Source organism: Polyangium sorediatum (assembly GCF_029946465.1).
Taxonomy (GTDB): domain Bacteria; phylum Myxococcota_A; class Polyangia; order Polyangiales; family Polyangiaceae; genus Polyangium; species Polyangium fumosum.
This window is the reverse complement of the sequence record NZ_JARZHI010000069.1, coordinates 1-57,168: the sequence shown is the minus strand read 5'-3', so window position 1 is coordinate 57,168 and position 57,168 is coordinate 1. Positions and strand designations below refer to the sequence as shown.

Annotated in this window: 47 protein-coding genes (1 of these 47 only partly in view); 23 read left to right on the top strand and 24 right to left on the bottom strand. The window is 69.5% G+C overall.

Annotated features, from left to right (window positions below; genetic code table 11):
- Nucleotides 1–1,132, bottom strand: part of the annotated coding region (locus QHF89_RS41015; RefSeq protein ID WP_284721593.1) for a DUF2169 family type VI secretion system accessory protein (this coding region is incomplete at its 3' end). The annotated region extends 126 nt beyond the left edge of the window; 1,132 of its 1,258 annotated nt are in view.
- A gap of 170 nt (nt 1,133–1,302) precedes the next feature.
- Between QHF89_RS41015 and QHF89_RS41010 the strand changes: the two genes are divergently transcribed.
- Nucleotides 1,303–2,205, top strand: a complete 903-nt coding sequence (locus QHF89_RS41010) for a hypothetical protein (RefSeq protein ID WP_136971966.1) — start codon at nt 1,303–1,305, stop codon at nt 2,203–2,205.
- Nucleotides 2,206–2,258: 53 nt separating this feature from the next.
- On the opposite strand, the gene QHF89_RS41005 is transcribed toward QHF89_RS41010, so the two are convergent.
- From QHF89_RS41005 to QHF89_RS40985, 5 genes are all read right to left on the bottom strand, one after another.
- Nucleotides 2,259–3,560 carry a matrixin family metalloprotease gene (locus QHF89_RS41005; RefSeq protein ID WP_284721592.1) on the bottom strand — a complete coding sequence of 434 codons (1,302 nt, stop codon included), beginning with the start codon at nt 3,558–3,560 and terminating at the stop codon, nt 2,259–2,261.
- A 216-nt stretch (nt 3,561–3,776) separates the two neighbouring features.
- Nucleotides 3,777–5,072: a matrixin family metalloprotease gene (locus tag QHF89_RS41000; RefSeq protein ID WP_136971964.1), complete on the bottom strand. Its 1,296-nt coding sequence runs from the start codon at nt 5,070–5,072 to the stop codon at nt 3,777–3,779.
- 489 nt (nt 5,073–5,561) lie between these two features.
- Nucleotides 5,562–5,813 (bottom strand): hypothetical protein, encoded by a 252-nt coding sequence (locus tag QHF89_RS40995; RefSeq protein ID WP_136971963.1) that lies wholly within the window; start codon nt 5,811–5,813, stop codon nt 5,562–5,564.
- Between the two features lie 211 nt (nt 5,814–6,024).
- Nucleotides 6,025–6,546, bottom strand: coding sequence for a hypothetical protein (locus QHF89_RS40990; protein WP_136971962.1), 522 nt, complete (start codon nt 6,544–6,546; stop codon nt 6,025–6,027).
- Between the two features lie 3 nt (nt 6,547–6,549).
- Nucleotides 6,550–7,113 (bottom strand): NADH-quinone oxidoreductase subunit NuoB, encoded by a 564-nt coding sequence (locus tag QHF89_RS40985; RefSeq protein WP_136971961.1) that lies wholly within the window; start codon nt 7,111–7,113, stop codon nt 6,550–6,552.
- An 80-nt stretch (nt 7,114–7,193) separates the two neighbouring features.
- Between QHF89_RS40985 and QHF89_RS40980 the strand changes: the two genes are divergently transcribed.
- Nucleotides 7,194–8,102 carry a LysR family transcriptional regulator gene (locus QHF89_RS40980; RefSeq protein WP_136971960.1) on the top strand — a complete coding sequence of 303 codons (909 nt, stop codon included), beginning with the start codon at nt 7,194–7,196 and terminating at the stop codon, nt 8,100–8,102.
- Between the two features lie 26 nt (nt 8,103–8,128).
- Here QHF89_RS40980 and QHF89_RS40975 read toward each other — a convergent pair whose 3' ends face one another.
- Nucleotides 8,129–9,499: a hypothetical protein gene (locus QHF89_RS40975; protein ID WP_136971959.1), complete on the bottom strand. Its 1,371-nt coding sequence runs from the start codon at nt 9,497–9,499 to the stop codon at nt 8,129–8,131.
- Nucleotides 9,500–9,976: 477 nt separating this feature from the next.
- On the opposite strand from QHF89_RS40975, the gene QHF89_RS40970 reads away from it, so the two are divergent.
- Both QHF89_RS40970 and QHF89_RS40965 read left to right on the top strand, forming a co-directional pair.
- Nucleotides 9,977–12,508, top strand: a complete 2,532-nt coding sequence (locus QHF89_RS40970; protein WP_284721590.1) for an MYXO-CTERM sorting domain-containing protein — start codon at nt 9,977–9,979, stop codon at nt 12,506–12,508.
- A gap of 219 nt (nt 12,509–12,727) precedes the next feature.
- A complete protein-coding gene (locus tag QHF89_RS40965) occupies nt 12,728–14,029 on the top strand; it encodes an AgmX/PglI C-terminal domain-containing protein (RefSeq protein ID WP_136971957.1) in 1,302 nt (433 codons plus the stop codon).
- Between the two features lie 52 nt (nt 14,030–14,081).
- Here the strand turns inward: QHF89_RS40965 and QHF89_RS40960 are convergent, their stop codons facing one another.
- From QHF89_RS40960 to QHF89_RS40930, 7 genes are all read right to left on the bottom strand, one after another.
- On the bottom strand, nt 14,082–14,822 hold the full coding sequence (locus QHF89_RS40960; protein ID WP_136971956.1) for a hypothetical protein: 741 nt from the start codon (nt 14,820–14,822) through the stop codon (nt 14,082–14,084).
- Complete coding sequence (locus QHF89_RS40955; protein ID WP_284721589.1) at nt 14,819–16,063, bottom strand: AAA family ATPase; 1,245 nt, start codon at nt 16,061–16,063, stop codon at nt 14,819–14,821. The genes QHF89_RS40960 and QHF89_RS40955 overlap by 4 nt, the downstream gene beginning before the upstream one ends.
- 332 nt (nt 16,064–16,395) lie before the next feature.
- The gene (locus tag QHF89_RS40950; protein WP_284721588.1) at nt 16,396–16,623 is read right to left on the bottom strand and encodes a hypothetical protein; all 228 of its coding nucleotides are present in this window, start codon (nt 16,621–16,623) and stop codon (nt 16,396–16,398) included.
- 30 nt (nt 16,624–16,653) lie between these two features.
- On the bottom strand, nt 16,654–17,106 hold the full coding sequence (locus QHF89_RS40945; protein WP_136971953.1) for a hypothetical protein: 453 nt from the start codon (nt 17,104–17,106) through the stop codon (nt 16,654–16,656).
- Nucleotide 17,107: 1 nt separating this feature from the next.
- Complete coding sequence (locus tag QHF89_RS40940; protein WP_136971952.1) at nt 17,108–20,560, bottom strand: hypothetical protein; 3,453 nt, start codon at nt 20,558–20,560, stop codon at nt 17,108–17,110.
- Nucleotides 20,561–20,821: 261 nt separating this feature from the next.
- A complete protein-coding gene (locus QHF89_RS40935; RefSeq protein ID WP_136927771.1) occupies nt 20,822–21,358 on the bottom strand; it encodes a hypothetical protein in 537 nt (178 codons plus the stop codon).
- Entirely contained in the window at nt 21,336–21,701 is a 366-nt protein-coding gene (locus QHF89_RS40930; protein ID WP_136927770.1) for a hypothetical protein, read from the bottom strand. The genes QHF89_RS40935 and QHF89_RS40930 overlap by 23 nt, the downstream gene beginning before the upstream one ends.
- A 79-nt stretch (nt 21,702–21,780) precedes the next feature.
- Here QHF89_RS40930 and QHF89_RS40925 point away from each other — a divergent pair, with 79 nt between their 5' ends.
- The 5 genes from QHF89_RS40925 to QHF89_RS40905 are packed head-to-tail and all read left to right on the top strand — an operon-like array spanning nt 21,781 to nt 29,760.
- Nucleotides 21,781–23,634 carry a hypothetical protein gene (locus tag QHF89_RS40925; RefSeq protein WP_136971951.1) on the top strand — a complete coding sequence of 618 codons (1,854 nt, stop codon included), beginning with the start codon at nt 21,781–21,783 and terminating at the stop codon, nt 23,632–23,634.
- A 30-nt stretch (nt 23,635–23,664) separates the two neighbouring features.
- Entirely contained in the window at nt 23,665–24,690 is a 1,026-nt protein-coding gene (locus tag QHF89_RS40920) for an AAA family ATPase (RefSeq protein ID WP_136971950.1), read from the top strand.
- A complete protein-coding gene (locus QHF89_RS40915; protein ID WP_284721587.1) occupies nt 24,687–26,798 on the top strand; it encodes a hypothetical protein in 2,112 nt (703 codons plus the stop codon). Before QHF89_RS40920 ends, QHF89_RS40915 begins: the two co-directional genes overlap by 4 nt.
- Entirely contained in the window at nt 26,795–28,033 is a 1,239-nt protein-coding gene (locus QHF89_RS40910) for an ABC transporter ATP-binding protein (RefSeq protein ID WP_284721586.1), read from the top strand. The genes QHF89_RS40915 and QHF89_RS40910 overlap by 4 nt, the downstream gene beginning before the upstream one ends.
- Nucleotides 28,030–29,760 (top strand): ABC transporter permease, encoded by a 1,731-nt coding sequence (locus QHF89_RS40905; protein WP_136971948.1) that lies wholly within the window; start codon nt 28,030–28,032, stop codon nt 29,758–29,760. Before QHF89_RS40910 ends, QHF89_RS40905 begins: the two co-directional genes overlap by 4 nt.
- 20 nt (nt 29,761–29,780) lie before the next feature.
- Here the strand turns inward: QHF89_RS40905 and QHF89_RS40900 are convergent, their stop codons facing one another.
- Together QHF89_RS40900 and QHF89_RS40895 are read right to left on the bottom strand one after the other, a co-directional pair.
- Nucleotides 29,781–31,802: a YfbK domain-containing protein gene (locus QHF89_RS40900; protein WP_136971947.1), complete on the bottom strand. Its 2,022-nt coding sequence runs from the start codon at nt 31,800–31,802 to the stop codon at nt 29,781–29,783.
- A complete protein-coding gene (locus QHF89_RS40895) occupies nt 31,799–32,326 on the bottom strand; it encodes an RNA polymerase sigma factor (protein ID WP_136971946.1) in 528 nt (175 codons plus the stop codon). The genes QHF89_RS40900 and QHF89_RS40895 overlap by 4 nt, the downstream gene beginning before the upstream one ends.
- 129 nt (nt 32,327–32,455) lie before the next feature.
- On the opposite strand from QHF89_RS40895, the gene lepB reads away from it, so the two are divergent.
- Complete coding sequence (gene lepB / locus QHF89_RS40890; RefSeq protein ID WP_136971945.1) at nt 32,456–33,235, top strand: signal peptidase I; 780 nt, start codon at nt 32,456–32,458, stop codon at nt 33,233–33,235.
- On the opposite strand, the gene QHF89_RS40885 is transcribed toward lepB, so the two are convergent.
- Nucleotides 33,232–33,780, bottom strand: a complete 549-nt coding sequence (locus QHF89_RS40885) for a hypothetical protein (RefSeq protein ID WP_136971944.1) — start codon at nt 33,778–33,780, stop codon at nt 33,232–33,234. The genes lepB and QHF89_RS40885 overlap by 4 nt on opposite strands.
- Before the next feature lie 126 nt (nt 33,781–33,906).
- Between QHF89_RS40885 and QHF89_RS40880 the strand changes: the two genes are divergently transcribed.
- From QHF89_RS40880 to QHF89_RS40860, 5 genes are read left to right on the top strand one after another with little or no spacing between them, the layout of a single operon-like run.
- Nucleotides 33,907–34,464, top strand: a complete 558-nt coding sequence (locus QHF89_RS40880) for a riboflavin biosynthesis intermediates N-glycosidase (protein WP_136927760.1) — start codon at nt 33,907–33,909, stop codon at nt 34,462–34,464.
- 30 nt (nt 34,465–34,494) lie between these two features.
- Nucleotides 34,495–35,988 carry a serine/threonine-protein kinase gene (locus QHF89_RS40875; RefSeq protein WP_136971943.1) on the top strand — a complete coding sequence of 498 codons (1,494 nt, stop codon included), beginning with the start codon at nt 34,495–34,497 and terminating at the stop codon, nt 35,986–35,988.
- Nucleotides 35,985–37,001 (top strand): outer membrane protein assembly factor BamD, encoded by a 1,017-nt coding sequence (locus QHF89_RS40870; protein ID WP_136971942.1) that lies wholly within the window; start codon nt 35,985–35,987, stop codon nt 36,999–37,001. The genes QHF89_RS40875 and QHF89_RS40870 overlap by 4 nt, the downstream gene beginning before the upstream one ends.
- Nucleotides 37,001–38,299 (top strand): hypothetical protein, encoded by a 1,299-nt coding sequence (locus QHF89_RS40865; protein WP_136971941.1) that lies wholly within the window; start codon nt 37,001–37,003, stop codon nt 38,297–38,299. Before QHF89_RS40870 ends, QHF89_RS40865 begins: the two co-directional genes overlap by 1 nt.
- Before the next feature lie 19 nt (nt 38,300–38,318).
- Entirely contained in the window at nt 38,319–38,912 is a 594-nt protein-coding gene (locus QHF89_RS40860) for a Uma2 family endonuclease (protein ID WP_136971940.1), read from the top strand.
- Between the two features lie 3 nt (nt 38,913–38,915).
- On the opposite strand, the gene QHF89_RS40855 is transcribed toward QHF89_RS40860, so the two are convergent.
- Complete coding sequence (locus tag QHF89_RS40855) at nt 38,916–39,494, bottom strand: prolyl hydroxylase family protein (RefSeq protein WP_136971939.1); 579 nt, start codon at nt 39,492–39,494, stop codon at nt 38,916–38,918.
- Between the two features lie 112 nt (nt 39,495–39,606).
- Here QHF89_RS40855 and QHF89_RS40850 point away from each other — a divergent pair, with 112 nt between their 5' ends.
- The 5 genes from QHF89_RS40850 (at nt 39,607) to QHF89_RS40830 (ending at nt 50,104) form a co-directional block, all read left to right on the top strand.
- Nucleotides 39,607–42,207: a helix-turn-helix domain-containing protein gene (locus tag QHF89_RS40850; protein WP_136971938.1), complete on the top strand. Its 2,601-nt coding sequence runs from the start codon at nt 39,607–39,609 to the stop codon at nt 42,205–42,207.
- Between the two features lie 267 nt (nt 42,208–42,474).
- Nucleotides 42,475–43,899, top strand: coding sequence for a serine hydrolase domain-containing protein (locus QHF89_RS40845; RefSeq protein ID WP_136971937.1), 1,425 nt, complete (start codon nt 42,475–42,477; stop codon nt 43,897–43,899).
- Nucleotides 43,900–44,072: 173 nt separating this feature from the next.
- Nucleotides 44,073–44,969, top strand: coding sequence for a DUF58 domain-containing protein (locus tag QHF89_RS40840; protein WP_136971936.1), 897 nt, complete (start codon nt 44,073–44,075; stop codon nt 44,967–44,969).
- Nucleotides 44,970–46,964 (top strand): vWA domain-containing protein, encoded by a 1,995-nt coding sequence (locus QHF89_RS40835; protein WP_136971935.1) that lies wholly within the window; start codon nt 44,970–44,972, stop codon nt 46,962–46,964.
- Entirely contained in the window at nt 46,961–50,104 is a 3,144-nt protein-coding gene (locus tag QHF89_RS40830) for a VWA domain-containing protein (protein WP_284721585.1), read from the top strand. Before QHF89_RS40835 ends, QHF89_RS40830 begins: the two co-directional genes overlap by 4 nt.
- Before the next feature lie 36 nt (nt 50,105–50,140).
- On the opposite strand, the gene QHF89_RS40825 is transcribed toward QHF89_RS40830, so the two are convergent.
- Nucleotides 50,141–51,241 (bottom strand): PHP domain-containing protein, encoded by a 1,101-nt coding sequence (locus QHF89_RS40825; RefSeq protein ID WP_136971934.1) that lies wholly within the window; start codon nt 51,239–51,241, stop codon nt 50,141–50,143.
- 70 nt (nt 51,242–51,311) lie between these two features.
- Entirely contained in the window at nt 51,312–51,848 is a 537-nt protein-coding gene (locus tag QHF89_RS40820; protein WP_136971933.1) for a hypothetical protein, read from the bottom strand.
- A 152-nt stretch (nt 51,849–52,000) separates the two neighbouring features.
- On the opposite strand from QHF89_RS40820, the gene QHF89_RS40815 reads away from it, so the two are divergent.
- The gene (locus tag QHF89_RS40815) at nt 52,001–52,588 is read left to right on the top strand and encodes a hypothetical protein (RefSeq protein WP_136971932.1); all 588 of its coding nucleotides are present in this window, start codon (nt 52,001–52,003) and stop codon (nt 52,586–52,588) included.
- On the opposite strand, the gene QHF89_RS40810 is transcribed toward QHF89_RS40815, so the two are convergent.
- Genes QHF89_RS40810 through cysT form a run of 3 tightly spaced genes read right to left on the bottom strand, consistent with a single transcriptional unit; the run spans nt 52,589 to nt 55,355 of the window.
- Nucleotides 52,589–53,665 carry a sulfate/molybdate ABC transporter ATP-binding protein gene (locus tag QHF89_RS40810; RefSeq protein ID WP_136971931.1) on the bottom strand — a complete coding sequence of 359 codons (1,077 nt, stop codon included), beginning with the start codon at nt 53,663–53,665 and terminating at the stop codon, nt 52,589–52,591.
- 6 nt (nt 53,666–53,671) lie between these two features.
- Nucleotides 53,672–54,508 (bottom strand): sulfate ABC transporter permease subunit, encoded by an 837-nt coding sequence (locus tag QHF89_RS40805; RefSeq protein WP_136971930.1) that lies wholly within the window; start codon nt 54,506–54,508, stop codon nt 53,672–53,674.
- Nucleotides 54,501–55,355, bottom strand: coding sequence for a sulfate ABC transporter permease subunit CysT (gene cysT / locus QHF89_RS40800; protein WP_211365288.1), 855 nt, complete (start codon nt 55,353–55,355; stop codon nt 54,501–54,503). The genes QHF89_RS40805 and cysT overlap by 8 nt, the downstream gene beginning before the upstream one ends.
- A 381-nt stretch (nt 55,356–55,736) precedes the next feature.
- Here cysT and QHF89_RS40795 point away from each other — a divergent pair, with 381 nt between their 5' ends.
- Entirely contained in the window at nt 55,737–55,973 is a 237-nt protein-coding gene (locus tag QHF89_RS40795) for a hypothetical protein (RefSeq protein WP_136927744.1), read from the top strand.
- Between the two features lie 5 nt (nt 55,974–55,978).
- On the opposite strand, the gene QHF89_RS40790 is transcribed toward QHF89_RS40795, so the two are convergent.
- Entirely contained in the window at nt 55,979–56,422 is a 444-nt protein-coding gene (locus QHF89_RS40790) for a universal stress protein (protein ID WP_136971929.1), read from the bottom strand.
- A gap of 341 nt (nt 56,423–56,763) precedes the next feature.
- Here QHF89_RS40790 and QHF89_RS40785 point away from each other — a divergent pair.
- Nucleotides 56,764–57,168 (top strand): RNA recognition motif domain-containing protein (locus tag QHF89_RS40785; protein WP_284721584.1); only part of this gene is annotated, 405 nt, incomplete at its 3' end.

Below are 57,168 nucleotides of genomic sequence, written 5' to 3'. Positions count from 1 at the left end.
TCGACTGGAAAGGCAAGACGCGCCCGGTCGCGCCCTGCGCGAGGCTCGGATCGGCGATCGTCTGGGCCGGCGGCGGCTTCAGCCGCGGGGCCTTCCCCTCGGCCTCTTCGCTCGGCGGGATTGATTTCTGCGGGCGCGGCGGCGCTTCGGGCGCGGCCGCGGCCTTCGAGGGCGGCGCGCTGTCGAGCCATACCTTCACCTCGCCCGGCTCGTCGCGCAGGCGGATGGGGATCTGCGCGCGGAACGTCAGCGTGCAGAGCAGCCGATCGGTGTCGATCCACAAGGTATCGGCGCGCATCGGCTGCGGGCCTTGCCCGCGGCCCTCGACCAGGAACACCGGCGCGAGGCCCGGCAGGCTCGTGACGAGCCGCGGCACGCTCGGGTGCAGGTTTTCGAGGAGGATACGCGCGTTCGGGGGGATGAAATCGGTCTGCTGATCCGGCGGCGCAGCATTGAAGTAGCGGAAATCGAAGCCGTCGGGGATGTGTGATTCGTACCAGCGCTCGGGCAGGCTGCCGCGGGCGAGCGCGCCGAGCCGCTCGCGCCGCGCGGGCCACGCGGGCGCGAGCGGGCCGAACCCGACGGGCTCGACGAAATCGGAAGGGGCGCGGAGCGTGACGCCGGGCCACGTGATGTTCGGGACGCGCACGCGCCCCATCGCGTCGGCCCATCCCGCGCGCACGCCGACCGGGTTCGCCGTGTCCGGCCCGCCGCCGGCCCGCTCGAAGACGAGCGGCATGCGCGTGAAGCGTTGCCCCTCGGCGAGGGAGCCGTCGGGCTGGAACCAGCGGTCCTGGGTGACCTCGATCGATTTGTCGACCTCGCCGACGAGGAGGCGCGCGACGACCGAGCGCGCGGGGACCTGCTGCGGCGCGTGCGCGGAGCCCACGAGGAGCACGTCTGCGCGTGGCTTGAAGGGGACGACGTCGCTCGGGACGCGCAGGCTGCGGTTCGTGTCGTCGTCCCAGTGCTCGTCGGCGGCGGCGATGTCCTCCGGGTCCTCCGCGAGTGGGGACGTGCCCGGCGCGAGGGAGAAGGTCGCCTTGCAGACGACCGTGAACACCCACCCTTGCGCTCGATTCGGCCAGATCAACGACGCACAGGGGAACGGGGCATTCGAGACGATGTGCATTGGATCCCGCCTGCTCGAAGAGGAAAAGTAGTAGGCGAACGAGGGGGTCCTTGTCAACGCGTCGCCGCAGCACGTCGGCGCGTCCCCGGGGGGAGCCCCCCTGTCCCCCGACCCATCGAGCACGACGCTCCCGTGGCATTTTCTCCACGTCTCCTGTAGGCTGGAGAACCATGAACGTTCGGAATCGATATTATCGAAGTGCTATCCTCGGTCTTTGCCCCATTCCCGGCACGCTCGGCGCGCACGTCGCGCATGGCGATGTGTTCGCGTACGATCCCCCCGGGCTCGCGGTGACGTACATCAAGGGCCGCTTCACGGACTATGATCTGGGCGTGGGGACGATCCGCTGGCGGGAGACCCCGGCGTCTGGCAGTTTCCTCGCCGAGACCAACGTCAAGGGGGACGTCGTCACGTCCTCGTATGGCACCGACGTGCTCTCCGTGGTCACCGTGAAGGAGGACAATGGCACGATTCGCTCGACCGAGGTCGAGGAGTCGTGGCAGGGCTGCTCCCTCACGCAGCGCGCGCGGCCGCTCGGCGGGTCGAATGCGCAATGGCTGACGCACGAGGGGACGTGGGACGGCCAGGTGTATCATTACGCGCAGGAGCGGTACACGCGCACCCGCGGCCAGAAGCAGGTCTTCTACGGCGCGCGGCAGCCCGATGGATCCTGGAACGAGTCGTATGTCTACAACGGGGTCGGCACGGACATCGACGAGACGTGGGGCGGCAACGCCGACGGGACGACCTGGGTCGACTGGCTGATCAACTGGGGCGACGCGTACATCTATGGCAGCGACACGATGTACCTCGACGGCTCCCGCCGCCGGACGATCGAGGAGGTCTTCGAGTCCTGCAGTGATTCGTACGACTTCACGATCGGTTATGACGGCGCGGGCGTGGGGACGAGCACGCGCTGCGAGGTGGTCTACCCCTATCCGGACGACCCCGAATGGTATGACACCATCTATTCGAGTTGCACGATGAAGATCACGAACGGCGCGTGCTCGCGGACGTGTACGGACGGCGGCACCTATTCGTGCGAGTACGCCATGTCCCCGATCATTTACTGAAAAAGCGCCCGTCGCGGCGCCTCGATCGCCGCGACGGGCACGCACCGAACTTGTCAGTGGCAGCAGGTGTTGCTGGCCCAGGCGACGCCGCCGCCGGACCGGTAGATCACGAGGTTGCCGTCGTTCTGCACGGCCAGGTTGGCGTATTGGTTCGCCGTCGAATTCGAGTCCGTCTCCCACACCTTCTGGCCCGTGGACTTGTACATGACGAGGTTCCCGTCCTCCTGCAGGAGGACGCGGTCGGCGCCGTCGCCGTTCGTGCCCGAGGCCCAGAGCGCGCTGCCGTTCTTGTAGAGCACGAGGTTGCCGTCGTTCTGGAAGATGAACTGGAAGCGGCCGTCGCACGACCAGACCGATTCGCCCTTCCCGAGCCCCTCGCCGGCATTCAGCCAGCCGCAGCCCGAGGGCGCGTTGTACGCGGCGTACCGCGACCAGATCCCCGCGTGATCGTCGGAGCTCAGGTAGACGTCCACGCCGCTGTAGGTCGGGTACATGACCGCGTAATCGTAGCTCGAATGGCCGAGGCCGAGGGCGTGCCCGAGTTCGTGCAGGGCCACCGTCTCGAAGTGGGTGCCCGACGACGAGGTCGACCACGACTCGGCGTCGTCGAAATGGATATCGCCGCCGATGCCGCTGCCCGGCGACCAGGCGTGCGCGAGCGTGCCGGACTTGCCGTCGAACGCATTGTCGCTGCCGTCCCCGTGGTCGCCCGTGTAGAAGCCGATCACGATGTTCCCGCCCGAGGTGACCTCCGTGAAGGTGAATTTCGTGACGGTGCTCCACCGGAGCATCGCGCTCTGGACCGCCGCGCGGATGGCCGATTGGCTCAGGTCCGAGGTGTAATTGTCGAAGCGGTACGAGAGCGCGGACGAGGACCAGGTCCCGCCGGCATGCGAATAGGGGGTTCCAACCTCGAAGGTCGGCACCACGCCGGGCGGATCGTAATAATCGGGGTGGCCGCAGCGGGGCATGTGCATGACCCGCTGCGTCTCGGCGTCGACGATCCCGGTCACGGGCAGGCCGTGTTGCGCCTGGTAGAGCCGCACGCCCTCTTCGAGCGCCTCGTCGAAGCGCGCTGGATCGGCCGGCTCGCGCGAGACGGCGGGCGTCCAGTCGGCGTAATGCTCGGCGAGCTCCTCGTTCTGGTAATACCCGAACCGGCGCAGGTGCTCGTAGACCGCCCGCACGTCCTTGCCCTGCGCGCCGAGCCCGAGGCCCTCGGCGGCCATGGCGTTCTCGTCGCCGAGCGCCGTGACGTCGTCGGCCGCGCATCCCACGAGGGCGAGCGACGCGGCCGCAGCGAGGGGCGCGAGGGAGAGAGCGAGGCGAGACGCGAAGCGGTTCGTCGAGGTCATGGGATCCATTCTCCGTGTGCGTGGGACGAAGGCCCTCATCGCAACGGTCATGCCAGCTCTGCGGGGGCTGTCCATGCCGCGGCTATCTTGCCGGAAGGAATGATATTTTGGTGGTTCGACCCGGGGACGGAGGTCCTGGGCGCGGCGGGGGTTGGCGGCTGCAACCTCCATACTGGAGGCGGCAGCCGCCACCAGGCGCGGGGGGTGGGATTCGCCTCAGTGGCAGCAGGTGTTGCTGGCCCAGGCCACGCCGCCGCCGGTCCGGTAGAGCACGACGTTGCCGTCGTTTTGCACGGCGAGATTGGCATAACGGTTCGACGTGCCGGGCGTGTTCGTGGCCCACACGGGGTGGCCCGAGGCGTTGTAGATGACGAGGTTTCCGTCCTCCTGCATGAGGACGCGGTCCCCGCCGGCGCCGTTCGTGCCCGTGGCCCAGAGCGGCGAGCTGCCCATGTAGAGCACGAGGTTGCCGTCGCTCTGGTACTTGAGCTGGAACCGGCCGTCGCACGACCAGACGGACTGCTCCGCCGAGAGCCCCTGGCCGGCATTCAGCGAGCCGCAGCCCGAGGGCGACGCATAGGAGGCGTAACGCGACCAGATGCCTGCGCGATCGTCGTCTTCGAGCTGGGTGTCGGTGCCGGTGTAATACGCGTACATGGTCGCGTTCGAGACGGTCGAATGGCCGAGGCCGAGGGCGTGCCCGACCTCGTGCAGGGCGACGGTCTCGAGGAACGCCGACGACCACGACTCGGCGTCGTCGAAGTGCACGTCGCCGCCGAGGCCGCTGCCCGGCGAATAGGCGTGGGCGAGGACGCCGGACGAGCCGTCGAAGGCGCCGCCGGTGCAACCATGGCTGCCCGTATAGAACCCGAACGAGATGTTCTCGCCCGAGCTCACCTCGGAGAAGCTGAAGGACGAGATGGAGGTCCACGAGAAGAGCGCGCTCTCGATCGCGGACCGGACCGAGGCCTGGGCGAAGTCCGAGGTATAATTCGCGAATTTATAGCTCAGGGCCGTGGACGACCAGGTCCCCCCGAAATGCGTGTAGGGGTTCTCGATGTCCAGGGTCGGCACGACGCTCGGCGGATCGTAATAATCGGGGTGGCTGCACCGGGGCATCTGCATGATCCGGTGCGTCTCGGCGTCGACGATCCCGGTCACGGGCAGGCCTTGCTGGGCCTGGTAGAGCCGCACGCCCTCTTCGAGCGCCTCGTCGAAGAGCTCCGGATCGGCCGGCTCGCGCGAGACGGCGGGGGTCCAATCCGGGTAATGCTCGGCGAGCTCCGCGTTCTGGAAGTACCCATAACGACGAAGATACTCGTACACCTTGCGCACGTCCGCGCCCCGCGCCCCGAGGCCGAGGCCCGCGGCGCCCTCGGCGGCCACGGCATCTTCGTCCCCGAGCGTGGTGACGTCATCGGCCGCGCATCCCACGAGGGCGAGCGAGGCGGCGGCGGCGAGGGGCGCGAGGAAAAGAGCGAGGCGAGAATCGAAGCGGTTCGTCGAGGCCATGGGATCCATTCTCCGTGTGCGAGGGACGTGGACCCCTATCGCAACGGGTATGCCAGGGCGGCGGAGGGGCGTGGCGTTGGGGCTATCTTGCGGGAAGGAAGGAGGTTTTCTGCTTCGGAGGGCGGCGGATGGGTTCGGGGCGTGTCGGGACCTGGTGGTGCCAGCCTCCAGGGTTGGAGGTGGGAACCGCCAATGCAGCCGTCGGCGGGACGAAAAAGGGGGCGGCGGGGCGTCACCTACGTCCGCGCGCGTGGTGAAGCGGGGAGGTGAGGCTGGTTTGGGGCAAGGACGGGCGTGGCGGCGGTGAGGTGAGGCGTCACCTGGGCGAGGTCACGGCGTGCGCGGGGGTGGATCGGGATGGGGGTGGCGGGTGCAGGGCGTGAGGGGCGGGAGGTGAGGGGGGAACCGGGCGGCGCGGGACGTGCGCGCGGGGAGGTGAGGGCGAGGGTGGGGGATTTTTGGGCGGCGCGGGGGTGGGTGAGGGGTGGCTCAATCGATGGGGGTCAGGCGGCCGCCCTGGGCGCGAAGCTCCAGCAGGGCAGGGACCGTCTTGCGGGCGAGGTCGGCGGCTTGTTCGGCGTCGGCACCGTAGATCCGCTTCGTGCAGGGCTCGTCGAAGCCGGTGATGTCGATCTCCGCGGCGTACGTGTCTCCTTGCGGCGACGGCGGGCGGAGGGTGACGGTGATGAGCCGAGGAGGGCGGCCGTCGGCCGGGGTCCATTGCAGCTTTTGGGTTTGCATGGGCGAGGTCATTTCTTGGTGCAGTCCCGGAGACACCGCGTGTAAATGGCGTGGGCCTCTTGATGACATGCCCGTCTGTTCTCAGCCCCGAGTGTTGCTCAGCCAGGGCTCGATGCAAATGGTGCCAGCTCGGGCGGATCCGGACGGCCCGGGCGTGGGGATGACACTTGCCACCCCGTCGCTCATGGCGACAGGCGATTCGAAGGAGCCTCTACCCGCCAACCGCCGTCTGATACGACACGACCACAAGATCGCTCGTTTCCCCAACCTTCGGCACCACGAACGGCACGAATCGGGTTTTCTCCCAGACAACCCACACCGATCGACGGATCGTCCAGCGACGGCCAAGCTTGTATGCGGCGAACCAGACCAGGGCAGCCCCGACATGCGGGAGGAGCGCGGCCACGCGGGATCGCAGGGGCGCGCGATCGAGGAAGAGGGCGTAGGCGAAGAGATACGCGAGCGCGCCGAGCCCGCTCTCCCCGGAGAACATCGCCCCGAGCAGCGCGAGCGACGTAAGGAACGCGCCCGGCTTCCAGCCGTCCCGGCGGGCACGATCGTGCGTGATGCGCGCGATCACGCCGAACAGCGTCGAGAGGATGGCGTGCCTGTTCGCGATCCAGCCGAGGACCATCGAATGAGCGTCGTCGACCGCGAAGATCAGCGCGGCGATTCCTGCGGCGACCGTGGCGCCCCGGGCAAAGCCGGGGCTGTAGATATGGGAGCGAATCACGTCTCATGTGGACGCTTCGCTCTTCTTGCGAAGCTGAACCAAGTCCTTCAGCGGATCCGTGCGCGGCTTGACCACGCCGGGGCGGGGATCACCGCGTGCGATTTTGTCCTGGAGGAGCAACAGGCCGTCGAGCACCGCCTCGGGGCGCGGCGGGCAGCCTGGGACGTAGACGTCGCAGGGGATGATCTTATCGATACCGGCCAACGTCGCATAGTTGTCGTAGAAGCCGCCCGAGCTGGCGCAAGTGCCAAACGCGAGGACCCACTTCGGTTCCGGCATTTGCTCGTAGATCCGACGGAGCGCCGGCGCCTGACGCTGGCTGATGGTTCCGACCACCCAGAGAAGGTCCGCCTGACGTGGCGAGAAGCGTGGTATTTCCGCGCCGAAGCGCGCGTGATCGAAGCGCGGGCCGGAGAGCGCCATGAACTCCATGCCGCAGCACGCAGTCACGAACGGATAGCAGAAGAGCGAGTATTTGCGTGCCCACCCAAGCATCGGTTCGAGGCGCGTGGTGGCGAAGCCACCGTCGCCGTCGCGGAGGGTCAACGTGTGATTGGGCTCTACCATTTGTCGAAGAGCGTACGACCTCGCGTTCGATACGACCATGACATTGATCGCAACGGTTCCAGACCCTATAGGTCTGAATCATGGAGCTACGTCACCTACGGTACTTTGTCGCTGTCGCTGAAGCGGAGCACTTCGGAAGGGCCGCCGAGCAGCTTCACATTTCGCAGTCGCCGTTGAGCCGGCAGATCGCCCAGCTCGAGGAGGAGATCGGCGCCAAGCTTTTCGTCGCCTCCGGACGCGGGGTCAAGCTGTCCCACGCCGGCCGTAGCTTCCTGGAGGGGGCGCGCGCCACGCTGGCACGCGCCGCGCGGGCGGTCGAGGACGCCCGCGAGGCGGCGCAGGGCCGCATCGGAACGGTTGTGATTGGATTCGAGGGCGGCCTGGCCTACAGCGGCCTGCTGCCCAGGGTGGTGCAGATGTTCCGCGCACGTCATCCGCGCGTCGAGGTGCGCCTCGTGCCGCTACCGAGTGAGGAGCAGGTCGCCGCCCTGCGCGATGGCAAAATTTCGATAGGGTACGGTTATCATCCGCCGGTAGAAAACCCGCTCGTCCGCTTCCGCGTGCTGTTTCGCGATCGTCTCAGCGTGGGAATGTCGAAGAGCCATCGACTCGCCACACGACGCACACTGCGGATCGCCGACCTGAAGAACGAGCGCTTCATCTGGAGCCCGCGCAAGCGGAGTCCGCGGCTCTACGATGACGTCATCGCCGCGTTCCGAGCGCATGGCCAAACGCTCGAGATCGCCCACGAGGAGGCGGACGGTGAAGCCCTCGTCACGCTCGTCGCGAGCGGCGAGGGCCTCAGCTTCTTCACGGAGAGCGCCGAACCCTTCATCCGAGTTGGCGTTGGAGCGGTCCTCAAGCGGGTTCGTGACCTGGACGTCGTCATTCTTGGTTGCTCCATGTGGCGCGCCACGGACGAAGAGGATCCGCTCGTACGCTCCCTCCTCGAGATCACGAATTCTGAGCACAGCGCCCGGGAGGTCTAGCGATGCGCGAGGTGGCGCTTTGGACCTCACCACGCGCACGTCGTCTCATACCAACAGGACGAGTAGCTCGTCGGTCCGACAAGAAGCTGGAGGTCGAGCCCGAGGACCCAGGCGGGCAAGCCCGGGCCGATCGGGACCGCCGTCATGATCCCGGGGCGGAGCCGCTTCCACCACGTATGACGCTGGCCCAGGAGCCGCACACTTGCTGCGACCTGGCCCTTTCGTACCAACGCGCCTTCAGCATCGGGCAGCCAGGCCATCGTGCCCTCGACCGTGATCGCAAACATAGGGGACGAGCTACGGAAAGGCAGATCGACTCCCAAGCCGGCGCCGATACGAGGGGTGACGCGGGTCGCGCTTCCGAGAAATGGCAATACATCGGCGCCGACATCGATACGCACCGAGCAGCAATCGCCGCTGGGATAGATCAGCATCTGCGATGCGCTGAACCGGAACCCGGTCGTGGGCGGCTGAACGAGGGTCGCGTCATTCAGCCGCTGCGCAATGGCACCCTCCGGCTCCTCGCCGGCGCGCTGCCCCCACGTCGAGGTGGGCACGATGAAACCATTGCGGAGTATCATCCGGCCCCATGTCGGGAAATTGCGTACGAAGAACAAGCCGACGTCGCTGTTGCTGATTCCCGCGCCCGCCGCCGGATCCGTGAGGTTCGCGGAGAATGCGCCGTACATACCCATGTACCACACTTCGGAACCGTCGCTCAGCCAAGGTGCGAGGTATTGGCCGAACATCTCCATCCGCACGCCAAGGCCGCGGTGGCTGAACGGGATCGAGGCAGCGGCCACCACCTGAGACGCACCATCGACCCGCTCGAGCGTGGCAAATGTTTGCGTGGGACTCGTGTCGCGGGTCGCGTATTCTGGTTGGATCGTCTCGAGCTCGCGGAACGTCAGCCCCGATGACTTGGCCCAGGCCGCCCATACAGGCGAGTGGATCTCCCGGAGAAACGCATACTTGTGCATGCTCGCGATGGCCTCGGCGGCGGCGCGGCCCATATCCTGCTCGAGCAGATAACCCACGGCACAAATGCGCCCTCGCGCGTCGATGAAGGTCGGACGTCGCGGATCGGGATGGTCATCGTTGCGCGGGAATTCGCCGCGGCGAATATAATCGGACAATCGATCGAGGTTGCGCGCCCGCGCCGCCCGCAGCGCGGGTGCCAAGGCCTCCACCGGCCCCCGGCGCAGCAGCTCCTCTACATAACGCAGGTGGATGCGGATCCGCTCGTCCTCGTCGAGCCCCGGTGGCACCGGACGGCCATGGGTCCGCACGAAGCTCTCGTCCCCGATCACCAGGTTGATCGCATTGGAGTGCAGCTCGGGTTGCGCTGGGCCCATGGTTTGTAGGTCACCGGCCGCCACAGCCAGGAACAGTCCCATCGCGGCACACGCAAACGCCCACACACGGACAAGACGTGCTACAAACCACATCCGCGAAGAACAACCGAATCCTCGATGCCTGTCAATACGCGGTGCGAAGACGACGTCAACGCGATTCGGCCAGCGAATGACGGTGAGCTGCTCGCGATTGCAGCGAAGACGGGGCGCAAGAGGGAGTGGGGCGGAGGCGTTTTTCCTGAGCGCGAAAGGGAGCGCGGCCGGGCCGGAGGAGGAGATCGAGGTAGCGGAGGCGGAGGCGGATGCCGGAGCGATTGGCTCTGCGCCGTCGCGTGCTGTACAACTCGCCCCCTCGCGTCAGGAGAAAGCATGTCGCATCGCAGCGGAGTACGAGCAACGTGGGTCCTTTTGTTCCTCAGTGGATTGTCCAGCAGCACCGCCGGGTGCGGGGGCGGCACGGCACCCGAGCCGACCGGCGACGCGCCGTCGCAGGACGCAACGCCTCGCGGCGCACGCTCGATGTCGACGGGCCCCACCGCGATGACGCCGGAGCTGCGGGCCGCGTACATCGAGGCCGTCCAAGCCGGCGCGGGCGAGAGCTACCGCGCCGAGCGCGTGGGGTCCGGAACGGCGCGGTTCGTCCACCCTTCGCAAGGGTTTCAGGCGACGATCGACGGTGAAGCCATGCGGCTCGTGGGGGACGCGGAGAGCTGGGAGTCATGGCTCTCGACGACGGCCATCGGATGTGAAGGAGATTCGGTGCTCGACCTGCCGGCGGGCGCCGTCGAGATATCGCAGAACCGGGTCGATATCCGGCGCGGCATCGTCGAGGAGTGGTACGTCCACGGGCCTCTTGGGCTCGAGCAGGGATTCACCGTGGATCGGGCGCCTTCTTGTGAGGGGATCAAGGTGCTGACGCTCGCGATCGGCGGCAGCTTGGTGCCGCTCGTCGTGGACGAGGACGGGGACGGGAAGGGGGAGGCCGTTGCATTCACGGACGCCCAGGGCGCGGCGGCGGCGACGTATACGGACCTGTACGCGAAGGACGCGACGGGCAAGCGGCTCGACGCGTGGATGAGCGTCACGGCAGGGAAGATCACGCTGCACGTCGACGACGCTGGGGCGACGTATCCGGTGGAAATCGATCCGCTCGTTGCTACCCAGCAGGCGAAGCTCGTGGCGAGCGACGGCGTGGCGAGAGACACCTTCGGCACTTCGGTGGCGATATCGGGAGACACCGCGATCGTGGGAGCGCCGGCGGAGCCCTCTCTCACCAACGTCCCGGGCAAGGCCTATGTGTTCGTGCGCAAGGGCGGTGTTTGGACCGAGCAAGCGAAGCTCATGGGCAGCGGTGGGCTTCCGGATAACTACTTCGGATGCGCGGTCGCGCTTTCGGGGGACACCGCGATCGTGGGAGCATCTGGTTTCTTCGGCGGCAATAGCCCTTCCGCGTGGTTTGGCTCCGCCTATGTGTTCGTGCGCAGTGGCGACGTTTGGACCGAGCAGGCGATGCTCTCGCCGGCCGCTGGGGATGGGTTCAAAGGGAACTTGTTCGGCCATTCGCTGGCGCTCTCGGGGGACACCGCGCTCGTCGGGTCGGTCAACGACTACAACGGTTCTTTGTCCGGCGCGGGTGCGGCCTATGTGTTCGCGCGCAGCGGAGGGACCTGGACCCAGGTCGCGAAGCTCCTGGCGAGCGACGGCGCGGCGGGCGACGGCTTGGGGTCTTCGGTGGCGTTATCCGGGGACACCGCGCTCGTGGGGGCGGCCTACGACGACGACCTGGGGGCGAACTCCGGCTCGGCGTATGTTTTCACGAGCAACGGCGGCGCCTGGACCCAGCAGTCGAAGCTCGTGGCGGGGGATGGGGCGGCAAACGATGTGTTCGGCTTTTCCGTGGCGTTGTCCGGGAGCACCGCGCTCGTGGGGGCGTACCAGGACGACGACAAGGGTTCGGTACATGTTTTCACGAGCAATGGCGGCGTATGGGCCCCGCAGGCGAAGCTCTTGGCGAGTGATGGAGCGAGCGGTGATCAGTTCGGCTACTCGATGGCGCTGTCGGGGGACACGGCGCTCGTGGGGGCGCGCCTCCAGAAAGAAAAGGGGTTCATCGCCGGCGCCGCCTATCTTTTCAGGGTCGAAGGCGGCGTTTGGACCCAGCAGTCGAAGCTGTTCGGGAGTGACACGGTGTCGGGCGATTATTTCGGCGTCTCGGTGGCGTTGTCGGCGGACACCGCGCTCGTGGGGGCGACGTTGGACGACGACAAGGGGACCGAGTCGGGCTCGGCCTACGTGTTCACCCTCGCATTGACCAATGGCTCGTCCTGCACGCTGGCAGATGCGTGCGCGAGCGGCTTCTGCGTGGACGGCGTATGTTGTGACACCGCCTGTGGTGGGGGCACGACCACCGATTGCCAAGCCTGCAGCGCGGCAGCGGGAGCCGCTGCGAATGGGATCTGCGGTCCGACGGCGGCCGGCACGGAATGCCGCGTTTCGGCCGACGCCTGCGACGTGGCCGAGACCTGCGACGGAGCCTCCAACGAATGCCCCGCAGATGCAATCGCCGTCGCCGGCACGGAATGCCGCGCTTCGGCCGGAATCTGCGATGCGGCCGAGACCTGCGACGGAACAGCCCTCTCGTGCCCCGAGGATGCAAAGGTCCCGGCAGGCATGGAATGCCGAGCCTCGGCCGGTGCATGCGACGTCGCCGAGAGCTGCGACGGGGCCGCGGATGCGTGCCCCTCCGATACGAGCGCGCCCGATGGCACCCCGTGCACCGATGGCAAGTGCGCTGCCGGTGTCTGCGTCGACGGAGCCGGCGGAAGCGGCGGAAGCGGCGGGAGCGGCGGAAGCGGCGGGAGCGGCGGGAGCGGCGGGAGCGGTGGTGCGGGCAGTGGTGAAGGCGGGAGCGGCGGAGGCGGCCGTCCTGTCGAGGAGAGCGGATGCGATTGTCGCGCGGCGGGAACGACGTCGGGTGAGAGCTCTCCTGTCGCCCTCTCCCTTCTCGGGCTCGCGCTCCTTGGAATCCGGCGCCGATATCGTGGGACGTGACTTGGTGCTCCTCGCGTGACGTCGGACGAGCGCGATTTCTTTGCTGCATCCAGGTCCAGCATGACGAGCAAGGAAATCGCAAAATTGGTAATCGATGCTTACAAGGGGAAGCCGACCGCTCTCCCGCTCGATCGATGCAAATCGCGCCAGCTCGGGCGGCTCCGGACGTTTCTCTCCTTGCCACCCAGCGGCTCCTGAGGAATCCTGCGCAGCTCACAGATGAAGATCACAAGGGTTAGGAACGTCGTCCGCGGCTCGAACCGGCGGGCCTCGAATCCGCAGCGGTTCGCGGCGCTCGCATGGGCTGCCTTGGTCGTCGGTTGCACGCAGGCACCGCCGCAAGCACCGCCGCAGGCGCCGCCGCAGGCGCGACAGGAGGCGGTGTCTCCTTCATCTGCCACCGCAGCGGCACCGCCTCCCCCTGTGGCAGCCGAGGTTCAGGTCGAGGGGCCGCGCATTCGCGTCGCCTTGACGGAAATTCGCGTCGACGATGCGGCCGTATCTTGGGACCCCGCGCTCCTTCGAGACCGGCTCCAAAAGGTCGATCCCCTCTTCGAGGCGCTGCGCGAGCTTCACAAGCCCGGAATCGAACGGCTTGCTTCTGGCGAATGCGTCTTCGAGGTCGAGCCCGACGTCCCCTTCACGGCCGCGGCCAGCGCCATCATGACAAGCGCGTTTGCAGGCTGCCCAGTGGCATGGGTGTCGACCAGCTCGGGGTGGCTGAAGTTGCGGACGCCCCCTCTGCTGCCTCCCGGCACGCCGCTTCCGGCGCCCGAAAGCAGAGTTCCCTCGCGCCGGCAGAGCGCGCTGCACATCGGCCCGAAGGAGCTCGAGCTCACGGTCTTCGCGGTCGTGCCGCCCGCCTCCGGCGCGGGCCGAGAGCAGCTCGAAAAAATCGCGAATCGGACGGTCGAGCGTGGGACGTCGGCGGCCCGCGAGCTCGGCAGCGCGCTCGTCGGGGCTTGCCAGCAGGCGCCGCGTCCCTGTCCCGCAGGCCTGTGGTTGACCGCGGATGCGGACGTGCTCTTCAGCGAGGCCACGCGCGCGCTCGGGGCGATCGTCGATGCGCAGAAGGCAGCTCCCGCCGCGGGTGGTGGGGCCGCGGAGGTCTTGGTGAGCTTTCGGTCCCGTGGCACCGGGCCCATCGATCAGCTCCCGCCTGCCATTCGGCTCGGAAACCACCAGGTATCCGGCCGCCTCCCACCGGGGGAGATCCAGCGCATCGTTCGGAGCAACTTCGGCACATTCCGGGCCTGCTACGAGGAGGGGTTGAAGCGGAGTCCCAACCTGGAAGGGCGCATCGGTGTGCGTTTCGTGATCGGAAAGGACGGCCGCGTCACGAAGGCCGGTGCGGTCCCGGACCCATCCGCGGAGTTCGCGACCGAGAGATCGGCGCCGCTGTTGCCAGACGAAAAGGTCGTCGCGTGCGTCGTCGGGGCGGTCGAGAAGCTCGTTTTTCCTGCGCCGGAGGGGGGAATCGTGACCGTGGTGTATCCCATCCAATTCTCTCCGGGGAGCTGAGCGGGAAAAGGCTTGCCGAACGCGTGCTCCCCGCCGAGGGCGAGCGTGATCGTCAGGGGCCGGAGCTGGGGAGGGCGAGCGCGTCTTCGAGATCCCGGCACGCGTGCAGGCTCCAGACGAACCACATCATCGAGCCGCCCGCCTGGACCACGTCCCACACGGCGACGGACTTGCCGAGCATTTCGTTGTGCTCGCCGCCGAGGCAGGTCTTTTCCTTGGGTTTGTGTACCTCGTCGAGCTTGGTTCGATCCGCGCTCCAGGCCTCGAAGGTCGGGATGTCGTCGCCGCGGTGCTTCTCCCGGCACAGGGCGATGGCCTTCGCCGTCGCCTGGTAGGTCCATGCCTCGATGCTGTAGAACGGCACGCACTCGATGATACGCCCGAGCATCTGTGCGATTTCGTCAGGGGAGCGCCGCGCGCCGGAGAGCACCTGCGCGACGCGGTTGCGGATCTCCCGATCGAACTGCTCGCGTGTTTTCGCCTCGGCTCTGCGGGCCCACGTCGTGTCGCCGTCGTAGTGGAAGATGACGAAGCCGCCGGGCTCGGCGATCTTTCGGGCGAGGTATCTCCAGAGTTCTCGCTTCTTGTGCTCGTCTTTTTGTTTTGTGCTCCGCCATTGGTTCGCGATCAGGACCGGGCGGACGGTTGGATCGACGGGGACGACCTCGACGCGGGGCGTGTAGCCGTTCTCCTCGAAGCGGTGGAGCAGCTTTTCGAGGATGGCCCGGAGACCGAGCCATGTGGGCTCACTCGAATCCTCCGAGAGGAGCGCGATCGAGAAGCGCGGCCTCACCAGAGGCCCTCCGAGCGGAGCACCTCGCTGACGTGCTGGATGCCGGTCTGGTAGGCGACGTAGAACCGCTCGGCTTCCTCCTCGTTGAAATTGCGCCAGACCATCTGCTCGCGTCCGTCAGGGCCGGGGGCCGTGGTGCAGCGGATGAAGGTGGTGCGGACGGCTTCGGCGGACTCGATGGGGATGTGGTCGAGGAGGAAAGGGTGTTGCGTCGCGAGGAAGCTCTGGCGGTCTTGCATCCGGTCGAAGCAGAGTTCGATCCATTCGTGGTGCAGGCCGTTGAGGAGCTCGTCGATGACGAGCGGGAGATGTTCTCGGACGGCGAGGTACCACAGGAAGCAGAAAAGGCGCTTCTGGCCAAAGCTCAGGAGCTGGTGGGAGATCAGCGAGCCATCCGTGCGACGGAAAACGCAATCGAATCCTTGGTAGATCGTCCCATCCTCCGATTGCCGGAGCATCCGCGGGTATAGTTCGGCGGAAGCGAAGCCGAGCGCAGGTGGAATCTGCGAAAGCACGCCGAGGTCCTCGAAGGGAATGTTCAATGATTCAGACGATTTGGGCTTGAGCGATGCGGTGGTCGCGAATGCTGCGGGTAACCAGTCGCTGAACTCTGCCCGGGGTCCGTGCACTTTGAAGGAAGCGTGCGTGATAGCATCCAGAGTGGCGACAGCCTCATCGAGCCGATCCACACGTCCCCAAACGGCGAATGTTTCAAAAACGTCGGTGTGAACTTGAGCAGGGAGATTGACCATTGCGTCGGGAATGTGGCTCATCATGGCGAAGAGCACCCGCATACCCATCCGGCCCCCCGTGAGGCCGGCCCTCACCTCGAAAGCCTTCGCGGGCCCCTCCGCAGGCTTCCAGGTCCCTTGCGTGCCGGTGACCTCGGCGCGTCCGATCGTCGTGCCCGCGTTACGGACAGTCATTGTCCAGGCATCGTCGAACTCTGCCTCCTCGCCGAATCGCGGTGCGAGGACGCTGGGTGTCGCTGGAGTACGAATCGCCCGCAGTTCGAGCTGTGCATCTCCCTCCTCCAGCCACCACGTCAGATCGAACCCCGCGTCCTCCTTCGCGAACCCCGACAGATCATCGTTCGTGACCGCGGCGATCACATCGAGCAGCGTCGACTTGCCCGTCGCGTTTTTCCCGAGCAGGACGTTGAACGTCGGGCCGAAGTGGAGATCCGTCCCGGGCTTGACGTTGCGGAATCGGTCGATCCGGAGCCGCGTGAGCCGCACCATGCGGGTCTTCTTACCGTCGCCCACCCCGGATGCATAGGGCGAAAGCCGGCCGCACCGTCGCCCACGCAAGCGCGTCGTCGTCCTCCGGGGAGGATGACGACGTCCTCCCGGAGCATGACGACATCCACGGGGAGCACGCCGTCGTCCTCCGGGGAGCATGACGACGCGCGCCGGGAGCATGATGACGTCCTCCCGGAGGATGACGACATCCACGGGGGAGCACGCCGTCGTCCTCCGGGAGCATGACGGCGCGCGCCGGGAGCATGATGACGGCCGCTGGGAGCATGACGTCGTCCTCCGGAGGATGACGTCATCCTCCGGGGAGCATGACGTCATCCTCCGGGGAGCATGACGTCATCCTCCGGGAGCACGCCGTCGTCCTCCGGGAGCATGAAGACGTCCGCCGAGAGCATGAAGACGTCCGCCGAGAGCACGCCGTCGTCCTCCGGGAGCATGACGACGCGCGCCGGGAGCATGAAGACGTCCGCCGAGAGCATGAAGACGTCCGCCGAGAGCACGCCGTCGTCCTCCGGGAGCATGACGACGCGCGCCGGGAGCACGCCATCGTCCGCCGGGAGCGCGGCGCGACGCTAGAACCGTCCGAGCACCACGAGCCCCTGCATCGTCCCGCCCACGACCGGCGCCACGGTGACCTTCACCGGCGCCGGGCTCGGGTGCGCTTCGGGATTGATCCACGCGAGCGCCAATCCAAGAAACACCCCCACCGCGCCCGCGCCGAGCGCCGTCGTCGCGACCCGCCCGTCGGTCGTCGCTTTCTCGCGGAGCGCATACCCCTCGGCGTCGCATTGGTTCGGATCCGACGTGAGGCAATGGTACTTCAACCCCGCAGTCGCCTCGTCCGAGCGAGCCGCATACACCGCGCCCGCCACAATGGCGCCCACGCTCGTGGTCATGACGATCGCCGCCGCGACGCGGGGACCCGTCCAGAAGGGGGCCGGCGGGGGCGGCGGCGCCGCAGGGGGTTCGGCCCAGGCGATCGAGGGGAGCACGAGAGCGGCCAGGAAAAAGGGCAGGGAGCGCATGTCAGAGGTCGAAGAGCTCGTCGTCCTCAGCCGCGTCTTCCTCGGCGAGGAGCGCCTCCGCGTGCTTGGCGACCGATTCGAAGAATTTTTGCTCGGGGGATTTCGGAGGCAATCGGGACGCGGCCTCCCGGGCCTGCGAGCGCAGGAGCGCCTCGCTGCGATCCGCCCGGCCGCCCGAGCGAGGCCGCGCCTGGCCCGTGACGACCGAGAAGAGCGCGCTCCGGACGCGTTCGAAGCAGCCCTCGCCGGCCGCGTGCGCCCGCCGGAGGAGCGTCGCGACGAGCTCGAGGTGCGCGAAGAGGAAGGTGGGCGGCGCCTCTTCGAGGAGCGCGGAGATCGCTTCGAGCTCGCTCTCGCCGCCGTCCTGCACCCACTCGGAGAGGACTTCGACCGTGGGTAAGGCGAAGGAGCGCGAGGCGTCGTGGAAGAGGCGGGCGGCGTGGAAACGGACCCAGCCGATGCGGGCCCGCGCGAGGTGGCGGACGCGGCGCAAGAGCGAGAGCCACTCCGGCGAGCGCGCGAGGCCCGCGAGGATCGCCGAGAGGCCCTCCGGCGGGAGCGGCTCGTACTCCTCCGCCCCCGCGACGGCCCCGGACGCGGCGCGCGCGATGCGCTCGATGAAGAGGCCCGCGACGTCCTCCGGCAGGCGTTTGCCGGCATGGTGGAGGAAGCGCATCGTGGAGTGGCCGTCGAGGCTGCGGGCCGCGCCGAGGCGCGTGAGGAAGAGGATGATCTCCTCTTCGGAGAGCGCGCCCTCGGAGAAGAGGCCGCCCGCGTCGAGGGCGCCGAAGAGGGCCTCGGCGACCTCGGGGCCCTCGGAGAGGTCAACGCCGACCGCGAGCTCGACCGCGTCGCGCGGGGAGGATTTGGCGAGGGTGCGGAGCGCGCCGAGCGCCGCGCGGCGGACGAAGCCGTCGCGATGCCCGAGGAGGTGGCGGAGCGCTTCGCGATCGCCGGGCAGGGGCTTTTCGACCCAGCGATGGAAGACCTGCGCGAGCGAGGCGCAGAGCGTGGGGTTGCCGCCCGTGACGATGGTGTCGACGAGGGCCTCGGCGCGATCGGGCGCGGCCTCGCGGAGCGCATGGAGCAAGGAGGCGACGTGCGGGCCGAGCGGGCTCTCGGGCGCGCCCATGATGGCCTCGCAGATCGCCGCGGCCGCCACCGGATGCTTGCGGGAGAGGACGTGCAGGAGGAGGCGCGGCGAGCCGGACTTGCCCGCGAGCGCGAGGGCTTCGAGCGCCGCGCCGAGCCACTCGGCCGTCTGCGCAGGCGGGTGGCCCTCGGCGAGCATCTCGTCGACGACGGCGCGACACGCGTCGGCCGAGCGTCGCTCCACGCCGCCCCGATCGACCTCGCCCGAGCCCGGGATCTCGCTCGCCGGCAGGTCGATCATGCCGCGCTGCGCGGGCGAGCGTTGCGTGAGGGCCTCGTAGAGCCTGCGCTCGGCCGAGGTCGGGACGGCGCCGAGGGCGGTCTCGGCCGCCGCGCGCACCTCGGAGGAGCTGGCGCGCCGGGCCGCGCGCCGGAGCGCGTCGGCGACCGCGAAATGGACGAGCGGATCGGCGGAGGTGTTCGCGGCGGCGCCGAGCATCGCGAGGATGTCGAGCCGCTCTTCGTCACGCCACCCGGGCTCCATCCGATCGCCGAGTGAACCCCCGGAGCCGTCGGAGAGGACCCGTTCGAGGCCGCTGATGCCCGAGAGGGCGGCGCGTCGCTTCGGCGATTTCGCGCAGCCCGCGAGCGCGGCGAGGGCCTGCGTGCGCAGGGCGCGGCGGCGCTCCTCGGAGGGGCCGGCGTCGACGGCGCCGTCGGAGAGGAAGGTGTCGAGCACGTCGAGCGGCGAGTGCTTGTGCTCGTGCGCGTCGTCCGCGAGGAGCCAGCGATCGACGGCTTCGAGCAAGGCCTCGTGGACCCCCGCCGGGCGCGCGGACGCGCGCGACGCGAGCTCGCGGAGGACACGCATGGGATGGTCGGGGTGCGGGCTCTGGAGGCGGAGGTCGTCGCGGCCGAGCTGCCAGAGGAGGTCGGCCGCGCGGGGGAGGTGCGCGAGGTGCAGGCCCACGCGGCGCAGGATCGCGGGCAACTCGTAGAGGACGGACGCGGCGGAGAAGAGGGCGCCCGGGCCCCGCGCGGCCTCGGTGAGCGCAGGCGAACGGAGGACCGTCGTGGCGAGTTCGAGCATCGCGGCCGGGTGATCCGAGGAGAGCTCGCGGAGGCCCGTGAGCAGGCGGCATCGATCCGCCGCCGAGGCCGCTTCGACGCTCTCGCGCACGTGGCGGAAGAGCGCGGCGACGATCTCGGCGGACGCGCCTTCGGGGATGGAGGGGCCGTCGAGCTCGCCGGCGTTGCGGATGAGCGGGACGATGGCCTGGGCGCCGAAGCGCGCTTCGAGCGCGCGCACGCGCTCGTCGAGCGAGCCCGTGAGCCCGCCCGTGGCGAAGGGTCCGGCGAGCGCGCGGTGGAGCGCGTGGTCCGAGAGGGCGCCCGGGACGACACGCGCGCCGTGCGGGCCACGCTCGACGACGCCCGCGGCTTCGAGCGCGCGGAGCGCCGAGACGAGATCACGACGGCGGCAGCCGAGCAGATCGCCCGCGCCCTGGAGGAAGCGCTCGTCCGAGGTGCGCACCGGCGCGAGGAGCGCGACGAGCGCGAGGACACCGGCGAGGAGCTTGGGGTCGCCCGCGGCGGCGGAGCGAAGGAGCAAGAGCTCGTGGCCACGATCGAACGCGCAGGCCGCGAGCTCACCCTTGCCGAGCGCGACCGGATGGATGGCGCCCTCCTGCATGAGCCGGCCGGCCAGCGCGATCACGAACGGATGTCCCTCGGCCTGCTCGGCGAGGCGCGCGCCATGCGCCTCCCCCTCGTCGCCGAGCACGTGCCGTGCGGCCGCCTCCGCCTCGCTCGGGGCGAGCGCGCCGAGCTCGGGCAACACGCGCACCACGTCCGACGAGAGGCCGACCTGCGCGAAGAGCGCCGAGAGGCGCGGCAGGCCCGCGGGGCGCGTCGTCAAGATGAAGCGCACGTCGCGGCGATCGAGCGCCATGGGCAGGAGCGTCGCGGGCGCAGCTTTGCGGCCCGCGTCGTCGATCACGAGGAGACACGGGCCCGGCGGCAGGCGCGTGGTGGGGGGCGCGCCGGCGACGGCGACGTCGGTCGCGAAGCGCAGCATGGTGCCGATCCGCTGCGCGGCGAGGGCGTCGGCGAGCGCGGAGAGCAGGCTCGTCTTGCCCGTGCCCGTGCGCCCGGGGAGCACGGCGACACGCGCCGGGCCACGTGCGCTGGCGAAGTCGACGAGCGCCGCGAGGATCTCGGCGCGCCCGCCGAAGGGCAGCGCTTCCTGGAAGGGGCGGCCCGCGGCGAGCGCGCCGCCTTCGAACTCGCTCGGGCCGAAGAGCGCCACGCCGTGCTCGACGTGGGCGTCCGGAGGAGTGGGGAAGCCGAGGGTCGTCTCCATGGAAATCGAGCGCGCCGCGGGGCGGGCGCGCGAAGCCTACCACGGGGGGCGGCTCGGCCGGCGAGGGACAAAAAGCCGGATCCGTACAGAGCACGGATTGGGTGGGCTGCTCGGACGCACGGGCCTCGTCGTGGTCGCCTCCGTTACGACAACCACGACGAGCGCTGGAGTGACGTCACGCACGCGGCGCTTGCGTTCCGACGCGCCGACGCTGAGCGCCACTGCGGGTGGCGCTGGTCGGCGGAGGCAAGTAGCGCCTGTCTATTTCGGGGTGCGCGCGAAGCGCTTGAGCTCTTCGTTCACTTCCTTGAGCAGATGCGTCACCGCAGCGAGGGCGCCCATCTGGTTGCCCTGATACGTGTCCCACGCGCTGAAGTCGGCAGGCGCGATGTACGTGTGGTCCTGGAGGAAGGGATAGCGGTAGCTTACGTCGTTCGGCCTCTTGCTGGGTTTCGTTGCATCGATCCTCAGCAGCAAATCCGCGTTGTCGACGCGCTTGTTCAGGAAGGTTTCGATCCTCCGGCGGAAGTTGAAGAGGGCTTTGGACAGCGTAGATTCAGACTCTCCCAGGCTCTTCAAGGGTGAGTGCTGCCCGAGGAAGAGCCTGTCAAACTCGCGCATCTCGTCGTCAGCCCCGTCCCACAGCATCAAAGCCAGGGCCTTGATGGCCTTCTCGTAGCTCTGCTGAATGAGGTAGCGCCGGTGGCACTCGGCCAAGGCGTCTGTGTCTGCCTTTGCGGCAGCTAGATCCGCCCCGGCTTGTCGGATCCAAGCTCTAACTTGCGCGGGCGTTGCCATGGCTCAGAAGTCCGCGCGCCAACGCCACGAGCGCTACCCCGGCGTCCTCGCCGTACAGGACATCACCTGCCGCGACGGCTCGCGCCAGGGTGAGGTCTTTGCGAAGGGCTTTCTCGATGTCCGCTCGGTTCACCCCGATGAGGTGGAGGGGATACCTGAAGTCTCGCGCCGCTGTGAACACGATGGGGCGCTCCGGATGGTCGTCGCTCCCCATCGAGGGGATCACTTCCACGAGCCACGCGATGCTTTGATCTTCTTGCCGGATCCAGATTGCGGTTTCCATCGGATCGTCGAGCTTCGCGTGCGCTTCGACCAGCTCCAACATCTCGTCGCGCGTCGGCATGTGGGCACCCTAGCATGCCAACGCGTGCCATGGCCCTGGCCGCCGCTCCCTGACGGCGGTAGGCAATAGATGAGTTCCCATGTCCCGGAAATCCGCGCCACAGGACCATCGCTTCAGCCAAACCTTCGCCAGCTTCGCCGGTCGCGTGCGGCGGCGCTTGGCGTTCGAACGGATGCTCTCGGGCGCGGCGCTCGGGCTCGTGATCGGCGCGGGGGCGGCCGCGGCGGCGTGGCAAACGCGGCACGGCCAGCTCCGGCCGTGGATGGCCGCGGGCGGCGCGCTCGGCGCGGCCGTCGGCGCGATCGTGGCCCGGCGCAAGCGCTGGCGCGACGAGGAGGTCGCGCTGTTCCTGGATGGCCGCCTCGGCGGCAAGGAGTCGATCTCCACGGCGGTCGAGCTCGATCGCGAGGACGAGCGCGATGATCCGGCGCGCGCGGTGGTGCTCTCGCAAGCCACGACCGTGCTCGAAAAGGCGAACCCCAAGGACGCGCGGCCGCGGTTCGTTCGGGCCTACCACCTCGCGATCCCGCTCGGCCTCGCGGCGATCGGCTACATGAGCCTGCTCCCGCTGCCCGCGCTCCCGCCGCCGCCTCCGCCGCCGCCCGGCGCCGAGCAGGTCAAGCTCGCGGACATCAAGGGGCTCGACAAGATCATCGACCTCGCGAACGCGAACGCGCGCGACGACGCCCAGAGGAAGCGCCTCGACAAGATCGCCGAGGACGCGAAGAAGCTCCGCGAAAAGCTCCGCGACGGCATGGAGAAGCGCGAGGCGCAGGCCGAGATCGGCAAGCTCAAGGACGCCATCACGGCCGAGCGGCTCTCGCTCGGCGACGGCGAGCAGCGCCAGGGATTGGAGAGCGCGCTCGGCAAGCTCGCGGAGAACCCCGACCTCAAGGACGCGGCCAAGGCGCTCGGCGACAGGGATCTCGTCTCGTTCGACGACGCGATGGAGAGCCTCGCGAACAAGCTCGAAAAAGAGGACCGCGATCGCGCGAAGAAGACGCTCGAAGAGGCCGCCGAGGCCGCCCGCAAGCAAAACGCGCCGGACGTGGCCAAGGCGCTCGAGGAGCAGAAGAAGCGCCTCGAAGAGATGGCCAAGAAGAACGAGAAGCTGAAGGAGCTCGGCCAGGCGATCGGCGAAGGTCTGTCGGAAGACGCGAAGGAAGCGCTGAAGGATCTCGACAGCGGCAAGGCCGGCGGCAAGGAGCAGCAGAAGCTCGCGGAGAAGCTCGAAGAGGCGCTCGGGAAGCTGACGCCCGAGGAGCGCAAGCGGCTCGCCGAGAACATGAAGAAGCGCGCCGCAGAGATGAGCGGCGAGGAGGCGCCGGGCGAGGGGCCGAGCAAGGAGCAGCTCGAAGAGCTCGCCGAGGAGCTCGGGTCCGAGGAGGGCCAGAAGCGGCTCGCCGAGGAGCTGAAGAAGATGGCCGAGCCCGAGGCCGAAGGCAGCGAGGAGGGCGAGCGGCAGAAGCGGCTCGAGGATGCGCAGAAGGGCCTCGGCGAGGCCGAAGGGCAACTCGGCGCGCCGATGCCGATGCCCGTGCCCGGTCAGGGCGGCGGGAACAAGCCGGGGCAAGGGAACAAGGGCGGGCAGAAGCCGGGCGGGGAGAACGGGACCCCCGGCTCCGGCGGCAAGGACAACGGGCAGCCGTACGCCGGCCACAGCGAGGGCGGCGGTCCAGGCGACCACAAGGGCCAGACCGGCGTGGTCGACGGTCCCGGCGTCAAATCCCGCGCGACCGGCCCGATCAACAAGGGAAAGCCGATGCCGGGGCTCGTCATGGGACGGACTTCGGGGCGCGCGGGTGACACGGCGAACATCCAGGGGACGGGCGCGCTCGGGCAGGCGGCGGCGGGGGAGCTCGGGGCGATCGAGCGGAGCGACGTGCCCGAGGAGTACCGCGAGCAGGTCGGGCGCTATTTCCAGCCCAAATGACCGCCGGGCGCGGCTACGCTGCGCCTCCGCATGACGACGACGGGCGACTTTCAGAAGAGGCTCGATGGGGCCCGCGAGGCGAGCGCGCGCCTCAAGGAAGCGATCGGGCAGGTGATCGTGGGCCAGGGCGAGGTCGTGGAGCAGGCGCTCTGGGGCCTCGTGGCCGGCGGGCACGTGCTGCTCGAAGGCGCGCCGGGGCTCGGCAAGACGCTGCTCGTGCGCACGATCGCGAGCTGCCTCGACCTGAAATTTTCGCGCATCCAGTTCACGCCCGACCTCATGCCGAGCGACGTGACGGGCACGAACATCCTCGTGACCTCGGCCGACGGCTCGCGGCACTTCGCCCTGCACAAGGGGCCGATCTTCGGGCAGGTGGTGCTCGCGGACGAGATCAACCGCGCCACGCCGAAGACGCAGAGCTCGCTGCTCGAAGCGATGCAGGAGCACGCGTGCACGATCGGCGGCGTGCGGCACGCGATGGAAGAGCCGTTCTTCGTGCTCGCCACGGAGAACCCGATCGAGATGGAAGGGACGTACCCGTTGCCCGAGGCGCAGCTCGATCGGTTTCTGCTCAAAGTGATCGTGCCGAGCCCGACCGAGGACGAGATGACCGAGATCCTCACCCGCACGACGGGGCAACCGAAGGACGCGCCGCCGCGCGTGCTCGATCGGGACGAGGTGCTGGCGGTCCGCTCGGCGTGCCGCGACGTCGCCGTGGCCGAGCCGATCATGCGCTTCGCCTCGCGCCTCGTCCGCGCGAGTGATCCGGCGACACAAGGCGCGCCCGATCTCGTGAAGCGCGCGATCCGCTACGGCGCGGGCGTGCGCGGCGGGCAGTCGCTCGTGCTCGCGGCCAAGGCCGTGAGCGTGCTCGAAGGTCGCGCGCACGTCTCGTTCGGCGACGTGCAGCGTGTCGCCAAGCCCGTGCTGCGTCACCGCTTGATCCGATCGTTCGAGGGCGAGGCCGACGGGATCACGACCGATCAGGTGGTCGACGCGCTCATCGCGAGCGTGCCCGCCCGTCCGGAGAACGTGGAGCAGGCGATCCGCCGATGAGGCTCCGCGCGCTCTCGCTGGTCCCGATCCTCGCGCTCGCGCCGCTCGCGACGCACGCCGAGCCCGCGCCCGTCGTCGCTGCGACCGCCATCGCAGAGGCGCCGCCGGCGCCGCCGCCGGGGCGCGCGAGCGTGTCCTTCGAGGTCGCGCCGCTCCTCGGCACGACCTCGCCGACGCCCGCGGGCTGGAGCGGGTTCCTCGTGCGGGTGCAGAACAACGAGGCCAAGCCGCTGCGGGGCGAGGTCGAGGTCCTGAGCCGGCTGCACTCGGACCAGGCGCGCTTCCGCGCGACGGCGCCGTTCGTCGTCGGCGCGGGGACGAGCGTGATCGTCCGGCTGCCGACACACGGCAACGTGTACGGCGAGACGAACGTGGTCGCGCGGGACGACGCGGGCGTGGTGCTCGGCAGCCACACGACGGCCGTGACGAACATGCAGGAGCTCTTCCTGCTCGACGTCAGCGAGACCTCGCGGCTGAAAGGCGCGCTGCATGACGCCGCGATCTCACCGCTCTACTCGCCGTGGGGCGGGTACGGCGCGTACGGCACGGGGCCGCAGCTCAAGGTGGGCGCGCCGCGCTTCGATCCGGCGACGGGGGATCCGATCCTGCCCGATCGCGCCGCGCTCTATGCGCCCGCGTCGGCCGTGCTTCTGCGCTCGGATACGCTCGTGAAGATCGGCGCGGCCGAGCTCGAAGCGCTGAGCGGCTACGTCCTCGCCGGCGGCACGCTCGCCGTGGCGCTCGCGCGCCCCGAGGATCTACGGAGCCCCCTCCTCGCGGCGTTCGCGGGCGGCGAGATCACGCCAACGTCGCCGCACTCCGAGACGCTCCGGGAGCTCGTGTTGCCCGCGCCGCCCTCGAACGCGACGAAGTCGATCCCGTTCGCCGAGGTGCCGGCCGAGGAGGTCGGCAAGACGCTCGCTGGTTTCTCCGGGGGCAACCTGCACGGCAGCCGCTACGGGGCCTCCGCGACGTACGGGCTCGGCGAGTTTCACCTGCTCGCGTTTGATCCGACGCGCAAGCCCGCCGTGGACGACCCCTGGGTGCAAGCGCGTGTCCTCGATCTGACGCGCAGGGCCTTCGACCGGAAGAGCTCGATCGTCTACCGGCAGGGCGGCGCGCCCGGCACCGTGGACCTCGATCGCGTGCGGCAGGAGCTCGATCCGAACGAGAGCTCGCGCTGGGGGATCGCGGTGGCCGCGATCCTGCTCATCGCCTACGCGGTCATCGCCGGGCCCGTGAACTTCACGATGCACGCGAACAAGGGCAAACCCCTGCGCGCGCTCGTCTGGCTGCCGATCCTCTCGGCGATCGCGTTCTTCGCCGTCGTGCTCCTCGGCCTCGTCGCGAAGGGCCTGACGGGTCGCTCGCGCCACCTCACGCTCGTCGAGGCGGGCGCGGGGATGACGAAGGGCACGGCGCGGCGGTGGCGTGGCTTCTTCACGCCGCGATCGAAGGATCTCACCGTGCGCACGAGCGACGGTTCGAGCGTGGTCACCACCGCGGTCGTGGCTTCGCCCGCGACGATCGACGATCACATGCTCGTCGATCGCGACGGCGCGCGCCTCGTCGATCTCGCGATCCTGCCCTGGCAAACCGTGGTCGTGCGCGAGGACGGGTTCGCCGACGTGGGCGAGGGGATCTCGATCGTGCACGAGGGCGAGAAGGACACGGCCGTGACGAACCGGAGCGGCCACGATCTGCGGGCGGCGATCCTCGTCCTGCCGGGGCTCCAGCCGCGGTATTTCCCGACGATCAAGGACGGCGAGCGGGTGCTCGCGAGCGCGGGGAAGGACGTGAAGACGTCGCCCCAGGGGATGACCTGGGTCCGGCAGATCGGCGGCACGCGGCGCGCGGGATCTCTGGATCTTCATCCGCTCGCCGGGCATTACCTGGGCACTTTGATCAGCGCCGACGCGCCCGGGCTCGGCGACGCATGGCTCGCCGTCGAGCAGAGCGCGGGCGGGCTCGTGGACTGGTTCCCCGAGGACGTGCCGGTGCTGCTCGGGCAGCTCGACGGCGGCGAGGGCAAGACTTCGGACGCGGGCCTCAAGCTCGAACGGGATCGGCTGCTCGTGCGGATCGTCGGATACGGAGGTCGGCCGTGAGCGAGCCCGTCACGACGTCCGAGACCTGGGAGCGATCGCCCGCCACCGCGGCCCCGGAGCCGCCTTCGCTCGTAACGGCTGCGCCGCCAACGATCCGCGTGCGCCACCTCTGGCACCGCTTCGCGAACCGCGACGTCTTGCGCGACGTGACCTTCGACGTCGGCCCGGGCGAGATCTTCGGCTTCATCGGGCCGAACGGCGCGGGGAAGACCACGACGATCCGCGTGATGGCGACGCTGCTCGAACCGATGGCCGGGCGCGTGGAGATCGACGGGATCGACGTCACGCTCGACCCCGACGCCGTGCGCAAGGTGATCGGCTACATGCCCGATCACGCGGGCGTCTACGATCGCATCACGGTGCGCGAGTACCTCGAGTTCTTCGCGGACTCGTTCCGCGTGCCCTCGATCAGCGTGGTCGACGCGGTCCTCGAGCTGACGGACCTCGGCAAGTTGCAGGATCGGCTCGTCGCCGAGATGTCGAAGGGCATGAAGCAGCGGCTTCAGCTCGCGCGTATCCTCTTGCACGACCCGAAGGTGCTCATCCTCGACGAGCCGGCGAGTGATCTCGATCCCCGCGCCCGCATCGAGATCCGTGATCTCTTGCTGGAGCTGCGTGGCCTCGGGAAGACGATCTTCCTCTCGTCGCACATCCTCACGGAGCTGAGCGATGTGTGCACCTCGATCGGCATCCTCGAACGAGGTCGCCTCGTCGTCGCAGGTCCTATCCACGAGATCTCGGCGCGGCTCGAAGCGATCCGCGCAGCCGAGGCCCACGGCCAGGCGCCGCCGCCGCGGTACGTGCCGCCGGGGGTGCGCGCGCTCGTGCCCGCGCAAGCTGCGCAAGCCGCACAAGCTGCGCCCGCGGGTGTGGCGCAACCTGCGCCCGTCGCCGGTGCTGCCGTGCCCGCGACCGATCCGAGCGCGAGCGCAGCGCCGCCGCCGCAACCGCAACCGCCGCAGCCGATCCCGCAAGCGCCGAGCGTTCGTCGGGTGAAGCTGCGCGTCCTCGGCAACCCCGAGGCCGCTGCGTACTTCCTGCGCGGCGGGCCCGGGATCGTCGAGGTCCACGTCATGGGCGGCCTCGTGCACGTGGGCTACACGGGCACGGAGACGAAGATCGCGGAGATGGTGACCCACCTCGTGCACCGCAACATCGGCATCGTGGGCGTGGAGCCGGAGAGGAACGAGCTCGAGCGCATCTTCCTCGAAGTCACGCGCGGAGACGTCCAATGAGCGCGCAGACCGGAACGGCAAGGGCCGCAGGCGCCTCGCTCCTGCATCGCCTGAAGGACGATCCGAACCCGATCTGGATCCGCGAGCTTCGCCAGTCCGCGCGGCTCGTCCGCACGCCGATCATCCTCTGCGTGCTCTCGATCCTGGCGACGCTTGCGATCGCCGCGATCGGGGGCCTCGTCTCGATCAACGAGAGCCCCGCGACCACGGGGTACGTCCTCTTCCAGGTCTTCTTCTCGCTCGCGTACTTCGTGGTCACGTTCGTCGGACCCGCGGTCGCGGCGAACGCGATCGCCTCGGAGCGCGAGGGCCGCACGTGGGAAGCCGTGATCCTCACGGGCCTGCGCCCCGCGGTGATCGCGCGCGGAAAATTCCTCGCCGCGTACACGTCGATCAGCATGTACGTGGTGATGCTCGCGCCCGTCGGCGCGCTGCCGTTTCTTTTCGGCGGCGTCACCGCGACGGAGACGATCGTCGCGTTCGGGTTCCTGTTCCTCATCGCGGCGCTCGCGGTCGCCTTCGGGCTCGCGGTCAGCTCGAAGATGAACAGCTTGCGCGCCGCGCTCGTGGTCACGTTGATCTGCGCGGTGATCGCATCGCTCAATGTCTACGGCTGGTTCGGCGTGGGCCTCTCGGTCGCCGCGCACGACGCCTGGTCCGGCGTGCCGGAAGGCCCGCCCGTCTGGTTGCCGACGGCGTACGCACGCGCGCCCTTTGATCTCACGTACGTCCTCTGCTTGATCATGCTGCCGATCGTCGCGACGGGCCTGCCCGCGTGGTTCCTCTACGAGGTCACGGTCGCGAACCTCACGAGCATCACGGACGATCGCTCGACGGGCCTCAAGCGCTGGTTCCTCGTGGCCGCGCCGGTCTTCGCGCTCTGCTCGGCCGCGCCTGTCGCCGCCGTCGCCACGCACCGTCAACTGGAGGTCGCGATCGCGGGCATCTGTGTGCTGCTCGTGTTCCTGATGATCTCGGTCTACATCTTCCTCGGCGACTCGCTCGGGCCTTCGCGGCGCGTGCGGCTCCACTGGGATCGGCAGGGCGTGGGCGGGATCAGGCGGCTGCTCGGGCCGGGCATCCTCGGCACGTCGATGATGCAGCTCTCTATGGCTGCCGTCGCGTTCCTGATGCCGGTCGCGGCCGGCATCCTCGCCGTGATGGGCGGCGTGAACGCCGCGGAGGAGATCCAGCAGATCCTCCTCGTCGCGCTCTACGCCGGCTCGTTTTACCTGTTCTCCGTGGGGCTCGGCGCGCTTCTCCGAGCGCGGCTGAGCACCACGCTGCTCTCGCGTGTCTTGCTCCTCGCGGTGCATTTCCTCGTCACCGTGGGGCCGTGGATCGTCGCGGCGATCGCGGGCCTCTTCGCGTCGGCCTCGGGCCGAGGCGCGCTCATCGTGGCCGCGCCGTCGCCGCTTTATGTCTTCGTCGCGCTCGACGCGCTGGGGACGTCCGGCGAGGAGCTGCTCGTCGTGGCTTCGGTGGCGGCTTCGGTGGTGTGGGGCCTGTTCGGGCTCCTGTTCCTCACGCTCGCGCGGGGCCGCGTGAGGCGCGTCATCGCGGCGCACGAGGTCGCGCTCGGGGAGAGTGATCGGATCCTCGCCGAGGAGGACGCAGCGGCGGTGCGCGCGATGGAGGATGCGGCGGCGGCCGCGGCGGCCGCGGCGGCAGCGCCCCCGGGGGCCGACGCGCCTGCGGTCGCGCCCGAGCCCGAGCCTGCGGGCTGAGCGAGGGCGCGCCGGCCGGATCAAAGTTCACTGCAAAGCGAATCTCCGGGCTGGCACAACGACCCTTTGCGGGGCGGCGGTTTCCTGGGGGGTAACTTGCGCCCTGTCTCGGGCGTGAACTCCACGAGTTCGAGCAGGTTCACGAAGCGGGCCCTGTGCCCGCCGGGATCTGTGCCAAGGCTTTTTTTGGCCATCGCCACGACATCCGCGAGCGTCATCTCCCCCTTGAAGGGCGAATCCCGCAGGAGCAGGCCGAATGCCGCCACGGACGCGGCGAAGTGGAAATCCGTGCTCTGCGTCCCCCGATACCTGTCGTCGATGAGCGGTACTTCGATTTCGCGGTTCGTTTGTCCCGACGCATCCTTGTACCGCACCCGCAGCGTCAAGAGATACGGCACCGGCGGCGCCTCCGAGCCCCCCGAGGTGTCGGGCCTGGGTTCGAGCTCGTAGAGCGCCGTCACCGCATGCCCGGCGTAGAGATCGACCGGGCCTTTCCAGGCGTCCAGAAACTCGCGCTCCGGTCCCGTCCGATCCTCGTTGCCGATCAGCCGGAACGACCGCACGTACAACGGAGCGAAATCGACCTCGACCCGCACGTCCCTCGCGATCGGCGCGCGCGTCCCGAGGGCCTCGTCGACCAGCGCTGTGCGCGCGTCGTTCGGCCCGCCGATCGGCGCGAAGCTCCCTTTTCCTTCCTCGGCGAGGAGCTTCAGGGTTTGTGCTGCCGGGCCGTCCATCGGGCCGAAGCCGAGCGTCGACAGGGAAATGCCCGTCGTTGCCTTGTCCCGGATGAGCGCCGCGAGTCGGCCTTGCTCCGATCCTGCCGCGAATTGGTCGTCCGTCGCCAGGAAGACCCGGTTCACGCCACCCTCGACGAAATGCGCCTGCGCCGCCTTGAAGGCTCGCTCGATGGAATCGCCGGGCGAGGCCGCCCCGCTCGGTTCGAATCGATCGATGGCCGTGAGGATCCGGGGTTTGTTGTCGCCCGGCGTCGGGGGTAACCAGGGTTCTTGCGAGGGACCTCCGTGCTCGATGAGCGTCACCCAATCTTGCGCGTCGAGCCGCGAGACCACCCTGCGCAGGGCGGCCTGGAGGAGCGGCAGTTTGTCCGGATCTTTTGCGAAGCCCGGCGATTTGTCGATCACGAAGATCAGGTTCGCCGGGGGGCGGCGCGTCGAATCGAGCGGCGCTGCTTTCAGCACGAGCCGCACGAGCCTGTGCGACGGCGTCCACGGCGCGTATCCGACCTCGGCACGGGCGGCGAGCGGCTCGTCCCCGAACGGAGGCGGGTCCTCGTAGGCGAACGCATTGACGAGCTCGTCGACGCGCACGATGTCCTTCGGCGGCCTGCGTCCGGCTTCCTGGATGTACCGCTCGACGAGCGAATACGAGGCCGTGTCCACGTCGAGCGGGAACGTCGTGCGTGCGATGCTCGTCGTGTAGACGAACGGGTTCTCGTCGGCCCGCGGCTTCGATCGTGCGGTCAACCTGCGGGGCTTCGGGATTTGCGAAGGGACCCCGCCGCCTTGAGCCGCCCGCTCCTCCTGGAGCATTCTCAGAGCCTCTCGCCGCGTCGCATCGTCGATCTTCGTGTCGTCCTTCGGGCGCGGGGCCGTCGTCTTTTTCTTGCCGTTCTCCTTCTGCGGCGCATCGAATGGCGTGGCGTCTTTCCTCGCTTGCTCGGTCAAGAGCTCGGCATTGCGGCGCGCGAGCATCACCCCGACCGGAATGGAAATGAGCGCGACGGCCGCCGCTGCGAGCCACGCCGGACGCAGGAGCCGCCTTCGGCGCGGCGCCACCTTGGGCATTTCCGTCTCGCGCGTGGCCTCCTCCAGCATCTTTCGCTGCTCGGCCGGGAGCTCCTTCGGCGCGCGCTCCGCGAGGCCTTCGCGTAGCATCTCCGCCGTCATGCGCAGGGCGTCGATCTCCGCGCGGATCTCCGGATCGCCGTCGAGGGCCGCCTCGATTTCGCGCGACTCTGCCTCGTCGAGCTCGCCGAGCACGTACGAGAGCAGGCGCGGATCGTCTTTCGAGAGCGTCATCGGTTCCTCCGCTCGGCTTCGCGGTCCTTTTTCTCCACCTGCTCGCGCAGCGCGCGCAGCGCCGTATGCAACAAAAAACCCACGTTCGAGACGCTCGTCCCGAGCACCTCGGCGATTTCCTGGTAGCTCAGGTCGCCGCTGAATTTGAGCAGGACCGCCTCGCGTTGTCGCTCCGGCAGGGTATCGAGCGCGCCGAGGACACGGCGCATCGCCTCCCGGCGTTCGAGGGCCTCCGTGGGCCCGGGTTGATTGTCCGGCATGACCTCGTCCACCTCCGCCACGGGCTCGACCTGTCGTTTGTCGCGCCGCACGTCGAGGGCCCGGTTCCGGCAGACCGTGAAGAGCCAGGCCCGGAGGTGCGGCTCCACCGCCGCCCGGTCCTGGTTGCACAAGCGCAGGAACGTGTCCTGCACCACGTCGGCTGCCTGGGCGGATCCCACGATGGCCGAGGCGTAGCGGAGCAAAGGGGCCTCGTAGCGCGAGAGCGCGAGAAGGACCCAGTGGCTCGTCGGTTCGCTCGGCATGGGCGCGAAAGAGCTGTCGTTCGCTCGAAGAACGGGGGGGCGGGAGGTTTCTTAGAGAAAAAAGGAGCGGGGTCGGGTCTTTGTCTCGGGCGGCTTCTCGCGGGGCGCGGATCGAGGTAGGGGGCCGTCATGTCCGACGCCTCCTCGGCCCGCAAGACGCGCTTGGCGCAGGCGGCCTACGTGATCCTGGGCCTCCTCGTGCTGGCCTCCGTCGCGCTCGGCGTGATGATCAAGGTGTACAAGGTCCCGTCCGGGGCGATGATACCCACACTCGTTCCCGGGGACCACGTCTCCGCGACGCGGGGCGGCGAGGTGCATCGCGGCGACGTGATCGTGTTTCCGTTCCCCGAAAACCCGGAGCAGCTCTTCCTGAAGCGGGTGATCGGGATGCCGGGGGACGAGATCCAGTTCGTGGACGGTCGGCCCATCATCAACGGCTTTCGCGTCCCGCAGTGCCGCGTGGGCCGATACGATTGGGAGGGACAGACGCACGAGCTCTTCCTCGAATGGATCGGCGATCACGTGTACGGCGTTTTGCTCGACGGACCGGTCGACGGGGGGTCGTGCGAGAAGGACAGCGATTGCAGCGGGATACAATCGTGCCGGGGCGGGATTTGCGGGATGTTGCAAGGGCCGTGGCGTGTGCCTGCGGGGGAGGTGTTCGTCATCGGCGACAACCGGATGAACAGCCACGACTCGCGGAGCTGGAAGGGCGGAATCGGGAGCGGCATGCCCATTTCCACGGTCATCGGGCGCGCGGGGAGGATCGTGAGCGGCGGTTTTTCCGGCCGCACGGCGGCGTCCGTGGACGGACCGCCCCTCCTGCCGGCCGGCGCGGCGTCGCTCGGGCCTGCGATGGAAACGTGCTTGAAGAAAAAACCGGCCGTGACGACGCCGCCCGCGCGTTAACGCGCGCGCCGCCTTCGCGCCGCGGCGATTCCGGTGCCGACGGCGACCATGGCGAGCCCGAGCCACGGCGCGGCCTGGTCGCCTACGGCAGTGCACGTGCATCCCTTCACCACGACGTCGCCCCCGTCCCCGCCTCCCCCCGCGCCGTCGCCTGCGCCCGCGCCGCTGCCGCCGCTGCCGGAGCCCGCCTGGGCGCCGCCGACGCAGACCTTGATGGATTTGCACGTGCCGGTCGCGCAGGTGCCTGCCGCGTCGCAAGGCTCGACCACGATGGGCTTGAGCGGCGGGAGCGCGGCGTCCGGATCGAGCCAGCCGCCGACGCAGTTGATTTCCTGCATGCAAAACGAGCGATCCGCGCACGTGGCGCCGCCGCTGCAATCGGCGTCCGTCGCACAGTTTCGCGGCTCGCAGTGCGGGCCGCCGTGACACGTTTCGCCGTCGCTGCCGTCGGGGCAATTCGTCGGGGGAGAGTCGACCACGTCGGCGAGGGCGGGCGTCGCGGCGAAGAGCGCAGCGGACGCAAAAAGCAAAGCGAATGAGCGCATGAAGTTTTCCTCCTCCGGCGCCAGGGCGCCGGTCTCGGGATCACAGTACCGCCGCAGCACACTTGGGTCCAAGGGGAACGGCGAGGACGCTTCCCCGCGCGCTTCGAGATGCGGTAGGATCCCGCCATGGACGTCGCCACCCTGATCGCGCGGCAAGATCGCGGCGAGCCGCTCGATTTCCTGTTCTTCTGGGGCCATACGCCGAGCAAAGACGGGACGCTGGGTCCTTTCATCTTGAGCCAATGGTATCCGGCGCCGTTCGTCGTGCGCGGACAGCGGTACACGGCCGCCGAGCATTTCATGATGGCCGAAAAGGCGCGGCTCTTCGGGGACGAGGCGACGCGCGCGAAGATCCTGGCGACGGAGGATCCGGGCAAGGCGAAGGCGCTCGGCCGCGAGGTGCATGATTTCGACGAGGTGCGGTGGCGCGAGCATCGGTTCGGGATCGTGGTGGAGGCGAGCCTCGCGAAGTTCGGCCAGAATGAAGCCCTCGGCGATTGGCTGCGCGGGACGGGATCGAAGATCCTCGTCGAGGCGAGCCCAAAGGACGCGATCTGGGGCATCGGGCTCGCCGCGTCGGATCCGCGTGCGACGGACCCTCGGGCCTGGCGAGGGCTGAATTTGCTAGGGTTTGCGCTCATGGACGCGCGCGAGGGGCTTGCCGGCGCGGCGCGTCCTCGATAGGCTCGGCCCCCGAGGCGACGTGGTCGGCCGATGAGTAGCGACAGCGAGGAGATCGAGCTTCCGGTCAAGGCGGGCGACGTGATCGCCGGGAAATACCGCGTCGATCGCGTGCTCGGCGTGGGCGGCATGGGGGCCGTCGTCGCGGCCGAGCACACGGAGCTCGAGCAGCGGGTGGCGATCAAGTTCATGCTCGAGGCCGCCGCCAAGAACGAGGTCGGCAAGAAGCGCTTTTTGCGCGAGGCCCAGGCCGCGACGAAGCTCCGGAGCGAGCACGTCACGCGCATGCTCGACTTCGGCACGCTCGACGACGGCGTGCCGTACCTCGTGATGGAGCTGCTCGAAGGCAAGGACCTCGACGCGATGATCCGCGCGGTCGGGAAGCTGCCGATCGAGGAGGCGTGCGAGATCCTGCTGCAGACGTGCGAGGCGCTCGCCGAGGCGCACGGGCGCGGCATCGTGCACCGCGACATCAAGCCCGCGAACCTGTTCGTGACGCGGCGGGCCGACGGGAGCCCGGTGGTGAAGGTGCTCGATTTCGGAATCGCGAAGCACGAGGATCCGGCGGCGATCGACGGGACGGCGCTCACGCGCAGCAACGCGCTGCTCGGCTCGCCGATGTACATGTCGCTCGAGCAGTTCCGCGCGGCGCGGGAGGTCGACGCGCGCAGTGACATCTGGTCGCTCGGCGTGGTGCTGTACAAGGCGCTCACCGGGGGGATGCCATTCGTCGCCGATTCGCTCGGCTCGCTCATCATGGTGCTGATGACCGAGGATCCCGAGCCGCCGCAGCGCCACCGCGAGGAGCTGCCCGCCGAGCTCGGGGACGTGGTGCTGCGTTGCCTGCAAAAAGACCCGGCCGATCGATTCCAGAGCGTCGCCGAGCTCGCGGACGCCCTCGCCCCCTTCGTGCCCGAGCGGTCGCGGGCGCTGCTCGATCGCATTCACGTGCACCTCGCCGGGCCGCGGAATGCGGGGAGCTTGCGGCCCGAGGCGCCGATCTCGAAATCCGGCACGACATCGCCCGGCCAAACGACGGGCTCGTCGCTCCGAAAGAAGGAGGCTTCGTCGGGAGGGACGACGGGCGAGCAGGTGTCGGCGCCGACGATGGGGAAGACGGCCTCGGAGTGGTCGCAGACCCAGCCGGGGGCGACGTCGCGATCGGGGAAATGGTTCGTCCTGACGGGCTTGGTCGCTTTGCTCCTGGGAATCGTGGGGACGCGGCTGTTCGGGGGGCGCGAGGAGAAGGCCATGACCGCGGAGCCGCCGCGGCCGCCGGCGATCGAAGCGCCCGCGGCGGTCGTGACCGTGGCGCCCGTGTCGAGCGTGAGCGTGACCGCCGCGCCCGCTCCGACGCCCGAGATGACCGCTGCGCCTCCGAGCACGTCGGCGGCGCCTGCCGCGAGCGTGGCGGCGCCCAAGGTCGCGGCGCCCGGGAAGACCGGCGCGACGAAGCCCGCGGTGACCCAGGCGCCGAGCGCGGCGCCCACGCCCGGCCTCGTTCCCGATTTCGGAGGCCGCAAATGAAGAAACGTGCCGCCGCCGGGTGGCTCCTCGCCGTGGCGCTTGTCGGCGCGGCGGGGCCGGGGTTTGCCCAGCAGGGCGACGTGGCCGCGGCCGAGCACCTCTTCAAGGAGGCGCTCGCGCTCATGGAGAAGGGCGATTACGAGCACGCGTGCCCGCGGCTCGCGGAGAGCCACAAGCTCGATTCGGGGATCGGCACGCTGCTGTACCTGGGGGATTGCCAGGAAAAACTCGGCAAGGTCGCGTCCGCGTGGGCGACGTTTCGCGAGGCCGCCGACGCGGCGCGCCGGGCGGGGCAACCAGAGCGAGAGAAGATCGGGCGGGCGCGGGCGGATGCCCTCGAATCGAAGCTTTCGCGCCTCCGCATCGAGGTGCCGGATTCGGTATCGCGCGAGGGGCTCGTCGTGCGCCGCGACGCGCTGGATGTCGCGTCCGTCCTGTGGAACACGGCCGTACCCATCGATCCGGGGACGTACAAGATCGAGGCGACCGCGCCGGGAAAAACAACGTATTCGGTGTCCGTCGTGATCGAGGCGGGATCGGCGACGACGACCGTGACGTTGCCGCCGCTCGAAGACGCGAAACAAGTCGAGGCGCCGAAGCCCTTGCCCGAGCCCGTGAAGCTGCCTCCGCCTCCGCCGCCCCCGGCGCCTCTGCCGAAGCCGCAAGGAATCGGGGCGCTCGGGATTGCGGGCATCGTGGTGGGCGGGGCGGGTGTTCTCACGATGGGCGCGTCCCTCGGCGTGGGGCTCGCGGCGCGCGCGCGGTTCGACGAGGCGGCGCCGTTTTGCGACGCGACGTATTGTGATCGGGAGGGTGTCGCGATTCGCAAGGACGCGAAGGAGTTCGCGGGCGTGGGGACGACGATTTTCGTGCCCGGCGCGGTCCTCACGGCGGCGGGCGCCGCGCTCCTCGTCGTATCGCTCGCGACGCGGGGGCCGGCGGATGCGGCGCCGAAGCCGCGCGCCGCATTGACGCTCGGGCCCGGGGGGATCTTCGCGCGAGGGAGTTTTTGATGCGCGTTCGTCCTGCCCATCTTGGTGTCGTCCTCGGGGCGCTCGGCTCCGCGGGCGTGACCGGGTGCGCCTCGGTCTTTGGGATCGAGGAGGGTGTGCTCCGCCCGATTGTCGAGGTGTCAGGCTCGATCGGCAAAGATACGACGTGGTATGCGGATCAGACCACGATCCTCACGGGATTCGTGGTGGTCGAAGCGGGCGCGACGCTCACGATCGAGCCGGGAACGAAGATCCTCGCCCAGATGGAGGGCGGGCTCCTCGTGAAGCCGGGCGCCCGGATCGTCGCGCGGGGCACGAAGGTGGCGCCGATTGTCTTCACGAGCGCCGCATCCGAGCGCGCCGAAGGGGATTGGCGGGGCGTCATTCTTTGTGGCCGCGCCCCGATCAACGGCGCTCCCGGCGGCATGCGCCCCATGGATGTTCTTCCGCCCGGCATCCAGGCGACCTGCGGCGGGACGGCCGAGGACGATGACAGCGGCGTGTTCGAATTCGTGCGGATCGAATTCGCGGGCCGGAACAAAGACCTCCCGGGCTCGCCGGGCGGATTTCGCCTGGAGGGCGTCGGCAGCGGCACGGTCGTCGACCACGTGCAGGTGCATCGCACCGAAAGCGACGCGATGGATCTGCGCGGCGGGACGGTGTCCGTGAAGCACATCCTCGTCACGATGTACGAGGACGACGGCTTCGATTGGGCGCTCGGCTGGCGCGGCAAGGGCCAATTCATCGGCGTCGTGATGGGCAACATGCAGGGCGACACGGGCATCCAGGCCGGTCAGGGCACGAGCGACGCCGAGATCGACGGCGCGGGTTCGGCGCCTTCGGATCCCTTGCTTTACAACGTGACGTTGATCGGGATGGAGGACCAGTACGGTCCGAACATCAAGCTGCGGGGCGGGACGCGGGGGCGGATGTTCGACATGCTCGTGGCGCGCGCGGGGACGTCGGGCCTGGGCATCGAAGAGGCGCCGGCGCAGAAGAATGCGAACGAGGGGCTGCTCGACATCCGGCATTCGATTTTCGCGAACGACGACAACTTCGTGGACGAGCCCAATTTCTCGGCGTCGGATTGGGCCATGGATCCGGCGCGGAACAATCGTGATCTCTCGGCGAGCGAGAGTGGTTTGCCGCTGTTCACGAACGGCGCGATCTATCTGTCGCTCGTGACCGGGGCGGAGGCGCTTTCGGGCGCGGTCGCGCCGCCGGACGACGGGTTTTTCGATCCGAGCGCGCTCTTCGTGGGCGCCTGCGGCCCGGTGTGCCCGGATTTCGAGGGGTGGACGGCGTTTCCGGACCGTTGAGATGTGGTAGGGTGCGGGCATGTCGGATCCGGCTCGCACGGCGAAACGTCCGAAGACCTGGGAAGACCTGGCGGAATTGCCCGAGGGGGTCGTCGGGGAGATCGTCGGGGGGGAGATTGTCCTCCTGCCTCGGCCGAGCCCCCGGCATGCGCAGAGCGTGATGGGGCTGAGTGTTCAGGTCGCTGGCCCGTTCGATATGGGCATCAACGGACCAGGCGGCTGGGTGATCCGGTCCGACGTGGACATCCAGTTCGGGGAGGAAATCCGCGTCCCCGATCTCTGCGGCTGGCGCGCGGAGCGTTATCAGGAGCCACAAACCGGACCGTTCGTCGTCATCCCGGACTGGGTTTGCGAGGTCCTCTCACCGAGCACGGCTCGCTCCGACCGGAGGGAGAAGCTCAGGCTGTACGCTCATCACGGCGTCCGCCATTATTGGATCGTCGACACGGAGTCGCAGCTCGTCGAGGTCTACCGGCTGGAGGGCAAGGTATGGGTCGTTGCCGGGAGGTTTGGCGGGGATGAACGCGTCCGCGCCGAACCCTTCGACGCGATCGAGCTCGATCTTTCCCCGCTTTGGAAGGTTCGTTCGCCCGAACCTCCCGCCTCCCCCTGACCCTCACCCCCGCCGATACATCACATCCGTCCGGAGAACGTATTTCGTCCCCTCGAGCACCGGCGCTCCCCGGTGGTACATCGGGTGCGAGAAGATGAGCGCCATCCCGCGCCGCGGCGCCACGCGGAGCTCGTCGTCGTTCACGAACATGAAATCCGTCGTCCCGCCGACGCACGCCTCGTTCAGGTAAAAGATCAACGTCAGCAGGCTCTGCTCCTCGGGCGTCCGCACATACGCGCCGTCCCGGTGCCAGTCGAATTGCTGGCCCGGCGTGTAGCGGTAATACCGGAACCGCTCGTTCAACCCCACGGGGCGATACGCGCCGCGCGGAGACGGCACGTGCGCCGCGATCCGCGGCCAGAGCAGCGCCGCGAGGGCCGGGTCGTCCTCCATGACGCGCCGGTTGTTGCGGATGTCCGGCGCCATCATGAACTTGTTCGGCCCCACCGTGATCGGCGCGTCCGTGAAGCCGTGGGCCTCGGCGCGCCGGATGAGGTCGTCGCACTCGGCGGGGGCGAGGACGTTCGCGAGCGTGAAGAGGTCCCCGTCGTTCGCGAGCAGGCGTTTCTCGATGGCGTTCATGCCGGACACCATGCGGCCGCGCTGGGCGGCAGAACAGGGCAGAACCGGGCAGGAACCGGGCGGGCCGGGCGGTGGACAGGAGCGCCGCGCGGAAGGATGATGCACGACGCCCATGGCGCAGCGGTTCCATCACGAGGCCTTGCTGCGGGCGCGCCTCGAGCTCGAGCTGACCCAGGAGGAGCTCGCGGCCTCGGTCGGCGTGGACGTGCGCACGTATCGCCGGTACGAATCCGGCGAGGTGAACGAAGGCGGCTTCTCGGTCCGGCAGCCCGCCCGGCGAAAGCTCCTCGAAAGGCTCTCCGCCGAGCTCGGGATCGCCGCGGCCGATCTCGTGGTCGAGGCCGATCCCACGCCCGCTCCGGCGCTCCACGCGCCCGCGCCGAGGCTCTTTTCGCCCGAGCATGTGCATACGCTCCAGCGCGCGCCGCATTTCGTGGGGCGCGAGGACATCCTGGAGGAGCTTTGGGCGTGGGCGTCGGCGCCCGAGAAAGGCAAGGGGCCGGGCGTGGTCGCGCTCGTGGGCGTGGGCGGCGCGGGAAAAACGGCCATCGCCGAGCGGCTCGTCACGCGCATCGGGGATACGCCGCGGCGCGGCGGGCTCTTCGTGTGGAGCTTTTACGACGACGAACGAACCGAGGCATTTTTGGCCCATGCCGTGCGGTATTTCGCAGGGGCGGAGCTGCAGGCGGGGGAGCGGCTGGAGGCGCTCTTGCTTGCGCTCGGGAGCGGGGCGCCGCACCTCGTCGTGCTCGATGGGCTGGAGACCGTGCAGGCCGCGGGCGGGGCCTCACGCGCGCACGGCGAGCTCGAAGATCCGCTGCTCCGGCGGCTGCTCGTGGCGCTCGCGCGGGGGCTCGGGGCGGCGCGCGCGCTCGTCACGTCGAGGTTTTTGCTGGGGGATCTCGCGCCCTGGGGGGACGCGGGCGCGCGCACCGTGAAGCTCGGGCCGCTCTCGCCGATCGACGCCGAGCGGTTGCTCCGGTCGTGGGGCGCGGACGGGGATGGCGAGGCGCTCGCGCGGGTCGTTCATGCCTCGGGCGGGCATGCGCTCTCGCTCGCGGTCGCGGGCTCGTATGCGGGGGCGTTCCTCGGCGGCGATTTGCGTCCGCTCGATCCGCTCGATCTCGCCGAGGCCGCGCGCGACGATCCGCTGGCCCGGCGCCTCGCGCGGGTCCTCTCGGCGTACGCGGCCGCCTTGCCCGACGCCGAGCGAGACCTCCTCGCGCGCCTCTCCGTGCTCTCGGCCGGCGCCGACGAGGACGCGTTGCTCGCGCTCGCTTCCGCTTCCCCGCGCGTCGCGGGCGCGCTCGCCGGGGCCTCCGCGGAGGGCGTTCGCCGCGCGCTCGCTCGCCTCGAACGGCTCGGGCTCGTGTTCCGCGCCGGAGGCGAGCCGCCGCGGTGGTCGTCGCACCCGTTTGTCCGGGACCATTTCCGCTCGTTGCTGCCGGTCTCGCCCTCGGCCGTGCAGGCGGCGATGACCGCGCCTCCCGAGGGCACGTTGATCTTCGCGCCGCGGCAAAAACCCCGGGACCGCGGCCGCCTCGACGCCGTCGAGGAGGTGATCCGGGCGTTGCTCGACGCGGGCCAGCCGACCGAAGCCTATCGGGTGTATTCACAAACCCTGGGCGGTTTTTCACACCTCGGGCTTGTCCTCGGTGAAATGAGCCGCGGGGCTCGGATTTTACGATTGTTTGGCGAAACAACCGATCCGGCCGCGCCCGCCGCGTCGCTCGCGCTTGGCTTTCGCCTCGCCTTGCTCTACGAGCGTGGGCTTTATGCAGGGGCGCTCGGGGACCTCGCGTTTGCCCGGCGCTCCTACGAGGCGCACAACACGCTGGTCGAAGGGACACCCGAGGTGACGCATCTCGTTACAGGATTGCGCACCTTGGCGTACACCGAGCGGCTCGCGGGGGCGCTTTCGGCGGCGCGGGCGCACGTGTCGCAGTCGCTCGTGATGGCGGAGTCGGCCGGGCTCGGCACGCACATCGCCCGGGGAATCGCGCTCTTCTCGTCGATCGCGCACGACCTCGGGGACATCGATGCCGCGCGCGCGGGGTTTTCGCGGCTCGCGGCGATGGGGGACGCGCGGTTCGCGCGGCGCGGGTTATGGGAGGCGGAGCATTGGCTCGCGCTCGGGCAGCGCGAGGAGGCCGTGGAGATGACCGAGGCGAACGTGGCCGCCTGCGAGCGTCTTGGCTGGGCCGGGCACGCGGCGCAGGGGCAGGTGCTGCTCGGGCTCGCGGTGGTGGAGGAAGATCCGGCGGAGGCGGAGCGACGTCTCCACGCGGCGCGGGCGTGGGTCGTTGTGTCCGGGGAAGTGGAAATGGCGGCGCGCGTGCACGAGCTGACGGCGCGGATCGCGCTTTCACGGGGGGCGTTTTTCGAGGCCGCGCGGGAGGCGCTCGCGGGCGAGCAGCTCGCGGAGGCGTGTGGGCTCGGTCTATTTCGGACGCGGCTCTTCGCGCTCGGGCTCGAAATCGCGCACGCGCGGGGCGACGAGGCGGCGATGGGGCGGGCCAAGGACGTGCAGCGCCAAGTCCTTGGCGAAGATGCCTGGGGGTGCGCAGACGTGTTGCATTGGGCCGGGCTCTGTCATTCGAGCGTGGGCGAAGCGGAGCTTGGGAAACGGTACCTCGAAGCGGCGCTCGTTTTGCGGGAGCGGATCGGCCATCCCGGGCGCGAGGCGACGCGCGAGGAGGTGTGCCGGCGCTAACCTTATGTCGACTACGGAGGCAATCGATTTCGTTTCATCGCGTGCCAGGATTCACAAGCATCCAGAAAGGCCACTATCCTTGTAAGGCCCCCGGATTGTCGACGAGTTCTCGTAACGAGCGGCGTCCCCACGCCGAGCCTCGGGGACACGACGATCGCGCCCCGGCGCGGCGTCGACCCGGAGATCCCACGAAACGCCTCGAGCGCCGTCACAAACCGAAAAACCCTGCGGGGCACCCCAGATCCTTGCTCCCCCGACGGAGGAACCATGAGACGTCTCGCTTTCGCGGCGCTGTTTACTTCCATCCTCGCCGCACCGGCCCTCGCTTCCGCGACCCCTTCCAGCGCATCGCGCCCCTACAGCCTGCAGTACGCCACCACGCCCTATCAGGTCTCGATGGATCCGAACGGGCTCGCGCAGGCGTCAGCGCACGTACAGAACGCCGTGAACGCCGGCGGCATCGACGGGGCCGTGTTGCTCGTCGCGCGCCACGGCAAGGTCGTGCTCCACAAGGCGTACGGCCGCCGGGATGGAAACTTCGCCGGTCCTTCCTGGCAAAACCCCTCGATGCCGAAAGACGGCATCTTCGACCTGCAATCGATCACCAAGATCTTCACGGCGTTCGTGGCGATCGATCTGCACGACCAAGGGCTTCTCGACCTCTCGGCGCCGGTCGCGGCGTACCTGCCGGAGTTCGCCACGCCGGAGAAGTCGGGCGTGCTCGTGGCCGACCTCGTCCGCTTCACGTCGGGCCACTCGATCGACGCCGCCGCGTCGCTCGTCGGCGACCCGGATCCGTGGAGCACGATGATCGCCGAGAGCCTCGCCTACACGCCGGGCACGGCGGTGTTCTACAGCGACATCGCGTATCGCCTGCTCGGCCGCGTCGCCGAGGCGGCGGGCGGCGCGCCGCTCGACGTGCTCGCGAAGAACCGGATCATGAGCCCGCTCGGCATGAAGGACACGGCGTGGAGGCCGCTTGTGACCATGTCGTCGAAGTCGAGCCGCTTCGTCGGCACGGGCTACTCGACGGTGCGCGAGCCGGACGGCTCGCCGCGGTACATGCGCGGCGAGGTGGCCGACGATCAGGACTACTGGATCGAGTCGCAAGGGCACGGCATCACCGGCTGCGACGGGACCTTCTCGACGGCGTGGGACCTGGCGCTGCTCGGGCAGATGTTCCTGAACCGCGGCGCGCGTGTCATCGGCAATCCGAGCTGGGGTTACTGCACGCCCTGGATGTGGTCGTGCGGCATCGACTTGCTCGCGGCGCCGGTGCTCGTCGAGGAGATGATGGAGGTGCAGTCGAAGGACGCCTCGGGCACGCCGCTCGGCATCCACGGCGCGACGCCGAGCTGGCTCGACGACCTGCTCTTCGCGAACAAGGGATACGGCTGGGAGCTCGCGGACGCCTCGCCGGGGGCGCACGTCGTGACGGGCCTCCACGCGTCGCCGTACGCGGTCTCGAAGATCGGCGGCTCCGGCACGTTCCTCACGGTCGATCCGGATCCCTCGCGGGACCTCGTCATCGTCCTCTTGACGAACCACGGTTTGCCGCCGTTCGTCGGGCCCGACGGCATTCAGGTCGACGGAAACGGGAACCTGCTCTGGCCGGGGTACGAGAACATGCTCGGCGCGATCCAGCCGCACGTGCTGAACGACCTCGTGCAGCTCTCGATCACGGGGCCGTGATCCCAAGCCCGAGGGGCGCGCGTCGTGAGGTCGGCGCGCGTCCCTTTTTCTTCGGTGTTTTAATCCCATAACCTGTGGTCAAGACCACCGGCGCGCCCAGGTTCGGGGGCGGGACGCGGGTGCGGGGTGCGACGCTCTCGACGCCGCGGCGGCGCTGGGCCAGAAGGGCTCGGATGCAGGCGACGCGTCCGGGGATCCCCTCCCGGCTCCTCGATCCGGCCTTCGTACGTGAGCTCGAGGTGCTCAGGCGCCGGCTCGAAATCCGCGCGCGTTCGGGCGCCTCCGGCGAACACGTCGCGCGGCGGCGCGGCGGCGCGGCGGAGTTCCAGGAGCACAGGCCCTACAGCCCCGGCGACGACCTGCGCCGCATCGACTGGGCCGCCTACGCGCGCACCGACGAGCCCGTGCTGAAGCTCTTCCGCGCCGAGGAAGACGTGATCGTGCGGCTCCTCGTGGACACGTCCGCGTCCCTGGATTTCGGCGAGCCGCCGAAGTTCGAGTCCGCATGCCGCATCGCCGCGGCCTTCGGCTACATGGCGCTCGCGGCCTCGGAGCGAGCGCAGGTGATCTCGGCCGGGGAGGGGATCCAGCGCGAGGAGACGCCGGTGCGGGGCCGGAGTGGGCTGCCCGCGCTTTTGCGAGCGCTCGGAGGGATCACGCCGGGCGGCGGGACGGATCTCGCGCGGGCCGTCGATCGGCTGATACAAAAGAACAAGCGTGCAGGGATGCTCCTCGTCGTCTCCGATTTCCTCGACGGCGGGCCGCTCGGCCCCGCGCTCTCCCGCGCGGCCGCGGCCGGGCACGATCTCGTGCTCGTGCAGGTCGTCGCGCCCGAGGAGATCGAGCCTGCGTACGAGGGCGACTGGGCGCTCGAGGACGCCGAGACCGGCGCGGTCGTCGAGGTGACCATGGATGCCGCGTCGATCGAGGCGTACGTGCTCCGGTTCGCGGGCCTCTGCGAGGAGCTGCGGCAGATGGCGAAGCGGCTCGGCGCGACGTACGTGCGGGTTCGCACGGACGAACCCTTGGAGAGCGCGATCCGGCGGATCGTCGCGAGGAGCATCGACTGAATGTCCTCGCCGCTCGATCTGCTCGCGCCGAAGGGACTCGCGCTCCTCGGGCTGCTCGGTCCGCTGGTGCTGCTCTACATCCTCAAAGTGCGGCGGAAGCGAAAGCGCGTCGCGTCGACGTGGCTGTGGGCCTCGGCGAAGCGGGATTTGATTGCGCGTTCGCCGTTCCAGAAGCTCATCGCGCAGGTGCCGCTGATCTTGCAGGCGCTGGCGCTGCTCCTGCTCGCGTTCGCGCTCGCGCGGCCGGCGACGCGGGGGAGGGCGATCACAGGTGATCACCTCGCGATCATCGTGGACGCGAGCGCGTCGATGTCGGCGCAGAGCGTGGCCGGCGCGGAGACGAAGACGCGGATGGAGCTCGCGCGCAAGGTCGCCGAAGACATCCTGTCGTCGCTTGGTCCGGGCAGCGACGCGCTCCTGCTCGAAGCGGGGCGCGACGCGCGCGTGGTGGCGCCGCTCGATCGTGACGCGGTCCGGCTGAAGGCCGCGTTGAAGACGCTGCGCGTGCACGACGTGGAGGGCGACCTCGGCGCGGCCGTGGCGCTCGCCGTGGATCGGCTGCGGCAGCTCGGCGGATCACGGCGGATCGTGGTGATCACGGACGGAAACCTCGCCGCGCCGGCGGCGCTCTCGGGTGCGTCGCTGCCGATCGAGGTGATCACGGTGGGCACGCCGGTGGACAACGCGGCCATCGTGCGCGTCGACGTGCGGTCGGGGATCGAGCCGACGCTGAAGCGCGAGCAGGTGCAGGCGTTCCTCGTAATCGCGAACTTCGGCAAGGCGCCACGCGAGCTCTACGTGACGATGCGCGAGGACAACGCGTCGGACGTGCTCGCGTCGCGGAAGGTCCTGGTCGCGCCGGGTGAACGTCAGGCCGTGGTGCTCGACTTCCTGCCAGCGCCCGGCGACTACCGGCGCGGGCTCATCTTCGACATCGCGCCGCACGACGCGATGGAGGTCGACGACGCGGCCTTCGCGCGTGTGCCGGCCGGGGACAAACTCCCCGTGGCGTATGCGGCGCCCGATCCGCAGAAGACGTCGCCTTGGATTGAGCGAGCGATCGTGAGTGATCCGGCGACGACGCTGAAGACGCTCTCGGTGGCGGAGCTCGCGCAGGCGGCCGCCGTCGAGATGGATGCGTTTGTCGTGGTGGAGGGCGCGTGTCCGGACTTCGTGCCGGGCGGCGATCTCCTGATCGTCGCGCCCCCCGCGGGTCGATGCTTCGGCACCGTGGTCGGCAGGACGCTCGAAGCTCCGTCGATCACGTCGTGGGAGACGGGCGACGCGCGCATGCGGTTCCTCTCGCTCGACGGCGTGTCGATCTCGCGCGCGATGGCGCTCAAGCCCGAGGGACCCACGCAGGAGCTCATCCGCACGCAGGACGGCACGATCGCCACCGACATCTCCACGCCGACGCGCACGGGCACGTTGCTCGGCTTCGACGTCGGCGACAGCGACTGGCCGCTCAAGGCGAGCTTCGTGCTCTTCATGCGCAACCTCCTCGAGCAGGCGCGTATCCATCGCGCGCACGGCATCACGGGGCCCGCGCGCGCCGGCGAGCCGCTTCGCTTGCGCTTGCCCGCGTCGGCGAAGGACGTCGAGGTGAAAGGTCCGACCGGCGATCGGCTCGACGTGTCGTTGCGGAGCGGGCTCGCGGTCGTGCCGGAGATCTCGAAGGTCGGCCTCTATCAGCTCTCGTGGCAAGGCCCCGAGGGCGGCGCGCTCGTGGCCCCGGCGAACTTGACGAGCGCGGCCGAGAGTGACCTTGGCAGCGTCATGGCCCCGGCCGGAGCGGGCAAGGACGAGATCAAGGTGACGGCCGCGGGCGTCGAGCCCGACGCGCACAACGAGTGGAGCTGGGTGCTCGCGCTCGTGGCGCTCGGCTTCGTGGTCTTCGACATCTGGTACCTGACGCGCAAGCCCCGCCTCGCGCCTGCCGCGGCGCCCACCGCGCCCAAGCGCCCACCGGCGCCGGAGAGGAGGGCCGCAGCGTGATCCCGAGTCATCTGCGCCCGTACGTGCCCTTCGTGGTCGTTGGCCTCGGCTTGCTCGTGTTCGTCCTGCTCGCGCGCTGGGTGATCCGCGAGGCAGGCCTCACGAAACGCAAGATCTTGCTCGCGGGGATGATCACGGGCGCGCTGCCAGCGCTTTACGTGGGCCTCGTCTGGACGGGCCTCGTCCCCGGCGGCTACCTGCGCCTCGCGCGGCCGCAGATCACGTTGCTCGTGCTCGCGTCGACGATGTTCGTCGCGTACCGCATGGCGACGGGCTGGGCGAACCAGGGACCGTTCCGCACGCGGCTCGGTGATCTCCTCGCCCAGCTCGCCACGCTCATCGCGGCCATGGCAGCGGCCGGCCCCGAGCTCGGTCGGCCGCTCGATCGGCTCACCGTGCTCGTCGCGATCGATCGCAGCCGCTCGATCGATCTCGTGCCGAGCGCCGAGCAGCGCATCAAGCAGGAGCTCACGGTGGCCGAGATCGGCATGCGCGAGGAGGATCGGATCGGCACGATCATCTTCGGCGCAGATGCGGCGACGGAGGACCCGCCGCGGCCGAAGTCGGATCTGCCCGCGCCGCAACGTGTCTCCATCGGGCGCGACGGGACCGATCTCGGCGCGGCGATCCGGCGCGCGCTGGCCGAGGTGCCCGCCGACAGCGCCGCGCGTATCGTGGTGCTCTCGGACGGCGTGGCGACGCGCGGCGACACGATGGCCGCGGCCGCGGCTGCCGTCGCGGCGGAGATCCCGGTCGACGTGGTCCCGCTCGAACAACGCTCGATCCCGGACATCCGGGTCGTCGCGCTCCGAGCGCCGACGCGCGCGGACGAGGGCGAGCCCATCGATCTGCGCCTCGTGACCTCGTCGCCGAGCCCGGCCGCGATCCAGATCCGGCTGCGTCGCGACGGAGAGCTCATCGCCGAGTCGGGCGCGAAGATCGCCGCGGGCGAGGACGTCCTGCGCATCCGCGAGAAGGCGCCCGGACCCGGGTTTCACCGCTACGACGTGGAGATCACCGCGGCCGACCCGGCGCTCGATCAGTCGCCCGAGGACAACGCGGGCAGCGCCTTCATGCGCGTGCGTGGCCAGGCTTCGGCGCTCGTGCTCGACGGGGACGCGGGCAAGACGGCGTTCGTCGCGCGTGCCCTGCGGGCCGCGGCGTTCCAGGTGGACGAGGGCTCGACGAGCAGCGTGCCTGCGGACCTCGCGGGGCTCGTCGGCTACGACCTCGTCGTGATGGGCGACGTGCGCGCCTCGGATCTGTCGCCCGGCCAGATCGACGCGCTCGCGAGCTACGTGCGCGACCTCGGCGGCGGCCTGCTCCTCATGGGCGGTGATCGCAGCATGGGTCCGGGCGGATACGCGCGCACGCCGCTCGAAGAGGTCTCCCCCGTTTCATTCGACCTCAAACAAGAACGACGCCGCGCGAGCCTCGCCGAGGTGATCGGGATCGACATCTCGGGCTCGATGGCGGCCACGGCCGGCGCGCACACGAAGCTCGAGCTCGCGAACGAGGCGGCCGCCCGCAGCGCCGCGCTGCTCGGCAGCGGCGACCGGCTCGGCGTGCTCCACGTGGACACGGCCGTCAACTGGAGCGTCCCGCTCGGCCCAGTGAGCGACAAGGCCGCGATCGACAAAGCAATCCGCGGCGTGGGTCCGGGCGGCGGCGGCATCCTCGTCGACATCACGCTCGAAGCCGCGTACGCCGCGCTCGCGAAGGAGAAGGTCAACCTCAAGCACGTGCTGCTCTTCGCCGACGGCTCCGACGCCGAGCAGATGGGCCCGTGCCGCACGATGGTCTCCGACGCGTTGCGCGCCGGCATCACGACGAGCGTGGTCGCGCTTGGCAACGGCGGCGACGTGCCCGAGCTGGAGACGCTCTCGCGCCTCGGCAGCGGCCGCTTCTACCTCATCGAGGACGCGAACCGCCTGCCCGCGGTCTTCACGCAGGAGACGATCCTCGCCGCGCGCTCGTCGATCGTCGAGAAAGAGTTCCGCGTCTCGCGCAGCGCGCCTTCACCCATCCTTTCGGGCGTTTCCCTCGACGAGGCCCCCTCGCTCGACGGGTACGTCGTGGCGATCCCGAAAGGTCGCGCGAGCGTACTCATGACCGGGCCCGAGGGTGATCCGATCCTCGCCGTGTGGTCGGCGGGCGTCGGTCGATCGGGCGCGTTCACGAGTGACCTCAAGGATCGCTGGGGCCGCCGCTGGACCACGTGGCCCGGCGCGGCGCGGCTCGTCGGCCAGCTCGCGCGCGACCTCACGCGCAAGGGCGAGGACGGCCGCGTGCGTGTCGAGGCCGACGCCTCGGGCGGCGAGCTCCACGTGCGCGCCACGGTCGTCGGCGACGACGGCCGCGCGCAGTCGTTCCGCCGTTTGATGGTGCGCGTCGCCGGGCCCGACGGGTTCGTCCGCGAGACCGCGCTCGAAGCCACCGGCGCCGGCGCGTATGCCGCCTCGATCCCGCTCTCGCGCCCCGGTACGTACATCGCGATCGCCAAGGACGAGCAGTCGGGCGACGTCGTCGGCACGGCGGGCGCGGCGCTCACAGCCGGCGAGGAGCTCCGGCCCACGGGCTCCGACGCTGCGCTGCTCGGCCGCATCGCGGACCTCACGGGCGGCAAGCGGCGTGACACGCTCGCCGGCATCTTCGGCGACCGCGCCGCGCGGCGTTTCTCTTACCAGGACATCACGCCCATCTTGATCGCGATGGCCGGCTTCGCGCTCCTCCTCGCGGTCGCGGCGCGCCGCTTCGCCTTGCCGGAGCCCGTCCTCGCGTGGGCCGCGCGTACGCGCGCCGCGCTGCAACCGAAGCCCGCCGAGGCCCACGCGCGCCCCGATGCGCGCTCGCCCGATGCTGTCGTCGGCGCGCTCCTCCAGGCGAAAGAGCGCGCCGCCCGCGATCGCGCCGCTCGCGAGGCCCCGCTCCCCGCGGCCTCGGCCGCTGCCCTCGCGCAGCCCTCCGCGCCGGCCCCGCATGCGCCTCCACCGGCTGCTGCGAGGCCGCACGTCTCGGCCCCGACCGCGGCCCCGCATTCGCCCATCGGCGCCGCGCCGCCTGCGGGACCGCCGCAGCCCCGCCCGCTCACGGCGGCCGAGATCCTCCTCGCGCGCCGCAAAGGCCAGCCGCGATCCTGATCGTCGCGACGAATGCTCGTCCCTGAAAAACGCGCGCTACCGAACGACGCGATACCCCTGCGTCCAGGCCATCTTCCCGTTCGGCAACGAGACGCGCGCGCGCACCCAGGTCTCGCCGCCGTGGAGCTCGTACGAGGCGTCGCCCTCGGCGCCTCGTTCCACCTTCGCGAGCTCTTTCCCACCGTCGCCGATGAACACGACGACCGCGCCTTCTTCTTTCGGCCACACGCTCAGCTTGTTCTCGGTCACGCGGATCCGCGTGAGCGTCACGCCCGACGACGCGTAGAGCCGACCCTTCGCGAGCCCCTCGCAGATGAGCCCTCGTTCGGGCTTCTCCGCGAACACCTGCACCCAGCCTTTCCCAGGCCGCGCCGGCTTGATGTTTGGCTTCGTCAAACCGAGGTGATGCGCGTCGTCGACCGCCACGCCCGCGATCGTCCACCCCTCGTCGAGCAGCGTGTTCCACACGGCCTCGTGGGACGGCCGCTCCGCGTTGCCCTCCGTGTTCACGTACGGGTGGCCGCTCCAGATCTCGAGCAGCTCCGCGCCGCGCGTGACGCGCACGTCGTCCAGCGTGAGCGCCCAGTCGAAGTTCGGGTGGTTCACGAGCGCGACGCCCTTCTGGTCGTGCACCTTGGTGAGCCCGTGCAGCAGCGCCTCGCGCTTCGTGTTGAACCGGCCGCCGCCGATCGTCTTTTTCGTGCAGAGGCCGTTCACGTGGACGGGTTTGCCCTCGGCCATCATCGTGATCTCTTCGCCCCCGATGATCACGAACCCCTTCTTTTCGAGCGCCGCGAACGTCTCGGGGCTGACGCGGTTGTCGTGATCGGTGAGCGCGAGGAACGCGTAGCCGTGGCTGCGGTACCAGGTGTAGACGTCTTTCGGCGGACGATCGCCGTCGCTCCACTGGCTGTGCGTGTGGAGGTTGCCGCGCTGGAACGTCGAGACGTCGAGCGTCTCGGCGAAGTGCGGCGGGCCGAGCTTGGGCGGCTCGATCTTGATGTTGATCGACAAGGGCGCCGCGAGGGCGGCGCGCACGGGAGGTACACGCGTGAACGTGATGGCTGCCACGCCGCCGATCACGGCGACCCCCACGCCGAGCGCGATCCAGCGCAATATGCCCGTCTTCGATCGCATCGGCCTTTCCCTGCCCGCGAGGATAGCTCCATCCGCCGCGAGGGCGGAAGCTCCCCCGCGGCGCGCCCGTTCAGTCGAGGACGAGCCTGACTTTCACGGCGACGTCGATCCCGTCCGTCGGCCACGCCAGGAAGTTCGGGTTCGTACGGCCGCTCCACTCGACACGGACCTTCTTGCCGTCTTCGAAGAAAGGACGAATGTCGCCGTCGTGGAGCACGTCGAGGATCACGTCGGACTCTTTCGGGGGCATCTCCGACTTCGAGACGAGCGGCGTGCGCCCCGTCGAGGTCACGGCTTCGCCGAGGATCTCGTCGACGAACGTGACGTCCTCCGCGGGCGGCGCCACGGAGATCCGCACGAACCCGAGCCTGGCCGCGCCGTACGAGTTGACGTCGCTCTCCAGCGTGACCTCGTTCCACCAGAAGAAGCTCCCGTCGACCTTGGGGGTCACGGTGAATTCAGCGTCCACGTCGTACTCGCTCACGACGGACGAACACCCGAACGTGCCCATGGCCATCGCGGCTCCGACGAGGAGAGCCCATCGCGCCCCGCGCCTCTCGCCGCCGCCCACCCTTTGCTCCGCGCCTGATTCGATGAAGCCATTCATTCTGAAATCGTAGCACGCCCGGGGCCTGGATCCCGCCGCGTGGTGCGCGCACCCAAGGGCGCACGAAACCGCGCGTCCAAGGGACACCCTCGGCCGGGCAGCGCCTGAGGCGCCGCGGCGTTGGGGCATTCAGACCGAAGGAGTCGTCGCGCATGGCCACGATGCAGGAGGGCGCCCTCCTCTTTTCGTTGAAGTACCTCGCGCGCCTGGAAGAGGCGCGCGTTCGTCCGGAGAACGAGGCCGCGGGGCGGCTCGAACACGAAGAGGTCGAGCGCCACGCGCGCGAGGCCTCCTCGATGCACGCCCGGATCGAGGCCGAGCGGCGCGCGCGAATGGACGCCGAGCGCCGCGCCGAGGAAGCGCGCATCGAGGCGATCCGCGTCACCGCCGTCGAGCGTGCGCGCGCAGAGGCCGAAGCGAATGCGCGCCTCGAGGTGATGCGGATCGTCGAGGCGCACGAGCGCGCCCTCGCCGTATTGAAGGAGGACAAACAGAACCAGCGCCTCGGCCGCGCCGTGCGCCTCGGCGCCCTCGGATCCATGCTCCTCTTTGCCGCGGCCTTCGGCTTCTATTTCGGCAAGATCAAGCCCGACGGCGAGGCCCAGCTCCGCGCCCAGCAGGCCGCCATCGTCGCGGCCGACGAGGAGGCGTCGCGGCTCCGCAAGAAGCTCGCCGAGCGCGACGCGCGCATCAAGGAGGCCGAGCGCGTGCTCGGCGCGCTCGCCCGGCCGGCGCGTTAGCTAGATCGAATAGTCCTGCACGAAGAGCTTCGCGTCGCGCAGGTTCACGAACACCTCTTCCCCCTCCGCGAGCCCGAGCTCGGCGACGCGATCTTTCGTGAGCTCCACCGTCAGCGGTTGATCGTCGTCCAGCGTGAGCTCGATCCGCACCATCCAGCCGACCCGCACGAGGCGCTCCACCCGCGCGGTCGCCACCTCCACGCTGCTTCGTTTTTCCACGCGGCTCGTCACGCCCACGAGCTCGACGTCGTGCGGCCGGACGAACGCGCGTACGCTCGTCCCATCCCCCGCGCCCGGCGGCGCGTGCACCGCGAGGCTCCCGAGCGCCGCGCGCCCGCCGCGCACCTCGCCTTCGAGCTCGTTGATCGAGCCCACGAACCCCGCGACGAACGCCGTCGCCGGGCGATCGTAGATCTCCTCGGGCGTGCCGATCTGCTCCACCTTGCCGCGGTTCATCACGATGACGCGATCGGCCACGCTGAGCGCCTCTTCCTGATCGTGTGTGACGAACACCGTGGTGATCGCGCGCTCCTCGTGGAGGCGGCGGAGCCATTCACGGAGCTCCAGCCGGACCTTCGCGTCGAGCGCGCCGAAGGGCTCGTCGAGCAGGAGCACGCTCGGCCCGGGCGCGAGCGCGCGGGCGAGCGCGACGCGTTGCCGTTGCCCGCCCGAGAGCTCGTGCGGGTACCTCCCGCCAAGCTCCGCGAGCCGCACCAGCGCGAGCAGCTCGCTCACCACGTGATCGCTCTCCGTCCGCGATTTGCCTCGGATCTCCAGGCCAAATCCGACGTTTTCGCGCACCGTCATGTGCCGGAACAGGGCGTAACTCTGGAACACGAACCCGATGTTCCGCTCCTGCACGCGCACGTCCGTCACGTCCACGCCGCGGAGCAGCACGCGCCCTTCATCGGGCGATTCGAGCCCCGCCAGGATCCGCAGCACCGTCGTCTTGCCGCCGCCGCTCGGGCCGAGCAGCGCCACGAGCTCGCCCGATCCGATCTCGAACGACACGGCGTCGACCGCCCGTCCGCTCCCGCCGGCAAAACGCTTCACGAGATCACGCGCCACGATACCCACGAGCGCCTACCCTCCCGGCTCCGCGCGTGCGCCGCGCTTCCGTCGCATGAGGTCGAGCAACAAGAGAAGCCCGATCGACGCGAGCGCGAGCACCGTCGCCACCACATACGCGCCGCGGTCGTCCCGATCTTCGAGCGCCCGGTACACGAAGACCGTCGCCGTCTCCGTCTTCCCCGCGATCCCGCCCGAGACCAGGAGCACCGCGCCGAACTCGCCGATCGCCCGCGCCATCGTCAGCGTCGTGCCGTACGCGAGCCCCCAGCGAATCCCCGGCAGCGTGACACGAAAGAACGTCACGAACGGCGACGCCCCGAGCGTGTACGCCGCGAGCTCCTGATCCGTGCCCATCTCCTCGAGCACCGGCCCGACCTCGCGCACCACGAACGGGAGCGTCACGAACGCCGTCGCCATCGCCATCGCCGGCCAGGCGAACGCGACCTCCCAGCCGAGCGCGTCCGTGATCGGCCGGAGCAGCCCACCCTTGCCGAAGAGCGAGAGGAGCACGACGCCCACTGCGACCGGTGAGAGCGCGAACGGCACGTCGACGAGCGCGTGGAGGACACGCTTTCCCACGAAGCGATCCCGCACAAGGACAAAGGCGAGCGCCGTGCCGAGCGTGCCGTTCACCACGACCGCGAAGGCCGTGAGCTTGGCCGTCATCCCGAGCGCGGCGAGCACGTCGGGCCGCGCGAGCACCTCGACGAAAGGCCGAAGCCCGCCGCCGAGCGCGCCGCGCAGGAGCGAGAAGGCCGGCAGGAGCACGAGGACGCCCACGTAAAGCATGGCCACCCCGATCAGGACGACGCGCACGCGGCCCTGTCCGCCGCCCGCTCGCTCAGCCATGGGCCCCCCGCTGCCGCGCTGAGACGACGAGCACCACGCAGAACGAGATCGTCACGAGCACGAGGGACATCGCGCTCGCCGCGTGCACGTCGCCCGACTCCACCTCCCCGAACACGTGTACGGCCGCGGTCAACGTCCGCCGCGGGATGTTGCCGGCCACCACGACCACCGAGCCGAACTCGCCGAGGGCCCGCGCGAAGCTCTGCAGCGCGCCCGAGACGATGGCCGGCGCGATCGCGGGGAGCGTCACCCGCCGGAACGTCGTCCACTCGCTCGCGCCGAGCGTGTAGGCGGCCTCCTCGTCGGCCCTATCGAGCTCGTGCAGCACGGGCTGGACCGTGCGCACGACGAGCGGAAGCGTCACGAAGAGCAGCGCCAGGATGATCGCCGGCGGGGCGTACACGACCCGCACGCCGGCTGCCTCGAAGAGCTGCCCGAGCGCGGCGCGGGGCCCGAGGAGCGTGACGATCATCATCCCCGTCACGAGCGTGGGGATGGCGAAGGGCAGGTCGATGAGGACGTCGAGCAGCTTGCGCCCGGGGAAGCGGTAGCGGACGAGCACGTAGGCGATGAGCGTGCCCATCACCGCGTTCACGGCGGCCATCACGAGCGCCGTTTCCAGCGTCAGGAAAACGGCCCCGCGCGCGACCGGGTGGACGAGGGCCCGCCCGAGCTCGGCGAGGCCCTTCGAGAGCCCCTCTCGCGCGAGCGTGGCCACGGGCAGCGCCACCATGACCAGGAGGTAGGTCGCCGCCGCCCCACGCAGGCCGAGCTTGCCAAGGGGCTGTCCTCGCGCCCTCGATCGGCCCGTCGGCCGCGCCTCGGAAAGCTCCACCGTCGTGCTCAAGCGAGCGAGAGGATGGCCCGCCGTGGAGCTCGTCCGCAATGATGATGTGAAAGTTGCATCGGAAAGATGCGACAATGTCCGTGACGCCCATGGAAGCGGGGATGCGTCCGCCGGTCCGAGCTGCCCGTGTTCCTGCGGACAGCTTGCAAATCTGCCCGTGATCTGCCGTCGATCCGTGGGGGAGGTCTCCAGGGTTGCGGCGGCTCGGCGATTCTGGTAACCACCTCGAACGTGATCGGCGCGATGCGTGGGAACCCACACGACATTTCATCGCGATCTACCGATCGCCCTTGCCCAGGCCGAGGGACACATGGCCCCGACGTCGGGCGTTCGAGCGCGACGTTTCACGGCTTGACGGAACGAGCGTAATCGCCCCCCAACATGAGCCCGCCGGAAACCCTCTTCGACAAGGTGATTGCCGCCAGTGGTCTTTCGGAGGTGTTTGCCCGAGGTACCATCAAGCGCGCGTGCTCGCGCGTGGGGGTGACGGCGGAGACGATGAGCCCCTCGGAGCTCGCGCGCGCGCTCGGTTCGATCGAGCAGGCGCTTTCCGTGTTTCTGCCGCCGGATCAGAAGGATTCGCGCATGCAGGCCATCCGCGCGCTCTCGCGCGGCTGAGCATTTCAAGCCGCCTTTGTGCGGACCGTCATCACGGGGACGGGCGCATGGCGAACGACGGCGGTCGCCACGCTGCCGAGGAGCACGCGGCCGATCGGGCTGCGGCCGTGCGTGCCCATCACGATGAGATCTGCCGAGATTTCGGCCGCGGTTTTGCAAATCTCGTCGGCCGATCGCCCCTCGCGTAGCACGCCGTCGAGCCGGACGCCGCGGGCCCGCTGTGCCTCGACGGCGGTGTCGAGCCTTCGCTGCGCGGCTTGCCGCACGTTCTCCGCGATCTCGGACGCCGGGAGGTAGGAGCCGTCGGGGAAGCTGTAGACGATCAGGTTGTAAACGTGCACGACGGTGAGCGCGGCGCCGAGCTTCGCGGCGAGCTCGATCGCATGTTCGAGCGCGTGCTCCGAGGTCTCTTCGAAGTCGATCGGCACGAGGATTTTTTGGAACGGCATGGTTCCTCCCTGATGCGCCGAGCCTGGATCGGTAAGGTCTCTCGGCAAGCGAGAGCGGACGCGGGCTACCCTGGACGGACGCGGCGATGGCGGGGAATCGGCTGTGGAAACCGGCGTTTCCCGCGTCGCGATAGTTGCTTGCGCGTTGGTGACCGTGGCGTTAGCCTCATGATCGCCCTAGGCCCGTTCGTCGTCGAACTCTGACAGCCCGCTTTGCTCGCGGTCGCTCGATCTGTATCGGCTGACGGTCGCTCGTCTGTGTGGTCTCGAAGCGATCCGATGCACGGCCCGGGTCGCATCCGGGGAAGGTCAGGAGAGGTCGTGCATCGGGTGGTCTGAGGATGAGCAAGCGACTGTACGTGGGCAATTTGGCCTTCCATTCCACTGAGGAGAGCGTCCGCAGCGCTTTCCAGAGTGCCGGTGTGGAGGTCGTCGGTGTCCAGGTCATGACCGATCGGGTGACGGGGCAATCGCGCGGGTTCGGTTTCGTGGACGTGGCGGGCGACAAGGAAGCGCAGGCGGCCATCGACGCGCTTCATGGCAAGAGCCTGGACGGGCGCACCCTGACCGTGAACGAGGCGCGTGAGCGCACGCCGGGCGGCGGCGGTGGTGGTGGTGGTGGCTTCCGCGGCGGTGGCGGCGGCGGCATGGGCGGCGGCGGCGGCGGCGGTGGCTACGGCGGCGGCGGTGGCGGCGGCGGTGGTCGTGGTGGTGGCGGCGGCGGTCGCGGCGGCGATCGGCGCGGC

What these genes read in the sequence shown, in the direction of transcription:
- QHF89_RS40945 (WP_136971953.1), bottom strand. Translation starts at nt 17,106, where the DNA reads ATGCGCTCCCTGCCCTTTTTCCTGGCCGCTCTCGTGCTCCCCTCGATC.
- QHF89_RS40940 (WP_136971952.1), bottom strand. Translation starts at nt 20,560, where the DNA reads ATGGAGACGACCCTCGGCTTCCCCACTCCTCCGGACGCCCACGTCGAG.
- QHF89_RS40860 (WP_136971940.1), top strand. Translation starts at nt 38,319, where the DNA reads ATGTCGGATCCGGCTCGCACGGCGAAACGTCCGAAGACCTGGGAAGAC.
- QHF89_RS40840 (WP_136971936.1), top strand. Translation starts at nt 44,073, where the DNA reads ATGCAGGCGACGCGTCCGGGGATCCCCTCCCGGCTCCTCGATCCGGCC.
- QHF89_RS40885 (WP_136971944.1), bottom strand. Translation starts at nt 33,780, where the DNA reads ATGCGCTCATTCGCTTTGCTTTTTGCGTCCGCTGCGCTCTTCGCCGCG.
- QHF89_RS40925 (WP_136971951.1), top strand. Translation starts at nt 21,781, where the DNA reads ATGTCCCGGAAATCCGCGCCACAGGACCATCGCTTCAGCCAAACCTTC.
- QHF89_RS40865 (WP_136971941.1), top strand. Translation starts at nt 37,001, where the DNA reads ATGCGCGTTCGTCCTGCCCATCTTGGTGTCGTCCTCGGGGCGCTCGGC.
- QHF89_RS40825 (WP_136971934.1), bottom strand. Translation starts at nt 51,241, where the DNA reads ATGCGATCGAAGACGGGCATATTGCGCTGGATCGCGCTCGGCGTGGGG.
- QHF89_RS40955 (WP_284721589.1), bottom strand. Translation starts at nt 16,063, where the DNA reads ATGGTGCGGCTCACGCGGCTCCGGATCGACCGATTCCGCAACGTCAAG.
- QHF89_RS41010 (WP_136971966.1), top strand. Translation starts at nt 1,303, where the DNA reads ATGAACGTTCGGAATCGATATTATCGAAGTGCTATCCTCGGTCTTTGC.
- QHF89_RS41000 (WP_136971964.1), bottom strand. Translation starts at nt 5,072, where the DNA reads ATGGCCTCGACGAACCGCTTCGATTCTCGCCTCGCTCTTTTCCTCGCG.
- QHF89_RS40965 (WP_136971957.1), top strand. Translation starts at nt 12,728, where the DNA reads ATGAAGATCACAAGGGTTAGGAACGTCGTCCGCGGCTCGAACCGGCGG.
- QHF89_RS40900 (WP_136971947.1), bottom strand. Translation starts at nt 31,802, where the DNA reads ATGACGCTCTCGAAAGACGATCCGCGCCTGCTCTCGTACGTGCTCGGC.
- QHF89_RS40805 (WP_136971930.1), bottom strand. Translation starts at nt 54,508, where the DNA reads ATGGCTGAGCGAGCGGGCGGCGGACAGGGCCGCGTGCGCGTCGTCCTG.
- QHF89_RS40820 (WP_136971933.1), bottom strand. Translation starts at nt 51,848, where the DNA reads ATGAATGGCTTCATCGAATCAGGCGCGGAGCAAAGGGTGGGCGGCGGC.
- QHF89_RS40970 (WP_284721590.1), top strand. Translation starts at nt 9,977, where the DNA reads ATGTCGACGGGCCCCACCGCGATGACGCCGGAGCTGCGGGCCGCGTAC.
- QHF89_RS40880 (WP_136927760.1), top strand. Translation starts at nt 33,907, where the DNA reads ATGGACGTCGCCACCCTGATCGCGCGGCAAGATCGCGGCGAGCCGCTC.
- lepB (WP_136971945.1), top strand. Translation starts at nt 32,456, where the DNA reads ATGTCCGACGCCTCCTCGGCCCGCAAGACGCGCTTGGCGCAGGCGGCC.
- QHF89_RS40855 (WP_136971939.1), bottom strand. Translation starts at nt 39,494, where the DNA reads ATGAACGCCATCGAGAAACGCCTGCTCGCGAACGACGGGGACCTCTTC.
- QHF89_RS40875 (WP_136971943.1), top strand. Translation starts at nt 34,495, where the DNA reads ATGAGTAGCGACAGCGAGGAGATCGAGCTTCCGGTCAAGGCGGGCGAC.
- QHF89_RS40920 (WP_136971950.1), top strand. Translation starts at nt 23,665, where the DNA reads ATGACGACGACGGGCGACTTTCAGAAGAGGCTCGATGGGGCCCGCGAG.
- QHF89_RS40790 (WP_136971929.1), bottom strand. Translation starts at nt 56,422, where the DNA reads ATGCCGTTCCAAAAAATCCTCGTGCCGATCGACTTCGAAGAGACCTCG.
- QHF89_RS40930 (WP_136927770.1), bottom strand. Translation starts at nt 21,701, where the DNA reads ATGCCGACGCGCGACGAGATGTTGGAGCTGGTCGAAGCGCACGCGAAG.
- QHF89_RS40835 (WP_136971935.1), top strand. Translation starts at nt 44,970, where the DNA reads ATGTCCTCGCCGCTCGATCTGCTCGCGCCGAAGGGACTCGCGCTCCTC.
- QHF89_RS40980 (WP_136971960.1), top strand. Translation starts at nt 7,194, where the DNA reads ATGGAGCTACGTCACCTACGGTACTTTGTCGCTGTCGCTGAAGCGGAG.
- QHF89_RS40895 (WP_136971946.1), bottom strand. Translation starts at nt 32,326, where the DNA reads ATGCCGAGCGAACCGACGAGCCACTGGGTCCTTCTCGCGCTCTCGCGC.
- QHF89_RS40845 (WP_136971937.1), top strand. Translation starts at nt 42,475, where the DNA reads ATGAGACGTCTCGCTTTCGCGGCGCTGTTTACTTCCATCCTCGCCGCA.
- QHF89_RS40795 (WP_136927744.1), top strand. Translation starts at nt 55,737, where the DNA reads ATGAGCCCGCCGGAAACCCTCTTCGACAAGGTGATTGCCGCCAGTGGT.
- QHF89_RS40975 (WP_136971959.1), bottom strand. Translation starts at nt 9,499, where the DNA reads ATGGGACTGTTCCTGGCTGTGGCGGCCGGTGACCTACAAACCATGGGC.
- QHF89_RS40870 (WP_136971942.1), top strand. Translation starts at nt 35,985, where the DNA reads ATGAAGAAACGTGCCGCCGCCGGGTGGCTCCTCGCCGTGGCGCTTGTC.
- QHF89_RS40915 (WP_284721587.1), top strand. Translation starts at nt 24,687, where the DNA reads ATGAGGCTCCGCGCGCTCTCGCTGGTCCCGATCCTCGCGCTCGCGCCG.
- QHF89_RS40905 (WP_136971948.1), top strand. Translation starts at nt 28,030, where the DNA reads ATGAGCGCGCAGACCGGAACGGCAAGGGCCGCAGGCGCCTCGCTCCTG.
- QHF89_RS41005 (WP_284721592.1), bottom strand. Translation starts at nt 3,560, where the DNA reads ATGACCTCGACGAACCGCTTCGCGTCTCGCCTCGCTCTCTCCCTCGCG.
- QHF89_RS40935 (WP_136927771.1), bottom strand. Translation starts at nt 21,358, where the DNA reads ATGGCAACGCCCGCGCAAGTTAGAGCTTGGATCCGACAAGCCGGGGCG.
- QHF89_RS40995 (WP_136971963.1), bottom strand. Translation starts at nt 5,813, where the DNA reads ATGCAAACCCAAAAGCTGCAATGGACCCCGGCCGACGGCCGCCCTCCT.
- QHF89_RS40815 (WP_136971932.1), top strand. Translation starts at nt 52,001, where the DNA reads ATGGCCACGATGCAGGAGGGCGCCCTCCTCTTTTCGTTGAAGTACCTC.
- QHF89_RS40850 (WP_136971938.1), top strand. Translation starts at nt 39,607, where the DNA reads ATGGCGCAGCGGTTCCATCACGAGGCCTTGCTGCGGGCGCGCCTCGAG.
- QHF89_RS40985 (WP_136971961.1), bottom strand. Translation starts at nt 7,113, where the DNA reads ATGGTAGAGCCCAATCACACGTTGACCCTCCGCGACGGCGACGGTGGC.